54 protein-coding genes (1 of these 54 only partly in view) are annotated in these 55,452 nt (G+C 71.3%); 31 read left to right on the top strand and 23 right to left on the bottom strand.

All coding sequences use genetic code 11. The annotated features are described in order from the left end of the window. The 5 genes from ACFVYA_RS25130 to ACFVYA_RS25110 form a co-directional block, all read left to right on the top strand. On the top strand, nt 1-674 hold the final stretch of the coding sequence (locus ACFVYA_RS25130) for an aldehyde dehydrogenase family protein (RefSeq protein ID WP_387048357.1). It extends 739 nt beyond the left edge of the window; only the last 674 of its 1,413 coding nucleotides appear in the window; its start codon lies off the left edge, out of view; the stop codon is at nt 672-674. Then, nucleotides 671-1,426, top strand: a complete 756-nt coding sequence (locus tag ACFVYA_RS25125) for an SDR family NAD(P)-dependent oxidoreductase (protein ID WP_387048355.1) — start codon at nt 671-673, stop codon at nt 1,424-1,426. Before ACFVYA_RS25130 ends, ACFVYA_RS25125 begins: the two co-directional genes overlap by 4 nt. Before the next feature lie 9 nt (nt 1,427-1,435). Next, nucleotides 1,436-2,821 carry an amidase gene (locus ACFVYA_RS25120; protein WP_387048353.1) on the top strand — a complete coding sequence of 462 codons (1,386 nt, stop codon included), beginning with the start codon at nt 1,436-1,438 and terminating at the stop codon, nt 2,819-2,821. A 79-nt stretch (nt 2,822-2,900) separates the two neighbouring features. Next, a complete protein-coding gene (locus ACFVYA_RS25115) occupies nt 2,901-3,422 on the top strand; it encodes an RNA polymerase sigma factor (protein WP_387048351.1) in 522 nt (173 codons plus the stop codon). Further along, a complete protein-coding gene (locus ACFVYA_RS25110; RefSeq protein ID WP_387048350.1) occupies nt 3,415-4,266 on the top strand; it encodes a CU044_5270 family protein in 852 nt (283 codons plus the stop codon). The genes ACFVYA_RS25115 and ACFVYA_RS25110 overlap by 8 nt, the downstream gene beginning before the upstream one ends. 35 nt (nt 4,267-4,301) lie before the next feature. Here ACFVYA_RS25110 and ACFVYA_RS25105 read toward each other — a convergent pair whose 3' ends face one another. Both ACFVYA_RS25105 and ACFVYA_RS25100 read right to left on the bottom strand, forming a co-directional pair. Further along, the gene (locus ACFVYA_RS25105; protein ID WP_387048349.1) at nt 4,302-5,159 is read right to left on the bottom strand and encodes an HpcH/HpaI aldolase/citrate lyase family protein; all 858 of its coding nucleotides are present in this window, start codon (nt 5,157-5,159) and stop codon (nt 4,302-4,304) included. After that, on the bottom strand, nt 5,156-6,226 hold the full coding sequence (locus ACFVYA_RS25100) for an HpcH/HpaI aldolase/citrate lyase family protein (protein ID WP_387048347.1): 1,071 nt from the start codon (nt 6,224-6,226) through the stop codon (nt 5,156-5,158). The genes ACFVYA_RS25105 and ACFVYA_RS25100 overlap by 4 nt, the downstream gene beginning before the upstream one ends. Nucleotides 6,227-6,648: 422 nt before the next feature. Here ACFVYA_RS25100 and ACFVYA_RS25095 point away from each other — a divergent pair, with 422 nt between their 5' ends. The 3 genes from ACFVYA_RS25095 to ACFVYA_RS25085 are packed head-to-tail and all read left to right on the top strand — an operon-like array spanning nt 6,649 to nt 8,929. Next, nucleotides 6,649-7,302, top strand: coding sequence for a hypothetical protein (locus ACFVYA_RS25095; protein WP_285987567.1), 654 nt, complete (start codon nt 6,649-6,651; stop codon nt 7,300-7,302). 32 nt (nt 7,303-7,334) lie between these two features. Further along, nucleotides 7,335-7,985: an SDR family oxidoreductase gene (locus ACFVYA_RS25090; protein WP_387048346.1), complete on the top strand. Its 651-nt coding sequence runs from the start codon at nt 7,335-7,337 to the stop codon at nt 7,983-7,985. After that, the gene (locus tag ACFVYA_RS25085) at nt 7,982-8,929 is read left to right on the top strand and encodes a ribose-phosphate pyrophosphokinase (protein WP_285987569.1); all 948 of its coding nucleotides are present in this window, start codon (nt 7,982-7,984) and stop codon (nt 8,927-8,929) included. Before ACFVYA_RS25090 ends, ACFVYA_RS25085 begins: the two co-directional genes overlap by 4 nt. Here ACFVYA_RS25085 and ACFVYA_RS25080 read toward each other — a convergent pair. Further along, complete coding sequence (locus ACFVYA_RS25080) at nt 8,926-10,221, bottom strand: D-arabinono-1,4-lactone oxidase (RefSeq protein WP_387048345.1); 1,296 nt, start codon at nt 10,219-10,221, stop codon at nt 8,926-8,928. The genes ACFVYA_RS25085 and ACFVYA_RS25080 overlap by 4 nt on opposite strands. Nucleotides 10,222-10,307: 86 nt before the next feature. Between ACFVYA_RS25080 and ACFVYA_RS25075 the strand changes: the two genes are divergently transcribed. After that, entirely contained in the window at nt 10,308-11,492 is a 1,185-nt protein-coding gene (locus tag ACFVYA_RS25075) for an amino acid deaminase/aldolase (protein ID WP_387048343.1), read from the top strand. Nucleotides 11,493-11,642: 150 nt separating this feature from the next. On the opposite strand, the gene ACFVYA_RS25070 is transcribed toward ACFVYA_RS25075, so the two are convergent. After that, entirely contained in the window at nt 11,643-12,290 is a 648-nt protein-coding gene (locus tag ACFVYA_RS25070; protein ID WP_285987572.1) for a TetR/AcrR family transcriptional regulator, read from the bottom strand. Nucleotides 12,291-12,420: 130 nt separating this feature from the next. Between ACFVYA_RS25070 and ACFVYA_RS25065 the strand changes: the two genes are divergently transcribed. Next, entirely contained in the window at nt 12,421-13,737 is a 1,317-nt protein-coding gene (locus ACFVYA_RS25065; RefSeq protein ID WP_387048341.1) for a GH1 family beta-glucosidase, read from the top strand. Then, on the top strand, nt 13,730-14,998 hold the full coding sequence (locus tag ACFVYA_RS25060) for an MFS transporter (RefSeq protein ID WP_387048339.1): 1,269 nt from the start codon (nt 13,730-13,732) through the stop codon (nt 14,996-14,998). The genes ACFVYA_RS25065 and ACFVYA_RS25060 overlap by 8 nt, the downstream gene beginning before the upstream one ends. Before the next feature lie 382 nt (nt 14,999-15,380). Here the strand turns inward: ACFVYA_RS25060 and ACFVYA_RS25055 are convergent, their stop codons facing one another. Together ACFVYA_RS25055 and ACFVYA_RS25050 are read right to left on the bottom strand one after the other, a co-directional pair. Then, nucleotides 15,381-15,794: a hypothetical protein gene (locus tag ACFVYA_RS25055; protein WP_285987575.1), complete on the bottom strand. Its 414-nt coding sequence runs from the start codon at nt 15,792-15,794 to the stop codon at nt 15,381-15,383. 12 nt (nt 15,795-15,806) lie between these two features. After that, nucleotides 15,807-16,145, bottom strand: coding sequence for a hypothetical protein (locus ACFVYA_RS25050; RefSeq protein WP_285987576.1), 339 nt, complete (start codon nt 16,143-16,145; stop codon nt 15,807-15,809). Nucleotides 16,146-16,464: 319 nt separating this feature from the next. On the opposite strand from ACFVYA_RS25050, the gene ACFVYA_RS25045 reads away from it, so the two are divergent. Together ACFVYA_RS25045 and ACFVYA_RS25040 are read left to right on the top strand one after the other, a co-directional pair. After that, entirely contained in the window at nt 16,465-17,850 is a 1,386-nt protein-coding gene (locus tag ACFVYA_RS25045; protein WP_285987577.1) for a helix-turn-helix transcriptional regulator, read from the top strand. A gap of 22 nt (nt 17,851-17,872) precedes the next feature. Continuing rightward, complete coding sequence (locus ACFVYA_RS25040; protein WP_387048386.1) at nt 17,873-18,760, top strand: phosphotransferase family protein; 888 nt, start codon at nt 17,873-17,875, stop codon at nt 18,758-18,760. Between the two features lie 211 nt (nt 18,761-18,971). Here ACFVYA_RS25040 and ACFVYA_RS25035 read toward each other — a convergent pair whose 3' ends face one another. The 4 genes from ACFVYA_RS25035 to ACFVYA_RS25020 all read right to left on the bottom strand — a co-directional run bounded on the left by ACFVYA_RS25035 (nt 18,972) and on the right by ACFVYA_RS25020 (nt 22,015). Further along, nucleotides 18,972-20,000: a copper resistance D family protein gene (locus tag ACFVYA_RS25035; RefSeq protein ID WP_387048336.1), complete on the bottom strand. Its 1,029-nt coding sequence runs from the start codon at nt 19,998-20,000 to the stop codon at nt 18,972-18,974. 5 nt (nt 20,001-20,005) lie between these two features. After that, nucleotides 20,006-20,572 carry a copper resistance protein CopC gene (locus ACFVYA_RS25030; RefSeq protein WP_387048385.1) on the bottom strand — a complete coding sequence of 189 codons (567 nt, stop codon included), beginning with the start codon at nt 20,570-20,572 and terminating at the stop codon, nt 20,006-20,008. A 102-nt stretch (nt 20,573-20,674) separates the two neighbouring features. Next, the gene (locus ACFVYA_RS25025; protein ID WP_285987579.1) at nt 20,675-21,439 is read right to left on the bottom strand and encodes a YcnI family protein; all 765 of its coding nucleotides are present in this window, start codon (nt 21,437-21,439) and stop codon (nt 20,675-20,677) included. A 75-nt stretch (nt 21,440-21,514) separates the two neighbouring features. Further along, nucleotides 21,515-22,015 (bottom strand): hypothetical protein, encoded by a 501-nt coding sequence (locus ACFVYA_RS25020; RefSeq protein WP_387048383.1) that lies wholly within the window; start codon nt 22,013-22,015, stop codon nt 21,515-21,517. 292 nt (nt 22,016-22,307) lie between these two features. Here ACFVYA_RS25020 and ACFVYA_RS25015 point away from each other — a divergent pair, with 292 nt between their 5' ends. Genes ACFVYA_RS25015 through ACFVYA_RS25000 form a run of 4 tightly spaced genes read left to right on the top strand, consistent with a single transcriptional unit; the run spans nt 22,308 to nt 25,849 of the window. Then, entirely contained in the window at nt 22,308-22,955 is a 648-nt protein-coding gene (locus tag ACFVYA_RS25015; protein ID WP_285987580.1) for an ABC transporter permease, read from the top strand. Next, complete coding sequence (locus tag ACFVYA_RS25010; protein WP_387048334.1) at nt 22,948-24,114, top strand: ABC transporter ATP-binding protein; 1,167 nt, start codon at nt 22,948-22,950, stop codon at nt 24,112-24,114. The genes ACFVYA_RS25015 and ACFVYA_RS25010 overlap by 8 nt, the downstream gene beginning before the upstream one ends. After that, on the top strand, nt 24,111-24,893 hold the full coding sequence (locus tag ACFVYA_RS25005; protein ID WP_387048332.1) for an ABC transporter permease: 783 nt from the start codon (nt 24,111-24,113) through the stop codon (nt 24,891-24,893). The genes ACFVYA_RS25010 and ACFVYA_RS25005 overlap by 4 nt, the downstream gene beginning before the upstream one ends. Then, entirely contained in the window at nt 24,890-25,849 is a 960-nt protein-coding gene (locus tag ACFVYA_RS25000; RefSeq protein WP_285987583.1) for a glycine betaine ABC transporter substrate-binding protein, read from the top strand. The genes ACFVYA_RS25005 and ACFVYA_RS25000 overlap by 4 nt, the downstream gene beginning before the upstream one ends. A gap of 42 nt (nt 25,850-25,891) precedes the next feature. Here ACFVYA_RS25000 and ACFVYA_RS24995 read toward each other — a convergent pair whose 3' ends face one another. After that, complete coding sequence (locus tag ACFVYA_RS24995; RefSeq protein WP_387048330.1) at nt 25,892-26,353, bottom strand: DUF6474 family protein; 462 nt, start codon at nt 26,351-26,353, stop codon at nt 25,892-25,894. Nucleotides 26,354-26,443: 90 nt separating this feature from the next. Here ACFVYA_RS24995 and ACFVYA_RS24990 point away from each other — a divergent pair, with 90 nt between their 5' ends. The 3 genes from ACFVYA_RS24990 (at nt 26,444) to ACFVYA_RS24980 (ending at nt 29,455) form a co-directional block, all read left to right on the top strand. Beyond that, on the top strand, nt 26,444-28,084 hold the full coding sequence (locus ACFVYA_RS24990; RefSeq protein ID WP_387048328.1) for a TM0106 family RecB-like putative nuclease: 1,641 nt from the start codon (nt 26,444-26,446) through the stop codon (nt 28,082-28,084). A gap of 81 nt (nt 28,085-28,165) precedes the next feature. Then, complete coding sequence (locus ACFVYA_RS24985) at nt 28,166-28,795, top strand: PadR family transcriptional regulator (RefSeq protein ID WP_285987586.1); 630 nt, start codon at nt 28,166-28,168, stop codon at nt 28,793-28,795. Nucleotides 28,796-28,801: 6 nt separating this feature from the next. Further along, nucleotides 28,802-29,455: a class I SAM-dependent methyltransferase gene (locus tag ACFVYA_RS24980; RefSeq protein WP_387048326.1), complete on the top strand. Its 654-nt coding sequence runs from the start codon at nt 28,802-28,804 to the stop codon at nt 29,453-29,455. Between the two features lie 44 nt (nt 29,456-29,499). Here ACFVYA_RS24980 and ACFVYA_RS24975 read toward each other — a convergent pair whose 3' ends face one another. Beyond that, on the bottom strand, nt 29,500-30,258 hold the full coding sequence (locus ACFVYA_RS24975; RefSeq protein WP_387048324.1) for an SDR family NAD(P)-dependent oxidoreductase: 759 nt from the start codon (nt 30,256-30,258) through the stop codon (nt 29,500-29,502). 141 nt (nt 30,259-30,399) lie between these two features. Here ACFVYA_RS24975 and ACFVYA_RS24970 point away from each other — a divergent pair, with 141 nt between their 5' ends. The 3 genes from ACFVYA_RS24970 (at nt 30,400) to ACFVYA_RS24960 (ending at nt 34,017) form a co-directional block, all read left to right on the top strand. Next, a complete protein-coding gene (locus ACFVYA_RS24970) occupies nt 30,400-31,704 on the top strand; it encodes a UDP-glucose dehydrogenase family protein (protein ID WP_387048322.1) in 1,305 nt (434 codons plus the stop codon). 123 nt (nt 31,705-31,827) lie between these two features. Beyond that, complete coding sequence (locus tag ACFVYA_RS24965) at nt 31,828-32,220, top strand: VOC family protein (protein WP_387048321.1); 393 nt, start codon at nt 31,828-31,830, stop codon at nt 32,218-32,220. A gap of 30 nt (nt 32,221-32,250) precedes the next feature. After that, on the top strand, nt 32,251-34,017 hold the full coding sequence (locus tag ACFVYA_RS24960; protein WP_387048320.1) for a gamma-glutamyltransferase family protein: 1,767 nt from the start codon (nt 32,251-32,253) through the stop codon (nt 34,015-34,017). Here the strand turns inward: ACFVYA_RS24960 and ACFVYA_RS24955 are convergent. The 3 genes from ACFVYA_RS24955 to ACFVYA_RS24945 are packed head-to-tail and all read right to left on the bottom strand — an operon-like array spanning nt 34,014 to nt 35,847. After that, entirely contained in the window at nt 34,014-34,409 is a 396-nt protein-coding gene (locus ACFVYA_RS24955; protein ID WP_387048319.1) for a hypothetical protein, read from the bottom strand. The genes ACFVYA_RS24960 and ACFVYA_RS24955 overlap by 4 nt on opposite strands. A 45-nt stretch (nt 34,410-34,454) precedes the next feature. Next, nucleotides 34,455-35,330 carry a VOC family protein gene (locus ACFVYA_RS24950; protein ID WP_387048317.1) on the bottom strand — a complete coding sequence of 292 codons (876 nt, stop codon included), beginning with the start codon at nt 35,328-35,330 and terminating at the stop codon, nt 34,455-34,457. After that, a complete protein-coding gene (locus ACFVYA_RS24945) occupies nt 35,323-35,847 on the bottom strand; it encodes an RNA polymerase sigma factor (protein ID WP_387048315.1) in 525 nt (174 codons plus the stop codon). The genes ACFVYA_RS24950 and ACFVYA_RS24945 overlap by 8 nt, the downstream gene beginning before the upstream one ends. A gap of 228 nt (nt 35,848-36,075) precedes the next feature. Here ACFVYA_RS24945 and ACFVYA_RS24940 point away from each other — a divergent pair, with 228 nt between their 5' ends. After that, entirely contained in the window at nt 36,076-36,378 is a 303-nt protein-coding gene (locus ACFVYA_RS24940; RefSeq protein WP_387048313.1) for a helix-turn-helix domain-containing protein, read from the top strand. Here ACFVYA_RS24940 and ACFVYA_RS24935 read toward each other — a convergent pair. Continuing rightward, the gene (locus ACFVYA_RS24935; protein ID WP_387048311.1) at nt 36,344-37,768 is read right to left on the bottom strand and encodes an MFS transporter; all 1,425 of its coding nucleotides are present in this window, start codon (nt 37,766-37,768) and stop codon (nt 36,344-36,346) included. The genes ACFVYA_RS24940 and ACFVYA_RS24935 overlap by 35 nt on opposite strands. Before the next feature lie 101 nt (nt 37,769-37,869). On the opposite strand from ACFVYA_RS24935, the gene ACFVYA_RS24930 reads away from it, so the two are divergent. The 5 genes from ACFVYA_RS24930 (at nt 37,870) to ACFVYA_RS24910 (ending at nt 42,658) form a co-directional block, all read left to right on the top strand. Beyond that, nucleotides 37,870-38,703 (top strand): helix-turn-helix transcriptional regulator, encoded by an 834-nt coding sequence (locus ACFVYA_RS24930; RefSeq protein ID WP_285987597.1) that lies wholly within the window; start codon nt 37,870-37,872, stop codon nt 38,701-38,703. Nucleotides 38,704-38,769: 66 nt separating this feature from the next. Next, nucleotides 38,770-39,876: a sensor histidine kinase gene (locus tag ACFVYA_RS24925; RefSeq protein WP_387048310.1), complete on the top strand. Its 1,107-nt coding sequence runs from the start codon at nt 38,770-38,772 to the stop codon at nt 39,874-39,876. Beyond that, nucleotides 39,873-40,541 (top strand): response regulator, encoded by a 669-nt coding sequence (locus ACFVYA_RS24920; RefSeq protein WP_387048308.1) that lies wholly within the window; start codon nt 39,873-39,875, stop codon nt 40,539-40,541. The genes ACFVYA_RS24925 and ACFVYA_RS24920 overlap by 4 nt, the downstream gene beginning before the upstream one ends. Before the next feature lie 204 nt (nt 40,542-40,745). Beyond that, nucleotides 40,746-41,741, top strand: coding sequence for a GDP-mannose 4,6-dehydratase (gmd, locus tag ACFVYA_RS24915; RefSeq protein ID WP_285987599.1), 996 nt, complete (start codon nt 40,746-40,748; stop codon nt 41,739-41,741). After that, nucleotides 41,738-42,658, top strand: coding sequence for an FkbM family methyltransferase (locus ACFVYA_RS24910; protein ID WP_387048306.1), 921 nt, complete (start codon nt 41,738-41,740; stop codon nt 42,656-42,658). The genes gmd and ACFVYA_RS24910 overlap by 4 nt, the downstream gene beginning before the upstream one ends. Here the strand turns inward: ACFVYA_RS24910 and ACFVYA_RS24905 are convergent. The 6 genes from ACFVYA_RS24905 to ACFVYA_RS24880 all read right to left on the bottom strand — a co-directional run bounded on the left by ACFVYA_RS24905 (nt 42,652) and on the right by ACFVYA_RS24880 (nt 52,360). Continuing rightward, nucleotides 42,652-45,006: a glycosyltransferase gene (locus ACFVYA_RS24905; RefSeq protein WP_387048304.1), complete on the bottom strand. Its 2,355-nt coding sequence runs from the start codon at nt 45,004-45,006 to the stop codon at nt 42,652-42,654. The genes ACFVYA_RS24910 and ACFVYA_RS24905 overlap by 7 nt on opposite strands. Continuing rightward, nucleotides 45,003-46,136: a hypothetical protein gene (locus ACFVYA_RS24900; RefSeq protein WP_387048302.1), complete on the bottom strand. Its 1,134-nt coding sequence runs from the start codon at nt 46,134-46,136 to the stop codon at nt 45,003-45,005. The genes ACFVYA_RS24905 and ACFVYA_RS24900 overlap by 4 nt, the downstream gene beginning before the upstream one ends. 25 nt (nt 46,137-46,161) lie before the next feature. After that, nucleotides 46,162-47,445, bottom strand: coding sequence for a hypothetical protein (locus tag ACFVYA_RS24895; protein WP_387048300.1), 1,284 nt, complete (start codon nt 47,443-47,445; stop codon nt 46,162-46,164). Next, on the bottom strand, nt 47,442-49,850 hold the full coding sequence (locus tag ACFVYA_RS24890; protein ID WP_387048299.1) for a glycosyltransferase: 2,409 nt from the start codon (nt 49,848-49,850) through the stop codon (nt 47,442-47,444). The genes ACFVYA_RS24895 and ACFVYA_RS24890 overlap by 4 nt, the downstream gene beginning before the upstream one ends. A 1-nt stretch (nt 49,851) precedes the next feature. After that, nucleotides 49,852-51,051: a hypothetical protein gene (locus ACFVYA_RS24885; protein WP_387048298.1), complete on the bottom strand. Its 1,200-nt coding sequence runs from the start codon at nt 51,049-51,051 to the stop codon at nt 49,852-49,854. A gap of 106 nt (nt 51,052-51,157) precedes the next feature. After that, nucleotides 51,158-52,360, bottom strand: coding sequence for a hypothetical protein (locus ACFVYA_RS24880; RefSeq protein ID WP_387048296.1), 1,203 nt, complete (start codon nt 52,358-52,360; stop codon nt 51,158-51,160). A gap of 226 nt (nt 52,361-52,586) precedes the next feature. Between ACFVYA_RS24880 and ACFVYA_RS24875 the strand changes: the two genes are divergently transcribed. Together ACFVYA_RS24875 and ACFVYA_RS24870 are read left to right on the top strand one after the other, a co-directional pair. Further along, nucleotides 52,587-54,356 carry a hypothetical protein gene (locus tag ACFVYA_RS24875; protein ID WP_387048294.1) on the top strand — a complete coding sequence of 590 codons (1,770 nt, stop codon included), beginning with the start codon at nt 52,587-52,589 and terminating at the stop codon, nt 54,354-54,356. A gap of 107 nt (nt 54,357-54,463) precedes the next feature. Then, nucleotides 54,464-55,069: a hypothetical protein gene (locus ACFVYA_RS24870; protein WP_387048381.1), complete on the top strand. Its 606-nt coding sequence runs from the start codon at nt 54,464-54,466 to the stop codon at nt 55,067-55,069. Here ACFVYA_RS24870 and ACFVYA_RS24865 read toward each other — a convergent pair. Further along, entirely contained in the window at nt 55,047-55,436 is a 390-nt protein-coding gene (locus ACFVYA_RS24865) for an alpha/beta fold hydrolase (RefSeq protein WP_387048379.1), read from the bottom strand. The two genes, ACFVYA_RS24870 and ACFVYA_RS24865, sit on opposite strands and share 23 nt — an antisense overlap. Between the last annotated feature and the right edge of the window lie 16 nt (nt 55,437-55,452).

Below are 55,452 nucleotides of genomic sequence, written 5' to 3'. Positions count from 1 at the left end.
TGCTGGAGCTGGGTTCGAACGCGGCGCTCGTGGTCGCGCCCGACGCCGACCTCGACGCGGCCGTGGACGCCGTGTTGCGCGGCGGGTTCTACGCGTCCGGCCAGGCCTGCATCTCGGTGCAGCGGGTCCTGGTCGTCGCGCTGGTCGCCGGGGAATTCACCGAACGGCTGCTCGCGCGGCTGGACGAGGTCGTCATCGGCGACCCGCGGGACGAGAAGACACGGGTGTCCGCGCTGATCGACCCGGCTTCCACCGCCCGCGTCGCCGCCTGGATCGAGAAGGCCGGCGGCCGCCGGGTCGGCGGGGGTGTCGACGGCACGGTGCTGCGGCCGACCGTCCTCCTCGACGTCCCGGACGGCGTCGAAGCCTGGGACGAGGAGATCTTCGGCCCGGTCGTCTGCGTGCGCACGGTGTCCGATGTGGACGAGGCCTTCGCCGCGGTGAACGCCTCCCGCTACGGGCTCCACGCCAGCGTCTACAGCAAGTCCCTGAAAACGGCGTTTCGCGCACTGGATGAGCTGGAGGTCGGCGGGGTCGTGGTCAATGAGGTGCCTGGCTTCCGCTCGGACACCATGCCCTACGGCGGCGTGAAGGACTCCGGCATCGGCCGCGAAGGGCCGCGGTTCGCCGTCGAAGAGCTGACCGTGACCAGGATGGCGGTGCTGCGCCCGTGAACTACTCGACGTTGTTCCGGCTCGACGGACGGCGAGCCGTCGTGCTCGGCGCCGGCGGCATCGGCCGCGAAGCCGCGCGGGCGCTGGCCGCGCACGGCGCCGACGTGGTGTGCGCCGATCGCGACCTCGAAGCCGCACGCGAGGCCGGCGTCGGCGAGGCGTACGAGATCGACTTGCTCGAACCCGGCGCGATCGACCGCGCGGCGACGGACCTCGGCCCCCAGGACATCGTTGTGCTGACCGCCGCGACGAACGTCCGCAAACGCCTCCTCGACTACACGCGCGAGGAGTTCGACCGCGTCATCGCGCTGAACCTCGGCGTGACGTTCGAGGTCGTCCGCGTCTTCGGCGCCGGCATGGTCGCGCGCGGGCAGGGCAGCATCATCGGCTTCTCGTCGATCCGCGGCACGACCGTCGAGCCCGGCCAGGGCCCTTACGCGGCGACGAAAGCGGGCCTGGTCCAGCTGTTCCGGACGGCGGCGGCCGAGTTCGGCCCGGCCGGTGTCCGGGTGAACGCGATCGCGCCCGGCGTCGTGGAGACCCCGCTGACCGCGCAGATCAAGGCGAACCCCGAGTGGTACGACGCGTACGCCGCGAAGAGCGCGCTGGGCCGCTGGGCGCGTCCGGACGAGCTCGCCGGCGCCGTCGTGTACCTCGCTTCGGATGCTTCGTCGTTCGTGACGGGCTCGGTGCTGGCCGTCGACGGTGGCTGGACCGCCGTCGACGGCCGCTTCGACCCGCCTGCCTCGTGAGGAGCGCTCATGACCGAGCTGCCTGACCTGACCGCCGTCGAGCTCGTCGCGCAGTACCGCGCGAAGACGCTCTCGCCGGTCGAGGTGGCCGAAGCCGTTCTCGCGCGCATCGAAGCGCGAGAGCCCGAGTTGCACGCGTTGTACGCGTACGACCCTTCAGGCGCTCGCGATGAAGCGAAGGCGTCCGAAGCGCGCTGGGCGTCCGGTGAACCGCTGGGCCCGATCGACGGCGTTCCGCTGACGCTCAAGGAGAACATCGCGACCCGCGGCACGCCGGTGCCGCTGGGCACGGCGGCGACCGCGCTGGTCCCGGCCGCCGAGGACGCCCCGGCGGCCGCGCGGGTCCGGGAATCCGGTGCCGTCCTGCTGGCCAAGACGACCATGCCGGACTACGGGATGCTGACGTCCGGGCTGTCGAGCCTCCACACGACGGCCCGCAACCCGTGGCAGCCCTCGGCCACCCCCGGCGGGTCCAGCGCGGGCGCGGGCGCCGCGGCCGCCGCGGGGTACGGCCCGCTGCACGTCGGCACCGACATCGGCGGCTCGATCCGGCTGCCCGCGGGCTGGTGCGGCCTGACCGGGCTGAAGCCGAGCTTCGGCCGGGTCCCGGTCGACCCGCCGTTCCTGGGCCGCGTCGCCGGCCCGATGACCCGCACGGTCGCCGACACGGCGTTGCTGATGAGCGTGCTCTCGCGTCCGGACCCGCGTGACCACCTGTGCCTGCCGCCGTCGGAGCTCGACTGGTCTTCGCCGGCTCTCCCGGTGAGCGGCCTGCGCGTCGGCCTGCAGCTCGAGTCCGGCCCCGGCCTCCCGGTGGACCCGGCGATCCGTGACGCCGTCACCGCGGCGGCCCGGGCCTTCGAAGCCGCGGGCGCCGTCGTCGAGCCGGTCGAGCCGTTCCTCACCCGCGAAATGCTCGACGGCCTCGACGTCTTCTGGCGCACGCGGGCCTGGTCGGACCTGGCCGCCCTGCCGCCGGACCGCCGCGCGAAGGTCCTGCCGTACATCGCCGACTGGGCGGCGGGTGGTGCGGAAGCGTCCGGGGTGGCCGTCTACCGCGGCTTCGCCCAGATCGACGTGATGAGCGTCGCGGCCCTGCGCGCGACCTCGGCGTTCGACGTCGTCCTGTCCCCGGTCTGCCCGGTCGCGGCGCCGCCCGCGGAGTGGGCGTCCCCGACGAACGACCCGGCCCGCCCGTTCGAGCACATCGCGTTCACCGTGCCGTACAACATGTCCGGCCAGCCGGCGGTGTCGCTGAACTGCGGTTACACCGACGACGGCCGGCCGATCGGCCTCCAGATCGCCGGCCGCCGCTTCGACGACGTTGGCGTCCTCCGCGCCGCCGCGGCGTACGAACGGCTTCGCCCGCCGCAGCGGCCCTGGCCGATCGGGTAGGGAAGAAGTTCCGGCCCTTCGGCGAAGTGGGGGTGTGACTGTCGCCGACGGGAAGGAACCCCATGACAGAGGCAGCCCCATGACGGCGGCCCCGGCGATCGGCCTCGAGCAGTTCACCGACGTGCACGACCGCTACTTCGCGGACATCTACCGCTACGTCGCCGGCCGCCTCGGTGCCCAGGCCGCGGAGGACGTCGCCGCCGAGACGTTCCTCGTCGCCTTCGACCGCCGGAAGACGTTCGACGCCGACCGCGGTGAGGTGCGCGCCTGGCTGTTCGGCATCGCGACGAACCTGGTGTCCCGCCACCGCCGCAAGGAGGCCCGGTACTACCGCGCCCTCTCGCGGCTCGATCCGCGCGAAGTCGCCGAAGGGCACGAAAGCCGCGTTGTCGATTCGGTCGTGGCCGCGCGGGTGGGGAAGGCGTTGTCGCGGCTGTCCGCCGGGGAACGCGATGTCCTGCTGCTCGTCGCGCTCGGCGACCTCGGCTACGCGGAAGTCGCCGAGGCCCTCGGCATCTCCCCGGGCACGGTCGGCTCCCGGCTGAACCGGGCCCGCAAGAAGCTCAACCCCGTTCTTTCCCAGGAGGCCTCCGATGAATGACCTGCAGACCCTGCGGGCCGCGCTGGTGCCGGGCGAACCCGCCCAGGACGTCGTCGACCGGAGCCGGCACCGGCTCCAGAACCGGATGCTCGGCGCGCCCCGTCGCCGCTTCCGCCCGTTGGCGATCGGCACCGGGCTCGCCGCCGTCGCGGCGGCGGCCGCGGTGGTGGTGGCGACCCTGCCCGCCACCCCGGCTCCGGCGCCCTCGCCCCAGGCGGTCGCCCCGGTCGACACCGGCCGGCAGATCCTGCTGGCGGCGGCCACCGTCGCCGATCGCACCCAGGTCGGCACCGGCAAGTACTGGCACACGACGACCAAGGTGGGCAACGAGGCCTGGGAGTACTGGACCACCACCGACGGGCAGGAGTGGTACCGCACCGCCAGGACCGGCGGCAAGGCGGTCCTGGCGAGCCGGCCCCGGCCGATCCGGCTGACCGGCGCCGAGGTCACGCTCAGCGAGATCCTGGCGCTGCCCCCCGACCCGAAGGCCCTGCGCGAGTGGCTCGCGAAGGGGCTGGCCCACAACAAGTACCCCGCGAAGGAGCGGGACATGGCGGTGCTGGACTCCCTGGTCATGCTGGTGTCCACCGTGCCGTCGCCACCGGCGGTCCGGGCAGCGGCGTTCCGCGCGATCGCCGATTACCCGGGAGTCCACGCGCTCGGCACGGTACCGGGCGGCGAAGGCGTCGAGCTGCCGGGCGGCGGCCGCCTGGTCGTCGACCCGGAGACCGGCAAGGTGGACGGGTCTTCGGTGTTCCTGAAAGCGGACGGCACCCCGGCCACGAACTCCGACGGTGACACGTACGCGGTCAGTGCCGAGTGGACGGACGACCTGCCGAAGTGAACCGCACGGTGGCCGGGCGCGCCCGGCCACCGGGGTCAGTTCTTGACCGCCTCCGCCAGCGCCAGCACCCGCCGCGCGTTGTCGACGTGCAGGTTCTCGATCATCCGGCCATCAACCGTCACCACTCCGCGGCCTTCCTTCTGCGCTGTCTTGAAGGCCTCGATGATCCGCCGCGACCGGTCGATCTCCGCTTCGGACGGGGCGAAGATCCGGTTGCACGGCTCGACCTGCGCCGGGTGGATCAGCGTCTTGCCGTCGAAGCCGTACTGACGGCCCTGCTCACACTCGGCTTCGAAGCCTTCCAGGTCCTTCACGTCGTTGTAGACGCCGTCGAGGATCACCTTGCCGGTCGCGCGGGCGGCCAGCAGGCACAGCGAGAGCCCGCCGAGCAGCGGGCCGCGGCCCGGGACGAACTCCGCGTGCAGCTCCTTGGCCAGGTCGTTCGTGCCCATCACCAGCACGGTCAGCCGCTCGGACGCGGCCGCGATCTCCTCCGCGTGCAGCATCGCGACCGGCGTCTCGACCATCGCCCAGATCTTCGTGTGGTCCGGCGCCCCGCCCAGCTCCAGCGCGCGCTCGATGTTGTGCACTTCGGCGGCGGAGTTGACCTTCGGCACGACCACCGCGGCCGGCCCGGCCGAGGCGGCCGCGCGCAGGTCGGCGTCGTGCCACTCGGTGTCCAGCCCGTTGACCCGGATGGTCACCTCGCGGTCGCCGTAGTCACCGGCAGCTGCGCACACGCGTTCGCGTGCGGCTTCCTTGGCGTCGGGGGAGACGGCGTCCTCGAGGTCGAGGATCAGCGCGTCCGCCGGGATCGTCTTGGCCTTCTCCAGCGCGCGCTCGTTCGCGCCGGGCATGTAGAGGACGGAGCGCCGGGGCTTCAGCTCGGTCATCCGAGGGTCTCCTTGGTGGCCGCGTCGTAGGCGGCCGCGAGTTCGGGGTCGTCCGCCGCGAGGGCGTCGGCCAGTTCGGCGACCACGCGGCACTGCTTCACCGACGCGTCGTCCTGCATCTTCCCGTCGATCATCACCGCGCCCGTGCCGTCACCCATCTCGGCGATCACCCGGCGCGCCCAGGCCACATCGGACGGCGACGGCGAGAACACCTTCTTCGCGATGTCGATCTGCACCGGGTGCAGGCTCCACGCGCCGACGCAGCCGAGCAGGAACGCGTTGCGGAACTGGTCCTCGCAGGCGACGACGTCGCGGATGTCCCCGAACGGCCCGTAGTACGGCAGGATCCCGTGCATCGCGCACGCGTCCACCATCCGCGCGACCGTGTAGTGCCAGAGGTCCTGCTGGTAGGTCGTCCGGCCCGCGGTCAGGTCGTCACCGGCCGGGTCGGTCCGCACGAGGTAGCCGGGGTGCCCGCCGCCGACGCGGGTCGTCTTCATCCGGCGGCTCGCGGCCAGGTCGGCCGGGCCGAGCGAGATGCCCTGCATGCGCGGGCTCGCGCCGGCGATCTCCTCCACATTGGCCACGCCGCTCGCCGTCTCGAGGATGGCGTGCACCAGCAACGGCTTCGTCAGCCCGGCGCGCGCCTCGAGCTGGGCCAGCAGCCGGTCGACGTAGTGGATGTCCTGCGCACCCTCGACCTTCGGCACCATGATCACGTCGAGCTTGTCGCCGATCTCGGTGACCAGCGTGACCAGGTCGTCGAGCACCCACGGCGAGTCGAGGCTGTTGACGCGCGTCCACAGCTGCGTCTTCCCGAAGTCGTTCGCCTTGGCGATCGCGACCAGCCCGGCGCGAGCGGCCTCCTTGCGGTCGGCGCGGACGGCGTCCTCGAGGTTCCCGAGCAGGACGTCGACCTTCTTCGCGATGTCCGGCACCTTCGCCGCCATCTTCTCGTTGCCCGCGTCGAAGAAGTGGATCATCCGGGACGGCGTCACCGGGATCTCCCGCACGGGCGCGGGCGCGCCCAGGGCGAGCGGGGCGAAGAAGTCCTTCGGGGAGCGCATCGGTCCTCCACGGCGGGGGCTAAGTGACTGGTGGGTAACTTTAGTCCCGCGCGCGCGGGACCGCTGCGGCGCAAGTCACCGCCGGCCGGTTGACGGCGGACATCCGCAGCTCAGCGGACCGCGTCCACTGTGGATTTTGCCGCGGTTGCGCCGGATGGGCTAGCCGGGCCGGGTTTGGCCGATCATGCCCCGGGTAATCGGCCGTAGCCGGACCGTAATGCCACTCACCCCGCGATCACTCGGTTGGCCGCACCGTTCGACCGAAGTCCGATGACCGCCTACCGACCGGTCATCGACCGCTGGCCGCCGCCGATCGCAGCCACTCGCACTACCCGGCGACGCCGCGCCGTCGCGCTGTTAGACAAGTGAGGTGCCGGTTTCCCCCGGTCACGAAGCGGTGCAGGTTAGAAGGAGGCGGACTCGTGGCGGCTACACCTCAGAACACCGAGCGCTCGACGGTCGCCGGTGGCGCGAAGCGCAGCCGGTCGATGCCGAGCCGCGTGGTGCCGCCGATCGAGCTCCCCGCGAGCGTCGACGAGCTCGCCCGCGCTGCCGCCGCCCAGCTGGGCTGGAACGGCGTCGTCCTCCCCGAGACCACGATCCTCGGCCGCAAGGTCTGCGTGGTCGCCAAGCTCCGCACCGACGTGCACGCCGAACGCATCGCGATGGGTGCCGGCCCGGTGGCCGACCGCGCCACCGTCGACACCTGGACCTGGCCGGAGCTGGCCGGAACCGCCCCCGCCCCGGCCGCCGAGATCGTCGGCGTCCTGGCCGTCGCGCGCCACTGGCGCACCGCGATGGCCTCCGCGGTTCCGTTCGCCCGCTACGGCGAGGCCGCGATGGTCCTCCCGTCCCCGGTCGTGCTGACCGAGGACTACGTCGGCAACTGCCTGCCGCGCGCCCGCGCGTACGGCCTCGCCGTCGTGACCGCCGACCCGAACGCAGTCGTCGATCTCGACCTCGAGGGCCGCACCGAGCGCGTCGTGCTGGCCGAGGACCCGGTCTCCCGCCTGATCAACGAGGTGGTCTACGACCACCTGCTCCGCACCGCCGAGGTCCCCGCGTCGCTCGACTGACGGGCTCGTTCGCCCCGGGATAAGGTCGGCTCATGCGAGTCGTCATTGCAGGTGGACACGGTCAGATCGCGCTGCGGCTCGAGCGGCTGCTCGCCGCGCGCGGTGACGAAGCGATCGGTATCATCCGAAACCCGGCCCACGCGGCGGACCTCGAAGCGGCCGGCGCCCGGCCCGTCGTGCTCGACCTGGAGAACTCCGATGTGGACGCCGTCGCCGAGGTGCTGAAGGGCGCCGACGCGGCGGTCTTCTCGGCCGGCGCCGGGCCGGGCAGCGGCACCGCCCGCAAGGACACTGTGGACCGTGGCGCCGCGGCGCTGTTCGCCGAAGCGGCCGAGCGGGCCGGGGTTCGCCGGCACGTTCAGGTGGGCTCGATCGGGGCCGACAACCCGGAGAACCCCGACGTCACCGAGGAATTCCGGCACTACCTGCGCGCCAAGCGCGCGGCGGAGGACGACCTCAAGGCCCGCGACCTCGACTGGACCATCCTCCGGCCCGGTCAGCTCACCGACGACCCCGGCACCGGCCGGGTCCTGCTCGCCGAGAAGACCGACCGCGGCCCGATCCCGCGCGACGACGTCGCCGCGGTGCTCGCCGGCCTGCTCGAGGCGCCCGCCGCGGTGCGCCGCACCCTGACGCTGATCTCGGGCGAGACCGCCATCGGCGAGGCGATCTCCGCACTGTGAACGAGGCATCGAGAGAGATCGCCGTCTTCAGCGGCAGCGCACACCCCGAGCTGGCCGAAGAGATCTGCAGCAACCTCGGCGTGCCGCTGCGGCCGGTCGAGATCCAGCGGTTCGCCAACGACTGCCTCGAGGTGCAGCTGCAGGCGAACTGCCGCGAGCGGGACGTCTTCATCATCCAGCCGCTGGTCAAGCCGGTGCAGGAGCACCTGGTCGAGCTGCTGTTGATGCTCGACGCGGCTCGCGGCGCCTCGGCGTCCCGCATCACCGCCGTGATGCCGCACTACTCCTACGCGCGCTCGGACAAAAAGGACGCGCCGCGCATCTCCATCGGCGGTCGCCTGGTCGCCGACCTGCTGGTGACCGCTGGCGCGAGCCGCGTGCTCGCCATGACCCTGCACTCGCCGCAGGTCCACGGCTTCTTCAGCGTTCCGGTGGATCACCTGCACGCGCTGCAGGAGCTGGCCAAGCACTTCCGCCAGTACGACCTTTCGCGCGCCACGGTCGTCTCGCCCGACCTGGGCAACGCGAAGGAGGCGTCGCACTTCGCGCGGCTCCTCGGCGTCCAGGTCGCGGCCGGGGCGAAGGAACGCTTCCCCGATGACCGCGTCCAGATCACTTCGGTGATCGGCGAGGTCACCGGCCGGGACGTGATCGTGCTCGACGACGAGATCGCCAAGGGCAGCACGGTGCTCGAACTGCTGGACCGGCTGGCCGAGCTGGAGCCGCGCTCGATCCGGGTCGCCTGCACCCACGGGCTGTTCGCGGCGAAGGCCATCGAGCGCATCGGCAGCCGGCCGGAGGTGCTGGAGATCGTCTGCACGAACACGGTCCCGGTGCCGGAGGAGGAACGCACCGAGAAGCTGAAGATCCTGTCAATCGCGCCGGCGATGGCCGAGGCGATCCGCCGGATCCACAACGGCGAATCGGTGTCCGCGCTCTTCTAAGCCGGGCCCAGCACCCGGTCCAGGTAGGTGTTGCTGAAGACGCCGCTCGGGTCGGTTTCCTTGCGCACGCGCAGGAAGTCGTCGAAGTGCGGGTAGCGCGAGCGGAGGACGCCGGCGTCGAGGTCGTGCATCTTGCCCCAGTGCGGGCGGCCGCCGACCGCGCCGGCGATCTTCTCGAACGCGCTGAAGTACTCGCGGTAGGGCATGCCGATGAACTGGTGGATGGCGATGTAGGCGGAGTCGCGGCCGTGCGCGGTCGACAGCCAGATGTCGTCGGCGGCGGCGACCCGCACCTCGACCGGGAACATCACCGGGTCCTTCAGCGTCGGCACCACGGCGCGTAGTTCGGCGAGCACGTCCAGCACTGATTCACGTGGAACAGCGTATTCCGTTTCGGTGAAACGGACGTTGCGCGCAGTGACGAAGACGCGATGCGAAAGGTCGCTGTACTCGCGCGCGCTCAGGACGTTGGAGGCGAAGCTGCCGAGCGACGGCACGAGCTTCGGCATGAGCCGCCCGGCCCGGCAGAGCCCGCCGAAGGCGACGTTCTCCATGATCCGGTAATCGACGAACTCGCGGACCTTGCTGAGCGGCTGCGGCGTCTCGGTCCGGTTGTTGCGTTTGACCAGGGCGTTCTTGCCGTAGGGGAACCAGTAGAACTCGAAGTGCTCGTTTTCGTCGGCGAAGTCGTGAAAGCCCTCGAGGACCTGCTCCAGCGGCTCCGGCCGTTCCTGCGCGCGCAGGACGAACGACGGTTCGCACCCGAGCGTCACCGTGGTGATCACGCCGAGCGCGCCGAGCCCGACGCGGGCAGCGGCGAAGAGGTCGGGCTTTTCTGTGGCCGAGCAGGTGACGACGGAGCCGTCCGCGAGGACGAGTTCGAGCGCGACGACCTGCGTGGCGAGGCCGCCGATCTTCGCGCCGGTGCCGTGGGTGCCGGTGGAAATCGCGCCGGCGATGGTCTGCGCGTCGATGTCACCGAGGTTGGTCATGGCCAGCCCGAGCGCGTCGAGGGCGCCGTTGAGTTCCCGGAGCGTGGTGCCGGAGCGGACGGTGACGTGCCCGGTCGCCAGGTCCACCCGTTCGATGCCGGTCCAGTGGCGCAGGTCGAGTGCGTCGGAGTCGGCGGCGGCGATGGCGGTGAAGGAGTGCCCGCTGCCCCAGGGGCGCACGGTGCGGCCGGCCGCGGCGATGCTCTCGACCGCCGCCGCGATCTCCGCCGTGTCGCGCGGCTGGTGAACGTGTTGCGGCGAGGCGGACGCCGTGCCCGCCCAGTTGGTCCACCGGGTCATGCGCGTGCACCCTTCATCCATGAGTGCCCGAAACAGTAAGTGAATAGTATTCGCGTTTCAAGCCTTCGTGTCGTACTTTAGACCTCGTGACCAGTGCGACGGTGTACGACTTGGCGACCAAGGACCTCGATCCGCCCTTGGCCGTGGTCGACTTGGCGGCGTTCGACGCCAACGCGGCCGACCTCCGCCGCCGCGCGGCCGGCAAGCCGATCCGCGTCGTCAGCAAGTCGGTCCGCTGCCGCGCGCTGCTGGAACGGGCGCTGACGATGCCGGGTTTCGAGGGCCTGATGTGCTACTCGCTGGCGGAAGCGGTCTGGCACATCGAGCAGGGCACGACCGATGACATCGTCGTCGCGTACCCGACGGCGGACCACGAAGCCCTGCGCCACCTGGCCACGTCCGAGCGCGCCCGCGCGGCGATCGCGATCATGGTGGATTCCCCCGAGCACCTCGACCTGGTGGACGCGGCCCTCGGCCACGGCCACCCGGAGATCCGGGTGTGCCTGGAGCTGGACGCGTCCTGGCGCCCCTTCCCGGGAATCCACGTCGGAACGCGGCGTTCGCCGGTGTTCACCCCGAAGCAGGCCTCGACGTTCGCCCGCCAGATCGTCGCCCGCCCGGGCTTCCGCCTGGTGGGTGTGATGGCGTACGAAGGCCAGATCGCGGGTCTCGGCGACGCGGCCGGCCCCCGCCTGAACCGGGCACTGGTGGGCTGGATGCAACGCCGATCGGCGGCCGAGCTGGCCCGCCGCCGCGGCGAAGCGGTCCGAGCGGTCCAGGCGGTGACGCCCCTGGAGTTCGTCAACGGAGGCGGAACGGGCAGCCTCGAGTCAACGGGCGCCGACGCGGTGGTCACGGAAATAGCGGCGGGCTCGGGCTTGATCGGCCCAACGCTCTTCGACGGGTACACACGCTTCAAGCCCCGCCCGGCGGCGCTGTTCGCGCTGCCGGTGGTCCGCCGCCCGACCCGCAACATCGCGACCCTCTTCTCGGGTGGGTATATCGCCTCGGGCCCGACGGGTCCTTCTCGCCAGCCGAAGCCGTACCTGCCGAAGGGCTTGAAGTTCCTCGGCTTCGAGGGAGCGGGCGAGGTCCAGACACCGGTGACGGGCCGAGCTGCCCGAACGTTGAAGCTCGGAGACCGGGTGTGGCTGCGCCACGCGAAGGCGGGCGAGCTGGCGGAGCGGTTCACCCACTACCACCTGGTGCTCGGCGACCGAGTGGAGCGAACGGTCCCGACCTACCGGGGAGAGCACCAGAACTTCGGCTGACCAGCCTGTGGGGCCATCCCGCCCCCAGAAACTCCCCCACCCTCCCGGGGGCGTGCCCAAGTCCAGTCTATCGGCCCCCGCCGACACCCCACCCCGAAACCACCACGTTGTCCACAGCTGTGCATACCTGTGGACAACTTCTGTGGACAGCTAAGAACGCTCCCCGAACCGAGCCGCCAAATACCCCTTCACCACGTACTTCGCCTCGGCCACGATCTTCTCGTCGCCGCTGGGCTCCTTCCGGAACGCCAGCTTCAGCAGCGCATCCGCCACCTCGTTCGCGATCCCGATCGCGAACCGCAGATCCTCGACCGGCCGGTCCACCTGGGTCGCCACCACCTCGGTCAGCGAATCCACGAGCACCGCGTTGTTGTCGCGCGTCTCGTCCAGCAACTGGCGGTCGATGATGTCGCCGAAGTGGACCTTCGAAAATCCCGGGACCGTCCGGTGCATCTCCAGGTAGATGTCGAGGATCGAGTCCACGACGTCCCACCAGTGCTCCGGCCCCAGCTGCTTCAGCCGCTCGTTCACCGCGCCCACGAAGCGATCCAGATTCCGGGCGGTGAGCGCTTGGACGACCGCGCGCTTGTCCGGGAAGAACTGGTACAGCGAACCGACGGCGACGCCGGCCCGCTTGGCGATCAACGTCGTCGTCAGCGCGTCGTAACCGAGCTCGTCGATCAACGCCGCGCTCGCGTCGAGCATCTGCTCGACGCGCTTGGCGCTTCGCTGCTGAACCGGCTGACGGCGTAAGGGGGTGGCTTCTGCCGGCACCTTCGCGGCCTGGATGTCGGACACGGCGCTCCTCCTCGTCTGATCTGGGACTTTATCGTGCCGACAGGCTTCCCCACGGACGAGTGAAGACCTAGTATATGAGAACTTTTCATGTTCACCCTTATGGGTGCCCTGACGAAGGGGTCAGCAGCCGGTGCAGAACCCGATCTTCCCGCCCGACTTCCTCTGGGGTGTTTCGACATCGGCGTTCCAGATCGAAGGTGCCACCAGCGAAGGTGGGCGTGGACCGTCCATCTGGGACACATTCTCCGCGACCGAGGGCAAGATCGCCCGCGGTGAACAAGCCAACGTAGCCGCCGACCACTACCACCGCTACCCCGAAGACATCGCGCTAATGGCGGAACTCGGCGTCGGCGCCTACCGGATGTCCATCGCCTGGCCCCGCATCCAGCCCGACGGCAAGGGCGCGCCCAATCCCGAAGGCCTCGGCTTCTACGACAAGCTCATCGACGCCGTCTGCGAAGCGGGCATCGCTCCCGCCGTCACGCTCTACCACTGGGACACCCCCCAAGCCATCGAAGACGACGGCGGCTGGCTCTCCCGGGCGACCGCTGAGCGCTTCGCCGAATACGCCCAGATCATCGGAGATCGTTTCGCCGATCGGGTGAAGCTGTGGATTCCGCTCAACGAGCCGATGGTCATGTCCATCTTCGGTTACGGCATCGGGGAGTACGCACCCGGCAAGGTGCTGCTGCTCGACGCCATTCCCACCGCGCACCACCAGAACCTCGCGCACGGCCTCGCCGTCCAGGCCCTTCGCGCGGCCGGCGCCACGAACATCGGCACGGCCAACAACCACTCGCCCATCTGGCCCGCGGACGACGACGCAAAGGACGCGGCGGAATACCTCGACGCGCTGCTTAACCGGCTCTACGCCGACCCCATGCTGCTCGGCAGCTACCCCGAGCAGCTCCACCAGCACCTCCCCGCCGGCTTCGCCGACGACCTGTCCACCATCGCGCAGCCGCTCGACTTCTACGGCGTCAACTACTACGAGCCGCAGGGGGTCGCGATGCCCGGGCCGGGCAACCCGCTGCCCTTCGAGCTGCGCGACATCGAGGGCTACCCGATGACGACCAACGACTCGCCGATCGTCCCGCACGCCCTGCGCGAGCTGCTGCTCGACTTCCACCACCGCTACCAGGACAAGCTGCCGCCGATCCAGATCACCGAAAACGGCTGCAGCTTCGCCGACGAAGTCGCCGAAGACGGCGGTGTCCACGACCCCGAACGCATCGACTTCCTGCACAGTCACCTCGTCGCGCTGCGCGAGGCGATGGACGCCGGCGTCGACGTCCGTGGTTACTTCTGCTGGTCCCTGATGGACAATTTCGAGTGGTCCAAGGGTTACGCGCCGCGCTTCGGCCTGGTGCACGTCGACTACGAGACCCTGCGGCGGACGCCGAAGGACTCGTTCCACTGGTACCGGAAGCTGGTGCGGAATGAGTGAAACGACCGAAACCACCATCGGCGTCCCGGAAGCGCTCGCCGAGCCCATCGCGCGGGTGCGGCCCGGCTGGATGAGCCTGCTGTTCTTCGCGAACATCGCGCTCTGGCTCGGCGTCTACGCACCGATCCAGGTGCTGCTGCCGCAGCAGGCCGAGCTGCTCGACAAGGTGAACAAGGAGTTCGTGCTCGGCCTGGTGATGGGCGTCGGCGCGGTCGTGGCGCTGGTCGTCAACCCAGCCGTCGGGCTGCTGTCGGATCGGACGTGCTCGCGGTTCGGCCGTCGCCACCCGTGGACGGTGGCCGGCGCCGCGGTCGCCGCCGTCGGGCTGCTGGTGCTGGCGTTCGCGCCGAACGTGGCGCTGCTGATCACCGGCTGGTGCCTCGTCCAGGCCGGGCTCAACGGCATGCTCGCGACGCTGATGTCCGCCATCGCCGACCGGGTCCCGGTCGGGCAGCGTGCGCAGGTCGGCGGGCTCGTCGGCATCGCGCAGATGCTCGGCACCGTGCTCGGTGCGATCGTGGTCGTGCTCGTGGCCGGATTCGCCGGATTGGCGCCGGCCTACGCGGTCTGCGCCGGGATCGTCGTGGCCGGAGCAGCGTTCTTCGTCCTGCGCACGCCGGACGCGCACCTGCCGGTGGAGTTCCGGCCGTCGGCCAAAGCCGGTGAGGTGCTCCGCAACCTGTGGGTTTCGCCGCGGCGGTTCCCGGACTTCGCGTGGGCCTGGTCGTGCCACTTCATGATCAACCTCGGCAACGCGTTCGGGACGCTGTACCTGCTGTTCTTCCTCCAGGACGCGGTGCACTACCCCGATCCGGCCACCGGGCTGATCATCATGATGGCGCTCTACGGCGTCGCGCTCGTGATCGGCGCGCTGCTCGCGGGTCACTTCTCCGACAAGTCCGGACGGCGCAAGCCGTACGTCCTGGTGGCCTCCGGGGTGATGGCGCTGGCCGCTTTGCTGCTGGTCGTCTGGCAGAGCTGGCCGGTCGCGCTCGTGGCGTCCCCGCTGCTCGGTGTCGGGTTCGGGGCGTACATGGCGGTGGCGCTGGCGATGCTGACGCAGGTGCTCCCGACGGCGCAGGACCGCGCGAAGGACCTCGGCGTCATCAACATCGCGAACTCGCTGCCGCAGGTGCTGGCCCCGCTGGTGACGCCGCTGGTGCTCGCCTACCTCGGCGGCTACCCGGGATTGTTCGCGGCTTCGGCGGTCGCGACGCTCTTGGCCGCGGTTCTCGTACTGCGCGTGAAGGCGGTCCGCTAAGCGCAAACGCCGTGAAGGCCACGCTCAGAGGTTCTGGGCGTGGCCTTCACGGCGTTATGGGTATGGAACCGCGGGCCGGTGCCGGTCGGGGGAGGGGAGTGCAACGGCACCGGCCCGCGGAATTCGGGGGCCGCTCGGAGGCGGGTAACAGCAGGACCAGACCCATGGTCCAACGCCGTCTTCGATGATCAATCTAGCGGGGGATTACCGCCTGGGCTAGGCCTAACGCGGATTTTTTTCGATTAATCGCGGTGGGGACCGGGTGGTGGCCGAGGACCGGTTCGCGCTGCTCGGGGGTGCGGGCGAAACAGTCCTCGGCCGAGGCGAGTGCCGACGCGGGTCCGATGGGGCGATCGGCCGGCCGCGGCTCGCCGTCAGGGGGTCAGGCGGTGACCGCTCGGCGCGGGTTCACCAGCGCGTGGCGACCGGTGGTCTCGGCCGGGGTGGGCGGGGCGGGGTGCGCCGGGACCGGGCTCTTGCGGCGGCCCTGGAGGCGGCTGTCGGCCGACTGCTGCTGCGGGGCCAGTCCACCGGCCACCAGGTGTTCGTGGGCGACCTGCCAGACCGAGCACGGCGCCTTGCAGCGGTGCCACCGGGTCGAACAAGTCGGGCAGTCGCCGCGCTCGTCGGGCTCGTGCATCTTCAGCATCGCGCGCCACGCCTCGGTCAACCGGGGCAGTTCGGAGCGCGCGACCGAGACGAGCGATTGGGCGTCGGCGCGGTTCGCCAGGTCGGTCAGCATGTCGAGGCGCTCCCAGACCGCATTGCGGAGGACCTGCCCGAGTACCTGATCCATGTCAGCTCACCGTTACCTTTCCGCCATCTTGGCGGCTTCGTTGAGCGCGGCGCGCAGCTGTCCGAGCTGGCCGGACGTCAACCGCGCGGTCTCACCGGGAGGCGAGACCAGTACCACCTGGTTGTCTTCGACGAACACCGTGACCGCCCGCTCGCGGCTGATGAGGTCGCCGCACTGCACGCGCCACACGAGCTGACCGCCCTCGTAATGACGAACGCTCGCGGTGCGGGGATCCACGGCGGCGGCCGGGGTGACGGGGCGGACGGCGGAGACGGGAGGGACCGTTGCCGGCCGCACGGCGCGGATGGCCGTGCCGGCATGTCCCCCTGCGAACGAGTCCACGAACTCCACGCCCTTCTCCGCTCTGTCGAAAGTCTCCGAAGATGCCTTCTGCAACATCGCACCTTGCACAACGCTGCGGTTTTCGTAGCTCTCCGTGATCGCTACCGGTGTGCGGCCGGTGACGGAGATCTGACAACTACAGTGAGGTGAAACCGAGTGCGATAGAAGGTGGAATCGGCGTCACAGCGGTGACTGGACTCGGTTCCACGGTAAGCGGTCAGCGGACTTCGCCCGGACCGATCAGGGCACCAGTTCGGCTGTTCACACGGTTCACCAGGTTTGCCTACGCTGTTTCACAGACGCCCGACCGGACAGTGGAGGGGGCGCGATGGACGCCAGTAACGGTGGCAGTGCCGAAGCCCGGCAGAGCCACGCGGTTCCCGCTGACGCGTGGGAGCAGCCGGAGATGAGAACGGCTCTCGCGTCTCGCGAGATCAGCGCCGTGTACCGGCTCCTGCGCAAGCACGGTGTCTCGCAGCGCCAGATCGCCGCGATGACCGGCCAATCCCAGTCCGAGGTGTCGGAGATCCTCAAGGGTCGCCAGGTCATGGCCTACGACGTGCTCACGCGGATCGCCGATGGCCTGGGCGTCCCCCGTGGGTACATGGGCCTCGCCTACGACGAGGCCACGGCGATACGCGTCGTCGGCTCCGCCGACGGCCAGCAGGCTGAGGAGGACGAGTCCGTGAAGCGACGGAGGTTCCTCGCGCACGCTGCCCAGGTCACGATGGGCGCAGCGGTGTTCGGCCCGGAGTCGGGCACCTGGTCGGCCGGACCGGCCAGGACGCCGGCGCCCGGGCGCATCGGCATGACCGACGTCCGCCAGGTCGAAGCCGCGACGCGGGCGCTCCGGGCGCTCGACTACCAGTACGGCGGCGGGTTCTGCCGCGACGCGGTCGTGGCCCAGCTGTCCTGGGGCCAGCAGATGCTCGAGGCGCACGGCACCGACCTGGTGAAGAACCGCCTGTACGTGGCGCTCGCCGACCTCCACTCGCTGGCCGGCTGGACCTCCTTCGACACCGGCCTGATGGACTCCGCCCGCGGTCACTTCGCGAACGCGCTGGACCTGGCCAAACAGGGCGAGAACCACCCGCTGGTGGCCAACGTGCTCTACCGGATGGGCCGCGTCTACCTGCACCAGGACGCCCCGAACGACGCGCTGAAGCTGTTCCAGCTGGGCCAGATCGCCGCCCAGGAAAGCGGTTCCGAGCTGGCCGTCTCCGTGCTGTGCGCGAACGAGGCCTGGGCCTACGCGATGATGGGCAACGAAGAGCAGGCGGTGAAGCTGCTCGGCCGGAGCAAGGACGAGTTCGAGCGCGCCAACCTGGCCGAAGCCGAGTCGTGGGTCAAGTTCTTCAACGAGACCGACGTCTACGCCATGGTCGGTACCGTCCACACGGTCCTCGCGCAGAAGAACGCCGAGCACACCAAGTACGCGATCCCGGCGCTGACCAAGGCCGTCGAGACCTACGACGACGAAATGGCCCGCTCCAAGACGTTCATGCTGAGCGCGCTGGCCACCAACCACCTGCTGGACGGCGACCTCGACCACGGCGCCAAGGTCGGCGGCAAGGCCATCGACTGCGCCGAGGGCATCAAGTCCGAGCGCGTCAAGGACCGGATGCGGCCCCTGCAGGAAGAAGCCGAGCGCCGCCGCAACAACGCCGACGCCCGTGACCTCGCCGATCGTCTCCACGCTTTCTACGCCGCGTAGTCCCGAAGGCGCCGGCGCGGTTTTGGACGGCCGGTTCACCTCCGGGAAACTGCGCGGCGTACTGGCCGAGACGTGCGCGCTGCTGGGGCTCGACCCGGCGGGCGCGCGGCTGCTGCGGTTCACCAACAACGCGGTGTATGCGCTGGTCACCGCGCCGTTCGTGGTCCGGATCGTCGGGTCGACGCAGCTGCGGCACCGGGTCGGCACGGTCGTGCGCGTGGCCCGGCACTTCGAACGCCACGGCGTCCCCGCCATCCGGCTGCTCGGCGACGTCGAGCAGCCGCTGGAAGTCGGCGGGCACCTGGTGACCGTGTGGCACCAGGTGCCGAGCATCGGCCGTCCGGCGACGTCGGTCGACCTGGCCCGGCTGCTGCGCCAGGTCCACTCCCTGCCCCCGCCGCCCGGCCTCGCCGAGTGGGCGCCGTTCGCCGCGGTGCGGGCCCGGGTGTCCGACGCCGAAGAAATCAGCGACGCCGACCGGGAATTCCTGCTCGACCGCTGCGCCGAGCTCGAAGCCGAGCTCGCCGACCTGGAGTTTCCGCTGCCCAGGGGCCTGGTCCACGGCGACGCGTACCCCGGCAACGTCATCCCCGGTCCGGACGGTCCGGTGCTCTGCGACTTCGATTCCTCGTGCGTCGGGCCGCCGGAATGGGACCTGACGCCGCTGGCGGTCGGCCGCGAGCGGTTCGGCGACCCGCCGGTGCGCTACCGGACGTTCGCCGCGGCGTACGGCTTCGACGTGACGTCCTGGCCCGGCTTCGCCGTTCTCCGGGGCATCCGCGAGCTGAAGCTGACGACCAGCGTGCTGCCGATCCTGCGCAGCCGGCCGCAGGTCCGGCCGGAGCTGTACCGCCGCTTGGACGACTTCCGGAACGCGCGGACGGACACGCGGTGGACGCGTTACCGATGATCCTCATCTGTCACTTGGTGTGATCGACACCACAATCTGCACGTGCATTCGACGACGGCAAATGACCGTTCGTCGCATCCGAAAGGCCGCCCGCTCTGGGTAGAAAGTTCTGCCCGACCAGTCACCCCCAATGGGTCACCGGTCATCCCAATGCGCAAGTTGCAGCTACTCGCGGTGACTTCGCACCGGCTCCTACCTGGGACGACGACCGTCAGGAGGCGACGACCGGCGCTCGCGTCAGCACGACAGCGAACCCGAAGGCGAGTCCCATCACGGTCAGCTCGACCGTCGCCCACGCGGCGAGCGCCGTCCGGTCGTGGCGGACGATCCGGGGCAGCAGGCGCCAGCGGACGTTGGCCCCGAGCACCGCGATGACGCCGGTGCACGCGAGCTTGAGGATGAGCAGCTGCCCGTACGGCGTCGTGAAGATCGCCGCCCAGAACCCGATGGTCGGGTTGAGCGAGACCTCGACCAGGCCGTTGAACAGCCCGGTGGCGGCGGAGATGACCAGGCAGAGCGTCGCGAGCTTCGAGAACCGGGGCAGCGCGTGCGCCAGCAGCGTCCGGTTCGCCACCAGGAGCACGGTCATCGCGCCGAGGCCGCCGGTCCAGGCGACGGCGCTCATCACGTGCAGCTCCATCGAGATCATCGTGTAGTCGTGGTAGTTCCAGTTCGACGCGTGCCCGGTGACCGGCAGCGGCAGCAGCGCGAACAGGCCGAGCCCGACGCGGACCTCGGCGGGCACCTTCTCGCCGAAGCGCAGCGCCAGCGCGCCGATCCCGGCGTGGACGAGCGCGAGCACGGCGACGATGACGAGCGCCTTGCCGGCGCCGACGTCGGAGATGTACTGGCCGATGTCGGACGGCGAGAGCGTCGACGAGCCCGGCTTGTACTCCGCGGTCTGCAGGATCAGCGCGACGACCGCGGCCGTGGCCCAGACGAGCGCGGCCGCGACGCCGGCCGGGCGGGCCAGCCGCATGACCGGCTCGGTCAGCTTCGGCCGGTCGTAGCCGACGAGCACGGACAGCAGCGCGAGCCCGATCGTGGTGACCGCGGCGAGGTCGAGCAGGACCCGGACGACCGGGATGCCGGCCGAGACCACCGCCCCGGGCTGCACCACGCCGGGGACCGGGGTGGTGGCGGTGAGCGCGACGCCGATGAGGGCGCCCAGCAGGCCCGCGGTCACGACGCAGAGCAGTGTCGAATAGCGGACCTTGGTGGTGGTCTCGGCTTGGGGCATCTGAGTTACTGCTTCTTCTCTGCTGTGTTTTCTTGACTGACGTTGCCGCCCGAGCGCAGCGCCACGGTCAGCCCGATCGCCAGCAGCACGACCGCGCCGGCGATCCAGACCCAGATCGGCACCCCGGTCGACGACGACTGCGGCGCCGCCGACGAGGAGCCGCCCGGTGACCTCGCCGCGTCGACGGTCGCCGGCGTGCCGGTGCCCGCGGTGGTCAGGGTGAAGGAGAGCTCACCGGTCACCGGGTGGCCGTCCGCGGACAGCACCCGGTAGCCGACGGTGTACTTCCCGGCCGGTCCGAGCGGCCGCAGGGGCGCGCTGATGACGTTGTTCACCACGCCGATCGGCCCCTCGGCCCACTGGCCGCCGCCGGGTCCGGTCACCGCGATCTGGTTGACGTCCGCGCCCTGCACGTACTGGTCGAAGGTCAGGCTGATCTTCGGCGGCCCGGCGGCGACGGACGAGCCGTTCGCCGGGTCCGAGGAGATCAGCACGTTGTGCGCCAGCGCCGGGGTGGCCGTGCCGCGCACCGGCACCGCGGTCAACGCCAGCGCGACGAGCGCCTTACCAATCCGGCCGAAAGCAGGCGGACACGGTCCGCAGCCGATCCGCGCCAGGCGAGGGTTTCCGCCGTGACTGCCGGTCGGATTGGTAACGATAGGCACACCGCGCATCTAGCTGTTGCCTCCCGACTTGACCGTGGCCTTGCGGGCCCGGATGGTCGCACCGGCCCCGACGCCGAGGCCGATGGCGCCGACGAGCAGGCCGGCCCCGCCGAGCCAGCGCGCCGTGTTGTCCGACGTCGCTGCCGCGGCTTGAGTCTGCTCCCCGGTGGTGGCCGCCGTGTTCGCGCCCATCGCGGCGTGCTCGTCACCCTCGGCCGCCTTCGCGGCCAGCTTCACGGCCGGCGCCGGGTGCTCCGGCTCCTCGCCACTCGCCGGGGTCGGCTGGTTCCAGTCGACGACCTTGCCGTCGCTGTAGGACTGGTGCGCCGGGAACTCCACCTGGTCCACGTTGGTCGGCAGCGGGCCGAAGGAGACCGAGAACTCCTGGTAGTCGGTGGCCTTGAGCTCGCTGCCCGGCTGCGCGGTCCAGGTGACCGCGGTGACGGCTTCGGTGATCTGGGTGCCGTTGTCCTTGGTGATCGGCGTGGGCAGCTTCGACTTCGTCACTTCGGCGGTCCAGCCGGGGAGCGGCTTGGTCCGCACCGAACCGATGCCGTAGTCCGCCTTGAAGTCGACGGTGACCTTCGTGGTGGTGACGGGGTCCTTCTCCTCGCTCGGCACGCGGAAGACGATCGCCGCGTAGCCGCCCTTCGTGGGCTGCGGGCCGTAGACGTTCGCGGTGACGTGCGCGGACGCGACGCCGGTGCCGAGGAGACCGGCGACACCGACGGTGGCGGCGAGGAAACCGGCGCGCTTGAAGACGTGCTGGGACATGGGTTCACTCCTGATGAACTCAAGAAGGGGACGGCTCGGTTCGGGGACCGGCCGTTTTCGGGGACGAGCTGGGTTTCAGGAGTGCCCGGGCGGGCCGCGCCGCCCGCGGATCCGGCGCAGGTCGACGCCGACGAGGTGGTCCGGACCGGCCGTGCGGGCCGGGACGAGCGCGGGTGCCGCGGACGGCACCGGCAAGGGCGTGAGCAGCCGCGGCAGGATGGCCCGCAGCACGGCCAGCACGGTGAGGAGCATCGTGTCCGCGCGGGCGAGCAGCAGCGCGGTGAGGAGGGTCGCGATCGTGTGCGCGGCGGTCATGCCGAGCCCGGTGGGGCCGGGTACCGCGTCCATGTCGTGCGCGTGGTGGCCGGCGAGCGTGGTGAGCAACAGGTGCATCACCAGCTGGGCGGCCCCCAGCAGGGCGACGGTGGCGACCGGTCCACGCGCCTTGCGGGTGAGCGCGGCCGCGGTCCAGCCGAACAGGCCGGTGAGCAGGACGGTCATCGCCGGATCCGGCAGCCCGCCGTCGGCGAGCCGGTGCGCGGTGACGGAAAGTGCGCCGGCGCTCACGGCTAGCAACGCTCCGCGGGTAGCACCGAGCACGGCGGGACGCCGTGCCGGATCGCTCATGAAGAGCAGCCTAAGGGACCTGCTTTGCCGTGAGCGTGTGATCCCGTGAAGTGAGCACACACCGAGTTCACGTCCCCGGCGAAGCTCCGGTTCAGGTGATTTGTTGCCGATCTCCGGCCGGTAGGCCACGGTGGGCCGAAGACGGGGGTTTGGGCCGGCAGTGCCGTGGGTACTGAGCCGTCGGTCAGGAACTAGCCCGTTCGGGTGAAGGCCGGCGCGAAGGGCGGGAGAACGAACACGGATGAACCTCTTCGACTACATCTCCGACCGGGCGAGCAAGCTGTGGCTTGAGGCCTATCTGCACACGAGCATGGTGGTGCAGTGCACCATCCTCGCCGCGGTCCTCGGCGTGCTGATCGGGGTCGCGGTCTACCGCAGCCCGATCGGTTCGGCGGTGGCCACGGCGCTGGCGAGCACGATCCTGACGGTCCCCTCGTTCGCCCTCCTGGGCCTGCTGATCCCGCTTTCCGGGCTCGGTCCGACGACGGCCGTGATCGCACTGGTGCTCTACGGCCTGCTGCCGATCGTCCGGAACACCATCGTCGGGCTCGACGGCGTCGACCCGGCGGTCACCGACGCCGCCCGCGGCATCGGGATGAGCCGCTTCGGCGTGCTCACCCGCGTCGAGCTGCGGCTGGCCTGGCCGGCGATCCTCACCGGCATGCGGGTGGCGACGCAGATGCTGATGGGCATCGCCGTGATCGCCGCCTACGCGAAGGGCCCCGGCTTCGGTGCCGAAGTCTTCTCCGGGCTGACGAACGCGGGGAGCACGAACTCCCTGAACCAAGCCGTCACCGGCACGGTCGGGGTCGTCATCCTCGCCCTGCTCCTCGACGGCGTCTACGTCCTGATCAAGCGCTTCACCATCTCTAGGGGTGTCCGTGGCTGAGAACGAGGAAGTCTCCGGCGTCGAGATCGAGCTGGAGCACGTGACCAAGCGGTACCCCGGCACGCGCGAGCCGGCCGTCGACGACTTCTCGATGGTCGTGCCCGCCGGCAAGATCGTCGTCTTCGTCGGCCCGTCCGGCTGTGGCAAGACGACCACGATGCGGATGATCAACCGGCTGATCGAGCCGACGTCCGGCCGGATCACCATCGGCGGCGACGACGCGCTGAAGCTCGACGTCGACACCCTGCGCCGCCGGATCGGCTACGCCATCCAGCAGGCCGGGCTGTTCCCGCACTTCACCGTCGCGCAGAACATCGGCGTGGTGCCGGGCCTGCTCGGCTGGGACAAGAAGAAGGTCAACGACCGGGTCGAGGAGATGATGGACCTGGTCGGGCTGGACCCGGCCGACTTCCGCGACCGCTTCCCGCGCCAGCTGTCGGGCGGGCAGCAGCAGCGCGTCGGCGTGGCGCGGGCGCTGGCCGCGGACCCGCCGGTGCTGCTGATGGACGAGCCGTTCGGCGCGGTCGACCCGATCACCCGCGGCAACCTGCAGGACGAGCTGCTGCGCCTGCAGGGCGAGCTGCAGAAGACGATCGTGTTCGTCACGCACGACTTCGACGAAGCCGTGAAGCTGGGCGACAAGATCGCGGTGCTCGGCAACCAGTCGTCGATCCTGCAGTACGACACGCCCGAAGCGATCCTGGCGAACCCGGCGGACGACACGGTCGCGGGCTTCGTGGGCGCGGGCGCGTCGCTGAAGCAGCTGACCCTGCTGCGCGTTCGGGACGTCGAACTCCAGCAGGACGCGCTCACCGTGACCGTCGACGAGTCGCCCGCCTCGGTGCGCGAGAAGCTCGACAAGTCGCGCCGGCACTTCGCGCTCGTGCTGGACGCACGCCGCCGTCCGACGCGGTGGGTGCACGCACGGGAACTCACCTCGGCGACTTCGCTGGCCAACCTGGGCAAACCGCTGCGTGACATCGTCAGCCTGCAGTCGACGCTCCAGGACGCGCTCGAGGCGATGCTCGCCGAGGGCGGGTCGGTGCCGGTCACCGGCGCGCGCGGCGAGTACGCGGGCACCATCCAGCTGGACACCGTGATCGCGACGATCCAGCAGCTGCGCGAGGAGCACACGAACGACGAAGAGGTGTCCGCATGACGACGGCCGCCGTCGACACCGGCTTCAGCACCGAATCCGGCTCGAAACGCGCGGAACGCGTCCGGCTGTTCGCCCAGCCGATCGTGGTGCTGGTGATCGTCGCGGTGACGCTGGTCTCGGTGTTCTCCAGCGGCCTGAACGCGACGGAGAAGGAGACGCTCAACGCGTCCACCTTGTTCACGGCGCTGTGGGACCACCTGCTGATGACGCTCGTGGTGACCGCCATCGTCGTCCTGGTCGCCGTCCCGCTCGGGGTGATCGTGACGAGGCCGTGGGCGCGCTTCCTGGCCCCGGTCTTCCTGGCGATCGCGAACATCGGCCAGGCCGCGCCCGCGCTGGGTGTGCTGGTGCTGTGGTTCATCGTCACCGGCGCGACCGGCGGGATCTGGGTGGCGGCGCTGCCGCTGGCGTTCTACTCGCTGCTGCCGGTGCTGCGGAACACGATGGTCGGCATCCAGCAGGTCGACCCGGCGCTGATCGACGCGGGCCGCGGCATCGGGATGTCGGCGACGGCGGTGCTCTGGCGGGTCGAGCTCCCGCTGGCCGTCCCCCTGATCCTGGCCGGCCTGCGCACCTCGCTGGTCCTGGCGGTCGGCACGGCGACGTTCGGCATGTTCGTCAACGCCGGCGGCTTCGGGCTGCTCATCGACACCGGCTACAAGCTGAACCTGACCCCGGTGCTGGTGACCGGTTCGGTGCTGGCCGTCGCGCTGGCGCTGCTGGTCGACTGGGTGGGCGCGGTCGCCGAACAGTTCTTCGGACCGAAGGGGCTGCGATGAAACTCCGGAGGCTGTTCGCCGTGGCCCTGCTGGGGGTGACGCTGTCGTCCTGCGGGCTGACGGTCAACCAGGGGGTCCCGTACGACATCAAGCCGGGCTCGATCCAGCCGATCCCGGCCTTGCAGGGGGTGAAGGTGACGGTGGGGTCGAAGGACTTCACCGAGAACATCATCCTGGCGTACATGGCCGAGATGGCCCTGACGGCGGCCGGCGCCGACGTCGTCGACCTGTCCGACATCAAGGGGTCGAACTCCTCGCGCCAGGCGCTGCTGTCGGGCCAGACGGACGTCACGTGGGAGTACACGGGCACGGGCTGGATCAACTACCAGGGCAACGAGCTCCCGGTCCCGGGCGGCGAGAAGGCCCAGTACGAGGCGACGGCCAAGGCGGACGAGGAGAAGTTCGGCGTCACCTGGCTGAACTATTCGCCGCTGAACGACCAGTACGCCTTCGCGGTGACGGAGGAGTACGGCGCGAAGAACAACCTGAAGACGACGTCCGACCTGGCGGCCTTCGTCAAGCAGAAGCCGGACCAGGCGGTGTTCTGCCTGGAGACGGAGTTCACCAGCCGCCAGGACGGTTTCCCCGCGGCGGTCAAGGCCTACGGCTTCCAGAACCCGACGGTGAAGAACTTCGGCATCGGCACGATCTATTCGGCGGTGGCGAGCGGAACCTGCCCGGTGGGCGAGGTCTTCACCACGGACGGCCGCATTTCGGGGTTGAACCTGCGGGTGCTCGAGGACGACAAGAAAGCGTTCCCCCAGTACAACGCGGTGGCGACGCTGCGCACGGAGTGGCTGAAGCAGCACCCGGAGGTCCGTGGCCCGCTGGAGAAGGTGAGCGCGGCGATCACGAACGACCAGATGGTGGAGCTCTGCAAGCAGGTCGACGTCGACGGCAAGGACGTGGGCAAGGTCGCCCACGACTGGATGGTCAAGAAGGGCTTCATCCAGTGACCGGAGCGGCCCCCGGTGCGAAGGCGCCGGGGGCCGCCGCGGTCAGATCCCCAGCCGGTGCAGCAGCTGGCCTTCCAGCCGCTCCAGCTCGCCGGCCACCGCGCGGTGCACCGACTTGCGCCGCGCCGCCGGCATCCGCTCCCCCGCGCGGACCGAGGCCGACAGCTGTTCCAACGTCCCCAGCGCCCCCTGGGCGAACTCCTGGTCCGCCTTCGAAGCCTTCTCCGACTTCCGCAGGTCCTGGCAGCCCTCGGCCACCCCCGCGATCCGGGCGTGCAGGGCCGCGCCGCGGCCGGTGTACTCGCCCAGCCGGTCGACCGAGACTCCCAGCTTGCGCGCCTGGTAGCGGTCGTACGCCTCCCGGGCCGCGCCCGCCGCGCGCACCGCCAGCGGCGCCACCACCGGGATCACCGCCGGGCCGAGCACCTTCGCCACCGCGACCGCGTTCTTCGCCCTCTTTGGGGTGAACCTGGCTTCACCCTCGACCTTGGCCTTGCGCGCCATGGCACCTCCTGCGACGTGTCGAGGTCGAACTTACTGGTCGCCTGGGTGGCGGGCATGTCGGCTCGGCGGTGGGAATCTAGAGTGATCTCCATGAACACCGAGGTGGTACTCGACGCGGGCGCGGTCAGCCGCTGCCGTCGCCGGGTGCACCTCGAACACGACCCCGCCATGCGCGAGGTACCGCTTTCCCCGCCCGACCCCACCGCGCAGCAGCGGATCGACGACGCCACCGCGCACCGCGAGGACATCGTCACCCGGCTGATGGCCGCCAACGACGACCACTGGGTGAAGATCGGCCGCGACCTCCCCGCCCACGAGCGCGTCGAGCAGACGCTGCAGGCTTTCGCCGACGGGGCGCGCTACATCTGGGGCGCGCTGCTGCCGGTCGACGCGGCCGGGCACCGGCGTGGCGGCATCGACCTGCTCGTCCGCACCGGCCGCGGCTACATCCCGGTGCTCGTCGTGCGCCACCGCATCACCGACCGCGGCACCGGCGCGATCGTCACCGGCATGACCGACCTCGACCCGGCCCACCGCGCGGCCGACGAGGGCCGCAAGGTCCGGTCGCAGCCGCGCGACCAGCTCCGGCTCGTGCACATCCACCGCATGCTGCAGACGCTCGGGCAGGCCGACGAGAGCCTCGCGCTCGGCGGCGTCATCGGCCTCGACGCCGACGTCGTCGTCTGGCACGACCTCACCGCGGGCACCTGGCCGGGCGGGCGCACCGCGCTCACCGAGTACCAAGCCCGGTTCGCCGACCGGCTGGCCATCGCCACCGCCGCCGCGAACGGCGAAGAGCCCCTCGCGGAGCCGTCGCGCGTGCTGGAGTGCCGGCGCTGCCCGTGGTGGCCGACGTGCGAGGTCGTGCTCACCGAGACCCGCGACGTCAGCCTCGTCGTCCGGGGCGAGGACGCGGTCGAGCTGCGCCGCGCCGGCGTGTCCACTGTGGACCAGCTGGCCGCGCTCGACCCGGCGGGCGAGTCGCCGGCGGTGAACTGGACCGGTGTCACCTTCCCGGACGCCGTCGTGCTCGCCCGGGCCTGGCTGGCCGACCTGACGCTCGTGCGCCGCGTCGGCCGGGTCGAGGTGCCACGCGCCGACGTGGAGGTCGACGTCGACATGGAGAGCTTCGGCGACGCCGGCGCGTACCTCTGGGGCTGCCTGCTCAGCGGCGCCGACATCGGCGTCCCGCAGGGCTACCGCGCCTTCGCGACGTGGGACCCGTTGCCGACCGACGACGAGGCCCGCTCCTTCGCCGAGTTCTGGGCCTGGCTCACCGACGTCCGCGAGCGCACCGAAGCGGCGGGCCTGACCTTCCGCGCCTACTGCTACAACGCGCTCGCCGAGAACCGCTGGCTCTTCGGTTCCGTCGAGCGCTTCGGCGACCACCCCGGTGTCCCGGCGAAGAAGGACATCCAGTCCTTTGTGGATTCCGAGCAGTGGGTGGACCTCTTCCGCAGCGTCACCGACCAGTTCCTGTGCTCCCACGGCAAGGGCCTGAAGGTGATCGCCCCGGTGGCCGGCTTCTCCTGGCGTGACCCGGAGGCGGGCGGCGAGGCGTCGATGCGCTGGTACCGCGACGCCGTGGGCATGGACGGCGAGAAACCGGACGACGACCAGCGTGAACGGCTCCTGCGCTACAACGAGGACGACGTCCTCGCGACGCGCGCGCTGCGCGAGTGGATCGACGCCCGGGCGCAGGCCGAAGTGCCCTACATGTTCGACCTCTGAGTAATTCGTCTACTAAGACACTTGCCTGCTGACACGTCTTGCGTATACTCGTCTGCGAGTACTCGTGAACGAGGAGTCGGCATGAAGAAGCGGAAGGTCGCCAGCATGCTGGGCCTGGCCGTGTTGTCCGTCGCGCTGGAGCGCGCGATGCACCCGTACGAGATGGCGGCCGTGCTCAAGCAACGGGGCAAGGACGCCGACATGCCGATCAAGTGGGGATCGCTCTACACGGTCGTCGCGAACCTGGAAAAGCACGGGTTCCTCGAAGCTGTCGAGAGCGTCAAGGACGGCGGGAGGCCCGAGCGGACCGTCTACCGGATCACTCCGGCCGGGCGCGAGGAGTTCGAGGACTGGGTCCGCGAGCTCGTCGGCACGGTCGACCCGGAACCCCCGCGGTTCAAGGCCGGGTTGTCGATGATCGGCGTCCTGGGTCCGGACCAGGCCGTCAGCCGGCTGCGGGAGCGGCTCGCGCGCCTCGACGAGCACGCCGGGGCACAGCGGGCGGCGCTGGACCAGCTGCGGCCGCTGATGCCGCGGCTGTTCCTGGTGGAGGTCGAATACGACCTCGCGATGACGGAGGCCGAGGGGCGCTGGGTGCGCGGCTTCCTCGAAGAACTGACCACCGGCGCGCTGCCCGGCATCGAGGCGTGGCGCCGATACCACGAAACCGGCGAATTCCCGGACGACCTGGGGGAGTTCGTGGAGAGGTAGGAACCGATGGAGACGACCCGCAAGCACAAGGTGCCCGAGATGGAGGGGCTGCAGGCCCGCTGGTACGCCAAGAACCGGGGGACGGAGCCGCAGCTCGCGCGGTACCGGCGGCTCGCGGCCGAAGTGACCGCCGGGCTGGCCGACGGCGCGGAAATCCTGGAGGTGGCGCCCGGGCCCGGCTTCTTCGCCGTGGAGCTGGCGAAGCGCGGCTTCCGCGTCACCGGGCTCGACATCAGCCACACGATGGTCGAGATCGCCCGGGAGAACGCCGCGGGCCTGGAGATCGACTTCCGCCAAGGCGACATCACGCACGCGCCCTTCGCCGCGGAGTCGTTCGACTTCCTGATCTGCCAGGCCGCGTTCAAGAACTTCCGGCAGCCGGTGACGGCGTTGAACGAGATGCACCGGGTGCTGCGCCCGGGCGGGTTCGCGGTGATCCAGGACCTCAACCACGAGGCCACGAGCGCGGACATCGGCCGCGAGGTCGCCGGGATGAACGTCGGCGCGGTCAGCGGCTTCACCGTCCGGCAGACGCTGGCGTGGCTGCGGCGCCGGGCGTTCACCCGGGAGCAGTTCGAGGCGCTGGCCGCGGAAAGCGCGTTCGGAGCCTGCTCGGTGACCACCGACGGCATCGGCCTGGAAGTCCGGCTGACCCGCTGATCCGCCGGGGCGGCACTTTCCACGGGAAAGTGCCGCCCTCGGGGTCAGCGCGGGGCCATCCGGAGCGAGCCGTCCATCCGGACGACCTCGCCGTTCAGGTAGTCGTGGTCGATGAGCGACAGCGCGAGCTGCGCGTACTCGTCCGGCCGCGCCAGCCGCTTCGGGAACGGGACACCGGCGGCGAGCGACGCGCGGAAGTCGTCGCTGACCGTGGCGAGCATCGGGGTGTCGACGATGCCCGGCGCGATGGTCAGCACGCGGATGCCGTGCGAGGCCAGGTCGCGGGCCGCGGGGAGCGTCATGCCGACGACGCCGCCCTTGGACGACGAGTAGGCGACCTGCCCGATCTGGCCGTCGAAGGCCGCGATGGAAGCGGTGTTGATGATGACGCCGCGGGCGTCGTCCTCGAGCGGCTCGGTCTTGGCGATCGCCTCGGAGGCGATGGTCAGCACGTTGAACGTGCCGACCAGGTTGATCTGGATGACCTTCGCGTACAGCGCGAGGTCGTGGCGGCCCTTCTTGGACAGGATCCGCGCGGACGGCCCGATGCCGGCGCAGTTCACCACGGTCCGCAGCGGCACGCCGGAACCCGCGGCCGTCGCGACGGCGGCCTCGACCTGCTCGACGTCGGTGACGTCGGCCTCGACGTAGGTGATGCCGTCGACGTGCTCGGCCTTCTCGATGGACGACGCCAGGTCGAGCGCGAACACCCGCGCCCCCTTGGCCGCGAGGGCCTTCGCCGTCGCCCCGCCGAGGCCGGAGGCGCCCCCGGTGACGAGCGCCGCGGTGTCGGTGATCTGCATCTTTGCGGTTCCCTTCGCTGTGGTTCGCGGACCAGGTTAACGCTCGTTCGCATCGCTGCGGTTCGTGTCTTCGCTCACCGCTCCCGGGCCCGACTGTTTCCGTTAGCGCGGTGGCCAACTCCGGCTGTCACCTTCAGCAGCATGACGCCAGCTCGGATCGTGGTGGTAGGAACCGGATACGTCGGCTTGACCACGGGGGCCTGCCTGGCCGGCCTGGGTCATTACGTCACGTGCGTGGACGTCGACCGCGCCAAGATCTCCCGCCTGGGTGCGGGCCGCGTCGACATCCTCGAACCCGGGCTCGCCGACCTGGTGCACCGCGCGATCGCGGCCGGGCGCCTCCAGTTCGTCGTCGGCGCTCGGGACGCGGTTCGCCACGCGCAGGCGGTGTTCCTCTGCGTGCCGACGCCGATGGGAGCCGGCGGCTCCGCCGACCTGCGCGCGGTCGAGGCGGTGACGGCCGAGATCGGGGACGTCCTGCCCGCCGGCTGCGCGCTCGTCACGAAGTCGACCGTGCCGGTCGGGACGTCGAAGCGGATCCAGGAGCTGGTCGGGCGCACCGACGTGCCGGTGGTGTCGAACCCCGAATTCCTCCGCGAAGGCACCGCGGTCGCGGACTTCCTGGGCCCGGACCGGATCGTCGTCGGCTCGGACGACCTCGCCGCCGCCCGCTGGGTGGGCGAGCTGTACGCCGAGCTGGACGCGCCCGTCGTCGTCGCCGATGCGGCCAGCGCCGAGCTGGTGAAGTACGCCGCGAACTGCTACCTCGCGCTGAAGCTCTCCTACGTCAACTCGATCGCCGAGCTGTGCGAGCGGCTCGGCGCGGACATCGACCTCGTCACCGAGGGCATGGGGTACGACCGGCGCATCGGGCGGACGTTCCTCAAGCCCGGCCCCGGCTGGGGCGGCTCCTGCCTGCCCAAGGACACCAGTGCGCTGGTCAAGGTGGCCGAGTCGGTGAACTACGACTTCACCATGCTGACCTCCGCCATCGACGAGAACCTGGCCCAGCGCGACCGGATCGTCGCGAAGATCGCCGGCGCGGTCGGCGGGACGCTCGCCGGCGCCCGGATCGGCGTGCTGGGCCTGGCGTTCAAGGCGGGCACCAACGACCTGCGCGACTCGCCCGCGCTCGCCGTCTCGTCGGTGCTGTGCGCGCTGGGCGCCGAACTCATCGCCTACGACCCGGCCGTCGACGGCGAGATCGCCGGGATGACCGTCGTCGACGACGCCTACCAGGTCGCGAAGGACGCGGACGCCGTCGTCGTGCTGACCGAGTGGGCCGAGTTCAAGCACCTCGACTGGGCCGCGATGGCCGAGCTGATGGAGGGCATCGACGTCGTCGACACGCGCAACCTGCTCGACCCGCGGGTGATCGTGGACGCGGGGCTGTCCTGGCAGGGCGTCGGGCGGCCGCGGGCGGCGGCGCGAATCAAGGTTTCGTGAGAACCGGATCTTGGTTAGGCTGGCCGCACGGCATCGCGTGTCGGTCACCGGCTGGGTGAGGCATGGAGGTGGCGGGAGTGCCCCGGAGGCATTTCAACCGTGTCAGTATCCGTTTCCGTTGAATTGAACCATCTGATCGTCCCGTCCCGGAACAACCGGGAATCCGCCGAGTTCCTGGCGAACCTGCTCGGTCTCGAAGTCGGCGAGGAATGGGGCCCGTTCATCCCCGTCGAGACGCGCAACGGCGTCCGGCTGGACTTCGCGACGATCCCCGAAGAAGACCTGCGCCTGCAGCACTACTGCTTCCTGATCCCGGAGGACGACTTCGACGCCGTCTTCGCGCGGCTCGTCGAAACCGGCGTGACCTACCACGCCGACCCGATGGGAAAGCAGGTCGGCGAGATCAATAACAACCACGGCGGCCGTGGCGTCTATTTCCTCGATCCTGGCGGCAACGGGATGGAAATCATCACGCAGCCGTACGAGCCGGAACGGCGTCGCCCGGCATCCTGGTGAAAGTTCCTTAGCAATGCGTACTATCGGGGCATGTTCACGACGAGGCCGGAGCTGACCGGCACCTTCGGGATGGTGGCATCGACGCACTGGCTGGCTTCGGCCACCGGGATGGCGGTGCTGGAGGACGGCGGCAACGCGTTCGACGCGGCGGTCGCCGCCGGTTTCGTCCTCCAGGTCGCCGAGCCGCACCTGTGCGGCCCGGCGGGCCAGGTGCCCGGCCTCTTCGTGACAGCGGACGACCCGACCCCGCGGGCGCTGGCCGGCCAAGGCCCGTCGCCCGCGGGGGCCACCGCTTCGCACTTCGCGTCGCTGGGGCTCGATTTGATCCCCGGCAGCGGCCTGCTCCCGGCGACCGTCCCGGGCGCCTGGGACGGCTGGCTCCTGCTGCTTCGCGACTACGGGACGAAGTCGCTGCGGTCGGTGCTGTCGTACGCGATCGGCTACGCGCGCAACGGCGTCCCGCTGGTGTCGCGGGTCGGCGACACGATCCAGGCCGTCTCCCGGTTGTTCACCGAGCATTGGCCGACATCGGCGGCCCTGTGGATGCCGGACGGCAAGCCCGCCTCCGGCCTGCACCGGAACCCGGTCCTGGCGGACACGTGGGAGCGTCTGCTGCGGGAGGCGGAGTCGGTCGCGGGCCGGGAGGCGCAGCTCGACGCGGGACGTCGTGCCTGGTCACAGGGGTTCGTCGCCGAAGAGATCGATTTGTTCAGCCGTCAGGCGTTCCGCGACGACTCCGGCCGCGACCACGCGGGCCTGCTGACGGGCGACGACCTGGCGTCGTGGTCGGCGACGTACGAAGAACCGGCGTTCGTGGACGTCGGCGACTGGCGCCTGGTCAAAATGGGCGGCTGGACGCAGGGACCGGCGCTGCTGCAACAGGCGCTGTTGCTGCACGGCTTCCGCGACGAGCTGTCCTATGTAGACGGAATCCCGTCGGAGCGCACGGTGCACCTGGCGACCGAAGCGGCGAAGCTGGCCTTCGCGGACCGCGAGGCCTGGTACGGCGACACGGACGTCCCGCTGGACGTGCTCCTTTCGGCTTCGTATACGGACTCCCGCCGAGCCCTGATCGGCGAGTCCGCTTCGGCTGAGCTTCGCCCGGGAGACGCCCGCGGCCCGGCACGTCTCCCGGCGATCTTGGACTCGCTGCAGGGAGTCCAGCCGGAAGGCGGCGCAACGGGCGAGCCGACGGTCGGCCCCCAGGGCCAGACCCGCGGCGACACGGTCCACCTCGACGTGGTGGACGCGGCGGGCAACCTGGTATCCCTCACCCCGTCCGGCGGCTGGCTGCAGTCCAGCCCGACGATCCCGTCGCTGGGCTTCTGCCTGGATTCGCGTGGCCAGATGTTCTGGCTGGAGCAGGGCCTGCCCAATTCGCTGGCCCCGCGCAAGCGGCCGCGCATCACGCTGTCCCCCTCCCTCGCCCTGCGCGACGGAGTCCCGACGCTGGCCTTCGGCACTCCCGGCGGCGACCAGCAGGACCAGTGGCAGCTGTGTTTGTGGCTGGCCCACGTCTACGGCGGGCTCAACCTGCAGGAGTCGATCGACTCGCCGGCCTGGCACACGACGGCGTTCCCGAGTTCGTTCTACCCGCGCTCGTGGAACCCGCGCGAGCTGGTGGTGGAGTCCCGGCTGGGCACGTCCACTTTGGACGCATTGCGAGAGCGCGGCCACTCCGTGGTCGACGCGGGTGACTGGGCGCTGGGCCGCCTCTCGGCGGTGTCCCGAACCGGCGGCGTCTTGCGAGCGGCGGCCAACGCACGCGGCATGCAGGGGTACGCGGCCGGCCGTTAGAGCGTCAGCGAGGCCCAGCCCCCACCCTCGGCGAGCAGAGTGCGCACGCCGAGGGCGTGGTCGGCGAAGCCGGCGAGATCACTGTGCAGCAACGCCATCCGCTCCGCGTCGAGTGGGACGGTGTCGCCCTGCCACAGCTCGCGGATCCAGCTCGCGGCCAAGTGCATCGACCGGATCAGCCCGGCGACCTCCGCATCGGTTGATCCACCAGAGTCCAGGTACTCGGTGAGAATCCGGTCGCAGGAGCCGAGGAACTCGCAGACTCCGCGCACGGCTTCGTCCGGGCTGCCGTCCCACCCCGGCCGGGGCCACACCGACGAGCCGAGTTCGAGCCACAACCGCCACCCCGCGGTCAGCTCGTCGTGGTCACGCGGCACCCATTGCCCGGCCATGCTTCGAGTGTGCGCCCGAACGCGCGGCCCGGCGGATGGGATTCCTCACTTCCCGGGCCGCTCCCACAGCCAGAACTCGATGCCCTGGTTGTCGGTGCAATCGGCCGTCGTGCCGTACGGGTGGTTCTCCACCTCGCCCGCCTGGCCGCCCTGCTCGCGCACCCGCGTCAACGCCGCTTCGAGGTTGTCGACCGCGTACATCAGCTTCCAGCCCACTTGGCGGTCGCCGGCCCACAGGCCGCCCTCGAGGCCCGGGCCCGAGAACGACCACGCGTCCGAGACCGAGCCCGGGGTGAACTCCCACCCCAGCACCGCGCCGTAGAACGACTTCGCGGGCTCGGCCTCGGGTACCTGGAACGTGAAGTACATGGCCTCGCCGGGGGACGGTGACGGCTTCGGCGTCGCCTGCGAGACCAGCCAGCGCTGCCCGAACGGGTCGCGGAACGAGCCGCCCCGGCCGTACGGCGAGTCGCTCACCGCGCGGATCAGCGTCGCGCCCAGCTCCAGCGCCCGGTTGACGCTGGTGTCCACGTCCGGCACCTCGACCCGCACCGACGCGCCCCCTTCTCCCGGCGCGATGTGCCCGATCTCGGGGTACTCCTCGGCGAGCATCAGCACGGCGTCGCCGATGGCCAGTTCCGCGTGCCCGATGCGGCCGTCGTCCATGAGGATCGGCTCGCCGCGGCGGACGGCGCCGAACACCTCGACGTAGAAGTCGAGGGCGGCCCGCGCATCGGACACCGCGAGGTAGGGCGTCAGCGAACGCAATTCGGCGGCTGTTGCCGGTGCTTCTGAAGTGGTCGTCATATCGGCTCCGTTCAAGATCAAGCGACGCAGGTTGTCGCGTAGTTCGGCGGCGAAGTCCGGGTCGGGGGCGACCCGCGCGGAGGGACGGCGAAGCGCGTCGAAAGGCTCAGGCATCGCGACCCTCCTTCTGCTCGTAAGCGCGCCGGAACGCGGCACGTGCCCGGACGAGCAACGCCTCGGTGGCGTGCACGCTGCGCCCCAGGTGGCCGGCGACCTCGGGGACGCCGAGGCCGTCGACGTAACGCAGGGTCAGCGCCGCCCGGTGGTGCGGTCCGAGCGACTCGAGCACCTGTCTCGCGCGCAGGGCGTCGAGCTGCTCGTCCCACGGGTCGTCGACGTCCGGTTCGCTGTCGTGAACCAGCCGCAGTCCGCGTTCCTCACGTTCTTTGCGCCGCCAGTGGTCGGCGAGCTTGTGCCGGGCGACGCCGATCAGCCACCCGGTGCTCACTGGAGGTGCGTACTCCTTGCGACAGGCGGCGACCGCCCCGAGGAACGTCTCCGACGTCAGTTCCTCGGCGAGCGTGCGGTCGCCGCAGCGGGACAGCAGGTACCCGTAGACCTCCGGCAGGGCCGTCTCGTACAACCCGAGCAGCGCGAAGGCCGGGTCCGGTCGTACCCGAGGTTCCGTCACACCTCCATAGTCGTCCGGCGCCCGGTTTTTCCGACGGGTGAACTTCGGCTTTTTTCCGGCGGCCAGTTCACCCGGACGGTGACAACGTGGTCCCGCCGTCCCGGGAAGAGCCGGTAGACGCTGACGACGAACGTCCCGGGCCGCGCCCGCTTCCGGAACAGGTAGTCGTGCGCGCACGCGGTCCCGTACCGGACGGTCCAGCCCTGGTACCGATCACTGCGGTGCTCCGTGGACCGGCCGGTCAAGCCGAACTACCGGCGACGCCAGCTCGGCCGCACCCTGCGCAAGCTGCGCGAGGCGGCCGGGCTCAGCCAAGAGGATGCCGGGCGCCCGCTGCGGTTCTCGACGTCGAAGTTGAGCCGCATCGAGCAGGGGTACATCCCGGGCTACAACGACTTCCTCACCGGCACTGCCACCGCCGCCCGGGACTCGAAAGCCCCCGCGGCCGGGGCACTCGAGGTGCCGCCGGCCGCGTGGTCCGCCTTCCTCTCCGCCGTCACACCCGGGGGTCCGGCAGCCGCCGCCCGGTGATCGCGACGATCGTCGCCAGCACCGCCACCAGGCCGATCACCAGCGCGAACGCGTCCCGGCTCCCCAGCGAACCCGAGAGCGCCGCGTACAGGCTCCCCAGCGTCGCGACGCCGAGCGCCAGCGAGGTCTGCTGGTTGGTCGTCATCACGCCGGACCCCACCCCGGCCAGGTCCGTTGGCACGTGGGACAGCACGATCCGGAACAGCGTCGTCATCGCCAGCGCGTTCCCCACGCCGATCGCCACCATCGACGGGGCCAGGTCGAGGATCGTCACGTGCGGCCACGTGGACAGCGTCGTGCAGAGCAGCGCCACCATGCCCACCGCCGTGATCGCGCCGCCGACCGGGACGACCTTCTGGCCGTAGCGGGTCACCAGGCGGCTGCTCAGCATCGACACCGTGAAGTACGCGACCGCCAGCGGCGTCAGCGCGAGGCCCGCGCCGAGCGGGCCGAAGTGCAGGCCTTCCTGCAGCGTCATCGCGTAGACGAACATGAACGAGCCGAACGCGCCGAAGAACGGGATCGCCACCATCAGCCCGCGCCGGACGCTCGGCAGGCGCAGCACCGACGGCGGCAGCAGCGGCGTGCCGCCGGTCCGCTCCAGGCGCCGCTCGACGTGGACCAGGGCCGCGGCGGAAAAGGGGAACAGGGCCAGCAGCGCGATCGTCCACGCCGGCCACCCCAGTGCCCGGCCTTCCATCAGCGGCACCAGCAGCGACAGCAGCGTGACCGCCAGGAGCAGCGTGCCGAGGCGGTCGACGCCCAGCGGGTTGTGCGCGCGGCTCTCCGGCAGGCGGCGGGCCAGCAGGAGCACCACCAGGCCGATGGGCACGTTCACGAGGAAGATCGGCCGCCAGCCGGTGCCGAACAGGTCCGCGGCCACCAGGCCGCCGCCGAGGAGCTGGCCGACCACCGTCGAGAGGCCGCCGGTCGCGCCGAACAGCCCCAGCGCGCGCGAACGCTCTTCGCCGGACGTCGTCGCCTGGATGATCGAGAGCACCTGCGGCAGCAGCAGGGCCGACGCCGCCCCCTGCACGGCGCGGGCCACCACCAGCGTGCCGGCCGTCGGGGCGAGCCCGCAGGCCAGCGACGTCAGCGTGAACAGCCAGAGGCCCCAGAAGAACAGCCGCCGCCTGCCGAACGAGTCGCCGAGCCGGCCGCCGACCACCAGCAGCACCGCGTACGCGATGCCGTAGGCGGCGACCACCAGTTCCAGGGTCGCGGTGGACGCGTGGAGATCGGCGTTGATCGTCGGGAGTGCGACGTTGACGATGAAGAAGTCGATGATCGGCAGTGCCGCCCCCAGCAGCACCGTGACCAGGCCGGCGGGGGTCAGTCCCGGCCGGAATTGGGCGCCCGGGGTGCTCGGCGCAAGTTCAGTCGTGGTCATGGGTACTACGATCGACCCACTTTTAAACTGGTACCAGTTGTTGTTTATCCGGGTACTGTCACTACCTGGTACCAGGTTCGACGGCGTGCCATCCTGGCACCATGACCACCGCTGTCGAATCCGAACTCCGCCGCCAGGAGCTGGCGAGGTTCCTGCGGAGCCGGCGTGAACGGATCACGCCCGAGCAGGTCGGCCTCCCGATCATGGGGCGCCGCCGGACGCCGGGGCTGCGCCGCGAAGAGGTCGCGCAGCTCGCCGGCGTGGGGGTCACCTGGTACACGTGGCTCGAGCAGGGCCGCGACATCAACGCGTCCGAGCAGGTCCTGCAGGCGATCGCCCGCACGTTGCGGCTCGACCCGCACGAGCACACCCACCTCTTCCGGCTGGCCGGCGCGCCCGAACCGGAGAACGAAAAAGACTGCCAGGTCATCACGCCGGCGATGGAGCTGATGCTGAAGAAGCTCGAGCCGTACCCGGTCGCGGTCCGCAACGCCCGCTGCGACCTGCTGGCCTACAACCGCGGCTACACCTGGCTGATGGGCGACGTCGACGCCATCCCGTTCGGCGACCGGAACACCCTGGTCCAGTGCCTGCTCAACCCCGAGTGGCGCAAGCGGATGCTCGACTGGGAGGCGAACATCCCGCGCGTGATCGCGTCCTTCCGCGCGGCGATGGCCGACCACGTCGCGGAGCCGGCGTGGAAGCAGCTGGTGAAGCGGCTCAAGGCCGAATCGCCGCTGTTCGCCGAGCTGTGGCCGCACCACGACGTCAACTCGGAGCCGATCCGCACCAAGCGGTACCTGCACCCGGACGTCGGGCTGCTGCAGTTCAACTTCACCTACCTCTACTACGGCCGCCGGTCCGAGATCACCGTGTCGACCTACACCCCGGCCGACGAGGAAACGGCGGCGAAGCTGCCGTTGGTGTTCGACTGACGACGTACGTCCGCAGTGCGCTTCGAGACGGACGCGCAGCCTGGCCGCGGCAGGTAGTTTCGCGGGATGAGAAGGCCTCCGTGGGCAGGACGCGTGGCGCGCGCCGTCGTCGTCGGGGTCTTCGTGATCGGGGCGACCAGTGCGTCGTCGCGGTGGCAGCCCGGGGCGTCGCCGCTGCCGCCGATCGGTTTCGCGTGGCTCGTCGCGACCGTCCTCACGCTGCTGCTCGTCCACCGCTTCCCGCTGACGCTCTTCCTGGTCGCGTCCGCCTCCGCGTTCGGCTACTACACCTCCGGCCTGCCAGGTGGGCCGGTCATCCTGGTACCGACCGTCGCGTTGTTCGTGCTGACCCGGCAGCGCGGACCCCTCACCGCGGGCGTCACCGGTGCCTCGGCGCTCGCCGCCGCCTACGTCGTGCACGTCATCACGACCAGGTCTTTCGCGTTGGAAACCGGGGCCGCTTTCCTCGTCGTCTGGCTGACCGCCGTGATCGGCGTCGGCACCGCCGTCCGCTACCAGCTCGACGCGCTCGCCGCCCGGCGCGAGCAGGCCGACGAACACCGGCACCGGCTCGCGGAGCAGGAACGGCTGCGCATCGCCCGTGAGGTGCACGACGTCGTCGCGCACAGCCTCGCGATGATCAACGTCCAGGCGGGGGTTGCCGCACACGTCGCCGACCGGCGGCCCGAGCAGGCGAAAGAGGCGCTGCTGAACATCAAGGCGGCCAGCGCGTCCGCGCTCAAGGACCTGCGCGCGACCCTGGCCGTGCTGCGTTCGGGGGAGGACAAGGCGCCCGCGCCGAGCCTCGCCCAAGCCGGCGAGCTGCTGGACCACGCCCGCGACGCCGGGCTCGCGGTCGGCGTCCACGGCGAAGCGGGCGACCTCCCAGCACCCGTCGACGCAGCCGCCTACCGGATCCTGCAGGAGTCGCTGACCAACGTCGTCCGGCACGCCGACCAGCCCCACCGCGTCGACGTCCGGTTCGAGCGGCAACCGGGGGCCTTCACGTTGCGGGTCCGCGACGACGGCCGCGGCACCGCCCAGCCGGCCCCGGGCCACGGCCTCCGGGGTATGCGCGAACGCGCCGCGGCGCTCGGCGGCCGGTGCACCGCCGGGCCGGTCGACGGCGGCTTCGAAGTGTGCGTCGAGCTACCGATCGAGGGGGAAGCATGATCCGCGTCCTGCTGGCCGACGACCAGGTCCTGGTCCGCGCCGGGTTCCGCGTGCTGCTGGAGACCGAAGACGGCTTCGAGGTGGTCGGCGAGGCCGGTGACGGCGAGCAAGCGGTCGCCGGAGCGATCGAGCACCACCCCGACATCGTCGTGATGGACGTGCGGATGCCCGGCGTCGACGGCCTCGAAGCCACCCGCCGGATCACCGCGAACCCGGACCTCGCCGGAACGAAGGTGCTGGTCCTGACCACGTTCGACGTCGACGAGTACGTCTACGAAGCCCTGCGCGCGGGCGCCAGCGGGTTCCTGCTGAAGGACACCGAACCGGTCGAGCTGCTGCGCGCGCTGCGGGTCGTCGCCGACGGCGAAGCGCTGCTGGCGCCGACCGTCACGCGCCGGCTGATCCAGGAGTTCGTCGGCCGCCCCGAAAACCGGCGCATCGACACCAGCGCCGTCCGGGAGATTACCGACCGCGAGCGCGAGGTGCTCGGCCTGGTGGCGGGCGGGATGTCGAACGACGAAATCGCCGCCCACCTGGTGATTTCGACGGCGACGGCTCGTACCCACGTCAGCCGCATCATGACGAAGATCGGCGCGCGCGACCGCGCCCAGCTGGTGGTGCTGGCCTACGAGTCCGGGCTCGTCACACCGCGTCGCCCCGCCTGACCCGGCGCACCACGCGGACCGCCCGCACCAGGAACACGACGGCGAGGACGCCGACCAGGCCGATCCAGATCACGGCGCCTCCTCTCCCGGCCGATGCTCTGCTCAGAGGGCGTCCGGGAGGGGGACGGCGTTCACCGACACGGCGGAAGTCACACCTTCGGGCTAACCTGCTCCGCCGCGTGGTCACCCGGCTATCCTCAGCGGGTGCGTCGTGCGTTGATCACCGGTATCACCGGTCAAGATGGCCAATACCTCGCCGAGCTCCTCCACGAGAAGCAGTACGAGGTCTTCGGCCTGGTCAAGGGGCAGAACAATCCCCGGATCGACATGATCCGCGCGGGGTACCCGTTCGTCGAGATCGTCGAGGGCGACCTGCAGGACCTGTCCAGCCTGGTCGGGGTCCTGGAGCAGGTGCAGCCGGACGAGGTCTACAACCTCGGCGCCATCTCCTTCGTCGCCCTGAGCTTCAAGCAGGCCGAACTCACCGCGAACGTCACCGGGCTCGGCGTGCTGCGCCTGCTCGACGCCGTCCGGATGGTCGGCGGTAGCCAGAACAACCCCATCCGCTTCTACCAGGCGTCCAGTTCCGAGATGTTCGGCAAGGTCCGCGAGTCGCCGCAGACCGAGGCCACGCCGTTCTACCCGCGCTCGCCCTACGGCGTCGCGAAGGTGTTCGGGCACGACATCACCGTGAACTACCGCGACAGCTACGGCCTGTTCGCCTGCTCGGGCATCCTCTTCAACCACGAGAGCCCCCGCCGCGGCATCGAGTTCGTCACCCGCAAGGTGACCAACGCCGTCGCGCGGATCAAGCTGGGGCTGCAGGAAAAGCTGGTGCTGGGCAACCTCGACCCGCGGCGCGACTGGGGCTTCGCCGGCGACTACGTCCGTGCCATGTGGCAGATGCTGCAGCAGGACGAGCCGCAGGACTACGTCGTCGCGACCGGCCGCACGCACAGCGTCCGCAACTTCGTCGACCTCGCGTTCAAGCACGCGGGCTTCGACGACTGGGAGCGGTTCGTCGAGCAGGACCCGCGGTTCTTCCGCCCCGCCGAGGTCGACCTCCTGGTCGGCGACGCCACCAAGGCCCACACCGAACTCGGCTGGAAGCCCGAGGTCGGCTTCGAGGACCTGGTCACCATGATGGTCGACCACGACCTGCGGCTCGAAGCCACGAAGGCCGGGATCTCCCTCCCGTGATCTCCTACGCGCAGAACGCGGAGGACGTCGTCCTGGCCCGGGTCTTCGCCGGGCAGGAAACCGGTCGCTACGTCGACCTCGGGGCGGGCGACCCGGTGGTCGCCTCGGTCACCAAGCACTTCTACGACCGCGGCTGGCGGGGGATCAACGTCGAGCCGATCCCGGACAAGGCCCGCGAGCTGCGGGAAGCCCGGCCCGGCGACCGCACCCTGCAGGTCGCCGTCGGGGCCACGCCCGGAACGGCGAAGCTGCACGTCGTCGAGGAGGAGTGGGGCTGGTCGACGCTCGACGACGACCTGGCCGTCCGCTACCGCGACGACCGGGATTGGCAGGTCCGCACGGTCGAGGTCGAGGTCACGACGCTGGCCGCGCTGTTCGACGCGCACCCGGGCGAAATCGACTTCCTCAAGATCGACGTCGAGGGCGCCGAACGCGCGGTGATCGAGGGCGCGGACTGGCGGCGGCACCGCCCGCGCGTGCTCGTGGTCGAGGCGACCGCGCCCGGCTCGCCGACGCCGACCCACGGCGAGTGGGAGCCGATGCTCCTCGACGCCGGCTACCGGTGCGCGTTGTTCGACGGGCTCAACCGCTTCTACCGCCAGGCCGACGACGCCGACTGCTTGAAGCTGCTCTCGGCGCCGGCCAACGTCTTCGACGACTTCGAGCCGTATGCGGTGGCTCGGCTGCGTGCGCAGTTCGCCGCCTCGGAAGCCGCCCGGCCGGGTGAGGTCGGGTACATCCGCCGGCTCGAGGAGACCGTGACGCGGGTGCAGCGGTCCCACGCCGAGCTGGGCGAGCAGCTGGACGAGGCGCGGTGCGAGCTGGAGCGGGCGCGCCGCACCGCCGAGGAGACCCGGCGCCGGGCCGCCGCCCTGGAACACCGGGTCGCCGAGCTGGAGGACCAGCAGCGTCAGTGACGCTCCCGGGCCAGCTGGGCGAGCCTGGCCGTCACGATCCGGCCGACGGCTTCCGGACCGGACCATGCCTCGATCGCCCGGACCGCGCGACGCCCCATCTCCGCGCGCAGCCGCGGCGAGCCGGCGAGCGTCCGCAGCCAGCGGGCGGCCTGGTCGATGTCCGGTTCCGCCCACAGCTGGCCCACGGGGTACCAGTCGCCGAAGCCGGCACCGCCGTACCGGTGGTCGCCGGCGGCGATGGGCCGGACGTCGTAGCCGACCACCGCGGCCGAGCCCGGTGGCATGAAGTCCGTGTTGCCCCCGAAGCCGGTCGCCACCACGGCCTTGCCCATGGCCATCGCTTCGGCCATGCCGAGCCCGAAGCCTTCCGAGCGGTGCAAGGACGCGTACACGTCGCACGTCGCCAGCAGGGTGTCCATGTCGGCGCGGGACATCTCGCGCCGGAGCAGCGTGCCGCCGACCCCGGCGACCGCTTCGCTCAGCGACGCGTCCAGCTTCGGGAACAGCTCCAGGTTGTTCGCCTTGAGCACCAGGTGGGCCCGCGTGCCGCGGTCACCGGCCGGGAACGCCCGCCGGAACGCCTCGATCACCGCCCACGGGTTCTTCCGGGCGTCGCTCGACGACGCGCTGAAGGTGAACAGCACGATCAGGCCGTCCTCGGGCAGGCCGAACCGCGCCCGGTCGCCGGCCGCGTCCGGAGCCAATGGCACGACGTTGGGCACGACCGTGATCGGCTTGTCCGTGATGGTGCGGAAGGCGTCCGCGACGAACGACGAGACCACCCACAGCTCGTCGATCCCCGGCAGGTGCGGGCGCGCCTGGACCGGGGGTGACGGCAGTTCCCACGCCCACAGCCCGATCGTGTAGCGGTCCAGCGCGTGCTCGGGGATCAGCTGCCACTCGTTGACGTTGAGCAGCCACAGGTCGACGTCGAACTCCTTGCCGCGCCGCAGCCCGGCGAGCTCCGGCGGGACCGGGACCGTGCGGTAGGGCGCGTGGCTGTCGACCTCGGTCAGCGTCAGCCCGGTGCCCGACGCGGCGAGCACCTTGGTCAGCCGCCGCGCGGATTCCGCCAGCCCCGTGGTGGCCCGGACGTCGGCGAACACGTTGACGCCGTGCCGTTCGGGAGGCGAGGACGGCTTCGGCGCCGACAGCGTCCCTTCGACCGCGGCCGCGTACCCCCGCGCCGCGATCGGCCAGTCCGCGTGGTCGGCCGCCCACTTGCGGGCCAGCTCACCCGCCGCGCGCAGCTCCTCCGGCCAGGACATCCCGCGTTCGAGGATCCGGTACAGCCCCTTCGCCTCGCCGATCGGATCGGTGGGCACGGTGAAGCAGAACGCCGGGTCGAAGTGCCGGTGCTGCGGCAGGTCGCTCGTGATCACCGCGCGCCCGGCGCCGAGTGCCTGCATCATCGTCGCGCTGGTCTCGCCCGCCGTCGGCCAGCGCAAGCTGATCACGGCGTCCGAGGCGAGGATCAGCTCGTCGAACCGGTCCTCGTCCGGGGACAGCTCGAGGTGCACCGACGCGGCGGCGCCGGTCTGCTCGATGGTCCGGCGCAGGTCGGCCAGCAGGGCCGGGGTGGCGGCGTGCCCGGCGATGATCATCCGGGCGTTCGGCCAGCGGCGGCGCAGCTCACCGAAGGCCAGCACCGCGGCCGGCACCCGCTTGTGCCCGCCCAGGCCACCGAACACGCCGAACACGACCTGGTCGTCGGTCCAGCCGAGGCCGGTCCGGATCTCGTCCCGCCGGGCGGTGTCGAGCAGGGTCGCGCCGAGCGGCACCGGGAACACCGGGACGCCCGGGTAGCGCGCGGTCAGGAACTCCGCCGTGTGCGGGTCGTGCACCAGCACGCCACGGCTGGCCGTCACGAGCCGGCGTTCCATCGTCAGCGTCCCGCGGTCCAGGGTCGGCACGCCGTCGACCTCGAGCACGGGCATGCCGTGCAGCAGGGCGGGATCGTCCTTGCGGCCGTGGATCGGGCCGTGGGCGTAGCGCACTTCGGCTTCGAATTCGGACGTGTGGAAGCCGCCGAAGATCCCGTTGTGGAAGTCCAGCAGCGACGGGTCGTGCAGGACGACCAGGCCGGGCACGGCGAGGGCACGCCGGTAGATCCACTCGTGGACGCCCGCGTGGTTGCCCATGTGGTAGATGTGCAGGTCGGCCTGGACTTCGTCCCGGCCGACGATCGGCACACCGCGGGGCGAGCGGGCCCCGGGACCGTCGGTCACCGCGACGACGTCGGTGAGCTCGGCCAGCGCGGCGAGCAGCCGGTAGCTGTAGTCGGCGATGCCGCTGGTCTGCGGGGGCAGCGGCGTCCACATCGCGACGTGCGCGCGAGAGCCCGTCATCGGCGGGCGATCAGGCAGCGGCGTTCGCCGAGCCCGCCTGCCGGCTCCGACGGCCGGACCTCGACGTCGCCGAAGCCCGCCGACTCGGCGACGAACCGCAGGTAGATCGGCTGGAGCGGAGGGCAGGCGAACGGGTCCAGCCCGGCTTCGCCGTCGCCCGGCAGCTCGACGAGGAGCACCCCGCCCGGCTGGAGCGCCGTCGCGGCCAGGTCGGCGAAGCGGGCGAAGGCACCGGGCGTCAGCCGTTCGGCGAACCGGAACGCGGTGACCGCGCCCAGCGAGCGAGGCGGCACCCCGGCCAGCGCCGTGAGCGGCTCCGCCGGTTCGACGTCGAGGCCGAGTCCCGCGCAGTGCTGCCGGACGAGCGAGTTGTCCGACGCGGCCCGGTACGGCAGGCCGGCGGACCGCAGCACCTCGAGCCACTCCCCGCGAGCGGGGGCGGCGTCGAAGACCGGACCGGTCGCGCCGGCTTCCCGCGCTGCCGAAAGGAGCGGCAGGTGGGCCCGGCGGGCGGCCCGGACCTGGTCGGCCGGGCCGTCGAGCAGCTCCGAAAGCGCGAGCTCGAGGAACGATTCGCGGTCGGCGACCGCCGGGGCGACCTCGGGCACCGGCTGCCCGGCGCGGATCCGGTCGAGCGCCACGTCCAGCTGGGCGTGCCGCAGCCGGACGTCGGTCGCCGCCGAGGTCAGGGCCGCGACCTGGGCCTCCAGCGACTTCAGGCGCTGCTCGGCGTCCGTCTCGGCTTCGCCCTGCTCGGCCTGCTGCAGCCGCAGGTCGCTGAGCTGGGATTCGAGCCGGCCAAGACCGGAGTACAGCCGCTGGTTCAGCCCGGCCGTCAACGTCTGGTCCTGCTGCCGGAGCTGGTCGAGTTCGCGGGCCAGCTGGTCGACGCGGACCACGCCGTGACCGCCGGCTTCACCCAGCTGCTCGTGGTGCGCGCGGACCAGCTCCTGCACTTCGACCAGCGCGTCCCGGACGGCGAGGTTGGCCTCGACCTGCCACTTGACCTGGCGCTTCCAGAGGAACCGGAGGGCCAGCCGGCCGAGCAGGTCGGTCCGGCGCAGCGGCAGGTGCAGCTCGCGGTGTTCGTCGAGGCGAGCCAGTGCGGCGGCCAGGCGGTCAGGAGCCATTCGTCGTTCCCCCGGGTCGGTGCGGTCAGCGGGCGAGCTTGGTGAAGATGTTCTGCTGGACGTTCGGCGACAGCATCGAAACCGAGCCGACGACGAGCCCGCGCTCGGCGAGCTCGATGACGACGACATCGCTGCGCTGCAGCAGGTCCGCGGCCGCGGCGCCGCCGTCGTGGTCGGCCGTGCTGGTGTGCAGGGCGGTCAGGTCGCGGAAGGTCGCGGCCAGGTACGGCAGGGCGCGGATGGTGAACGAGTCCCCGAGCCAGGCCGTCCGCAGGCCGTAGGTGCCTTCGCCGGTGGCGGTGTCGGTGTGCACCGGCGGGATGTAGTCGCCGGGCATCGGCCGCGTCAGATCGGTCTTGCCGTCCGGCATGAGCGCGTAGTGGGTGCCTTCGGTCTGCCCGGTCCGGCCGATCAGCGGCGGCAGGTCGGCCGGCACCTGCCAGTCCTCCTTGGGCTGGATCCGCCAGCCCGCGCTGATGCCCGGCCGCAGCTTCTCCAGGACGGCTCGCACCGCGCTGATCGCGCCTTCGTCGTTCCAGTGCGCGTCCTGCGGCCCGTACACCGGCGCGCCCTTGCGGTTCGCCCAGTCCTGGATGGGACGGCGCGGGTCGATCATGAAGTTCTCGGCGTCGACGCGGCGCCAGAAGTCGCCTTCGATCGCGTCGTGGCAGTCCTTGCCCAGGTAGTTGCCCGGCAGGTGCTGGGGGACCATGCCCACCTTGTCCGGCGCGACCACCACGACCAGCTGCCGTCCCGACGCCTCGATGCCGTCGCGGAAGCTGCGCAGCTGGGCGAACGTCGTGTCGAGGTTCGACGCCTGCACGCAGTGGCTGGTGACCTCGTCGCCCAGGTACAGCCAGCCGTCCTTGCCCTCGATCACGTTGGGGAACTGCCGCCGGTCGTACTTCGGGCCGTTCGTGGGCGGCACCGGGACCTGGAGCGGGTTCTGCTGGTTCTCCTGGTTCAGCGGGGGCGGCTCGCCGAAAACGCCCCGGCTGATGCCGTCGGCCGCGTGCACCGCCTGCTCGCGGAACACCAGGTGGTCGGTCGCCCACTGGGTGAACTGCGGGAAGAACGACCAGCCCTGCCCGAAGCTCGGGAACGGCGTCAGTGCCCGGTTTTCGAACTGGCTCGGGCGCGCACCGAGCACGGCCGAGAAGGCGGGCGTCGCGAGGAAGACGATCGCGCAGATCAGCGCGACGAGCTGGCTGCGGCCGTGCCGCGGCCGGTACAAGGCGTGTTCGCGCGGGAGGAACGCCTCGTAGACCGGCGGCAGCGCCGGCCGGGGACCTCGTCCGGTGGTGGTCACGGTGCCACCCGGAACTTGCGGGCCGCGGCCCGCACCGGGCGCAGCAGGCGACGGGCGTGGGCGACCAGCGGGTGCCGCGGCGGTTCGGGGGCCCGGCGGGCCAGCCACGTCCGGTGCGCCGAAGCCAGCCGGTCCCGCATCCACGACGCGGCCGCGTCGGTCGACCGGGTCCGCAGTACGTGCTCGCGGGCCGCCTGGCCGCGCCGGCGGGCTTCGGCCGGGTCGTCCGCGACGGCGCGCATCGCGGCCGCGGCGGCGTCGAGGTCGGGCTCGGCCCAGCGCCCGCCGGGGTGGTAGGGCGGCCAGCCCGGGCCGACGTCGGTCATCGTGCACGGGATCGGCCAGCCGTGCCCGGGCCCGAAGAACTCGGTCGTGCTCGAGTAGTCCGTCGCGATCACCGGCAACCCCCTGACCATCGCCTCCGCGACCGTGAGCCCGAACCCTTCGCTGCGGTGGAGTGACACGTAGGCATCGGTCCCGGCATACAGGTCGTCGAGTTCGGCGGCGGTGAGGTACCGCTCCACCAGCTCGATCCGCGGGTCGTCGCCGATCGCCCGGCGCAGCCGCTCGACCGCCGGGGTGTTGCGGTGCCCGCTGGTGGCCTTGAGCACCAGCCGGACGTCGTCGCGGCCCGGGAAGGCGCGGCGGAACGCGTCGACCACTCCCCAGGGGTTCTTCCGGCCACCGGTGGAGTTGAAGTCGAAGATGAACAGGAATTGCGTCGTGGCACCCGGCTCGCGCGCCACCGGGCCCGGATCGGGCACCGGCACGGGAATGGTCCGGACCGGGACGGGGGAGTGCGCGGCGATCGCCCTCGTCGCGAACTCGCTCGGCGTCCAGATCTCGTCGACCAGGGCGAACCCGTCATGCATCGCGGCGGGGAAGTCTTCCAGTTCCCATGCCCACAGGCCGATCCGGTAGCGGCCGGCGCCGGCGTCCGGGTGGCTGTCGAGGATCAGCCGGGTGAAGTCGGAGTTCACCGTCAGCAGGCTGACGCCGAACCGCGGCGCATCCACGTCGTCCGGGGTGGCGAGGCCGGTGTGGACCGAGCCGGCCAGCGAGTGCTCTTCGACGACCGACACCGTCGGCACCCCCGCGGCCGCGATCGCCCGCCGCACGACCCGGGCCATCTCGCCGAGCCCGAGCCCGGCCGTCAGGTACCCGACGACGTTGACGCCGAAGTCGTCGACCGGCGGGACCGGCGGGGGCGGGGCAGCCGGCAGGGCCCACGACGGCAGCAGTCCTTCCCGGACGCCGTGGGTCGCGCACCACTGCCGGAAGCCGTCGGCGTTCGCACCGCGCGGGTGCGGGAACACCGCCTGGAGGTCGACCCGGGAGAGCCACACCGCGGCCGCCAGCCGGGTCAGCCCGGTGGCGGCGTCGATCGGGGACGCGGGTTCGGCCAGCCACTGGCGGAACGCGCGGCCGCCGTCGTCGCCGAAGGGGTGGGGCGGGAGCTTGCCGTCGACGACGTCGAGCGGATCGGGGGCGTGGCGCGCACGCTCGGCGCGGAGCCACGCCTCGTGGTAGGGCTGTCGCATTTGGACGGTCAGCGGCGAGCCGTCCGGCAGGGTGGCGAACCGGTTCTCGGCGGGCTCCGCCGGGCCGAGGCGGTCGCGGTACGCCTCGCACAGGCGGCGCAGGACCGGTTCGGTGGACAGCCGCACGCGCGGCCGCTCGGGGCAGTCGCCGGTCAGCAGCCACGGCCGTTCGGGGTCGAAGCCGCGGAAGGCGAAGAACCGCAGCGGCCGCCCGGACACGGTCGGCGGGTCGCCGGCCAGGCGCCGTTCGTGCAGGTTCCAGTAGCCGACCGCGAGCCCGGGGTCGCGCACGACGAACAGGTCGAACGGACCGGTCGCGAGTTCGGGCCACCCCCGGTCGGCGCCGGTCCGGTGCGGCGGACGGCGGCGGGCGTGCCCGGCCCAGTGCTCGAGGAACGGCCGCGCGGCCTGCCCGGCGGCGAGGAAGCCGTCGAACACGCCGGGCACGTCTTCGGGTTCGAGGCCGTCCTGCGGCAACGGGGCGAGCAGGGCCGCGGCGGCGACCAGGCCGTGGTCGCCCGCGAGCCGGGTCACGTCCTCGAACGGCGCGTGGACCTCGACCTCCGGGTCGAGCAGAACGACCACGTCGAAGCGGTCGAGCAGCTTCGCGAGCAGCAGCGGGCGCAGGACGTCGGCGAGGTCCGCACCGGCGTGGCAGGTGACCAGCCGGAAGTACTCGTCGGGGTCGAGGCCCAGGTCGCCGGCCGCGGTGTCGCCGTCGGCGACCAGCAAGACGAAGTCGTGCCCCGGGTGGTGGGCGCGGTAGGAAGCGGCGAGCACCTCGGCCGCCGCCAGCCGATCCCGGGTGACGACGGTGCAGGCGGCCGACCGGGGCCCCGGCTGCCCGGGACGGGGACCCGACATGTCAGCCGTTGGCGGGCAGCTCGACCAGCTGCTTCGCGAGGATTTCGTCGAACACCTGCGACACGCTGGTCATGTCGCCGCCGTCCACGTGCACCCGGACGACGGTCTGCTTGTGCACGTAGTGCGCGCGCACGAGCGCCTTGCCGTCTTCGCGGACGAGCTGCATCACCTCGACGCCGGGCGGCGTGGTGCCGGTGTACTTCGTCAGCTTGTACTTCGCCTGCAGGTTGACCAGCTTGTCGACCGCGTCGCTCGCGGCGGAGCTGCCGGAGGTCTTGACGGTCATGACCACGACCGTCGCCCCGGAGGGCAGCGTCGACGCCGATCCGCGGGACACGGTCGGGTTCGCGCCGGAGAGGGCGTCGTACTCCTCGTCGGTGAGGACCTTCGCCGCCTTCAGATCGTCGAAGGTCGGGAAGTCGGTGTTCCACTGCACGGTGCCCGGCAGCTTCGCGATCTCCCGGTCGTCCTTCGGCTTCGGCTGGGTCGGTGCCGGGCCGGAGGACGAGGCGACCGGCGGCGTCGGGTTGCCGGAGCCGTTGCCGGAGAACAGGAAGTAGCCACCGACACCGAGACCGGCGAGGACGACCACGGCGACGATGATCGCGACGACCTTCTTGCTGCCGCCCTTCCGGGACGTCGTCTCGAACGACGGCTCGGGGCCCTGGCCGACCCAGTTGGTGTCGGCCGGGAATTCCGAGCCGCCCCACGGCGTGCTGGTGTCCTGGCTCGGCACGTTCCACGGCAGCTGCTGGCCCTGCGGGGGATGGTACTGCGGCTGCTGGGCCGGGAACCCGCCGGAACCCTGGCCCTGCGGCCGGAACGCGCCGCCGACCGACTGCGGGGGAACGCCGGGCACGACCTGGGTCCGCTCGGCGTCACCCTGGCCCGCGGGCGCCCATCCCTGCGGCGCTCCGGCCTGGCTGACCGCCTGCGTGCGTTCGGCGTCGCCGAACGAGCCGTTCACGATCTGGGTCTGGTCGGCCGACGGGCCCGCGCCCGCCTGCGGCTGCCCGGGGGGCGGGGTCACCGGCGCGATGATCTGCGTGCTCTCCGCCTGATTGCCCGCCGGCGCCGCCTGGGGGTCGGCGTTGACTGCCGCGGACAGGACACTGTCCCGGCGCACCCGGTAGTCGTCCGCCGAAATCTGGCCAGCGGCCAGCTCTTCGTCCAACCGGCGCAGTTCCTCCTGCCAGGACAAACCCGGCCCCCTTCTCGTCAGCGGTTGCCAGCCGAGCCGGCTCACGCATCATTGTGCACTCAGGGTCCTTCGCCGAGGTCCAGAGGGTCGATTCGTGACCTGCTGCTCAGCCCGCCGGCAGCACGTCTTCGAACGCCTTCACGGCCCGGTCCTGCTCGCCGCTCAGCCCCAGCTGGCTGTGGTAGGGCTGGGCGGTCCCGACGATGACGACGTTGTTGCCCGAGCCGTACCAGGTGGTGTTCAGGAACTTCGTGCCGTCGTTGCCGGACACCGTCCGGACCCCCGACTGGACCGGCTTGAACCCGGCGTCCAGCGCCTGCTGGTACAAGGTTTCGACGACGGACTGCGCGTTGGCGGCGCTCGTCGTCGGCACCACCACGACCAGGTACGAGACGGCGCCGTCGCCGGATCCGCGGAAGATCACCTGTGTGGCACCGTTGCCGGTGAACAGCTCCGCCGTCTTCGGCAGGTAGAGCCCCAGGTCGCGGCCCTTCGCCACGGACATCGTCGAGTTGTTCGGGTTGGCGACGCCGGGGAGTGCGGGCAACCGCTCCTCGAGCGGGTCCGCGCGCGTGCCGGCCGCGGTCGACGGTGCGTCGGCCGGGGGCCCGGCCTGGGGCGCGGTGTCCGTGCCGGAACCCAGCCACTGGGTCGCGGCGACGACCATCGCCACCACCACCAGCACGCCGGCGGCCACGAACAACCAGGTGGGCCGCCGCCGCGAGCCGTCGCCGTCGCGGTGGCGGCCCGCCGTTTCCGGGTTCTCCTCCGGCCGGGGCGGCTCGGGCCGGTCGCCGGTGGGCCAGACCTCCGGGAACCGGCTGACCTGGCCGCCCTGCCCGCGTCCTTCGACCTGCAGGTACCGGGTCGGGACGATGTCGGCGGGACTGGGGGCGGTGGTGAGGTGGTCGGGGACGGGCGGCACGACCGGGTGGGAGAGCGTTTTCTGCGAGCCCGAGTCGGTCCGCTGCCACGGCGGCGCCGGGTGCGGGGGCCGCGGGAGCTGGCCGGACGACGGCGGGTAGGTGCGCTGCGGCGGCGCCGTCCGCGGGTCGACCGGCTGGACGGCGGGAAGCGTGGCGTCGGCGGCGTTCTCGGTGCCGGCGGGATTGGCGGTGCCGGCGGGATTGGCGGGATTGGTGCTGTGCCAAGCGGCCGGGCGCCGGAGCGGGGAAGCGACGGGGGAGGGCACGGTCGAGCCCGACGCCTGCGCCAGCAGCTCGTCACGCTGTTTCCGGTGCGCGGCCGGTTCGATCCGGCCGGCCGCCAGGTCCGCGTCGAGTCGACGCAGATCTTCCTGCCAGCTCATCCTTCGACCCCCATCCAGCCGTTCGGGGCATCAGTCTGGCACGTACGGCCGACCTGCGAGGTTGCGGTTTGAGGTTGATCGGCAACGTAGCGCAAGTGCCGCCGTTTCGGGAGTCCTTCGCCGCGAACACGTCGGGGCGGGGCGGCGCCGACGGTCCGGTAGGGTCCGGCTGCCCTGGTCACGGCGGTGGGAGAGAAGCCGGGCCGGCGTTCCGAGGGGAGCCCACTTGAGCACCGAAGCACCACCCAGGCCGCAGCGAGCGCTCAGCCGTCTGCGCCCGACACCGAAGGCCCGTGAGGGCCTGCTCGCCGTGCTCGCCGGGTTCGTCATTTCGGGGCTGTTCAACTACCCCGTCGTGCTGCACCCCAAGTCGTTGGTCACCGGCGACCTGGGCGACCCGCTCCTGCAGGCCTGGCAACTGGCGTGGCAGCACCACTTCGTGACGTCCGGCGGTGCTTTGTGGACGGGCAACACCCTGTACCCGGCCCCCGACAGCTACGCCTTTTCGGACTCCCTGCTCGGTTACCTGCCGCTGGGGCTGTTCGGCGACGGCCCGTACGCGGCGATCATGCGGTACAACGCCGTCTTCCTGCTGTCCTTCGCGCTCGCCTTCGCCGGGGCGTACGTCCTCATCCGGCAGCTCGGCGGCAACTGGCAGGCGGCCGCCCTCGCCGGAACCGCGTTCGCCTGGGCGCCCTGGCGGCTGACCCACGCCAGCCACCTCAACATCCTGTCGGCGGGCGGGATCGCGCTGGCGCTCTTCGCGATCGCCCGCGGGCACGGCTATTCGCTGCGGCACGGCCGGCGCCCGGAGCTGTCGAGGCCGTGGTGGGCGTTCGTCGGCTGGGCGGTGGCGGCGTGGCAGGTCACGCTCGGCTTCGCGGTGGGCATGCCGTTCATCTACCTGCTCGGCGTGGTCGGCCTGGTCGTCCTGATCACCGCCGTGCGCCGGTGGCCGCGGTTCGGCACGCGGCTGGCCGTGGCCGACGGGGCCGGTGTCGTGGTCTTCCTCGCCGTCACGTACCTGATGACCATCCCCTACCGCCGAGTGGTCGACGAGTACGGCTTCACCCGCGCCTGGAAGGAGGTGCAGCTCTACTCGCCGCCGCCGCAGGGCCTGCTGGCCGCGCCCGACTCGACGTGGCTCTGGCAGAAGGGCCCGTTCAACCTGTGGAGCGGCACCTTCGCCGACCCGGCTTGGGTCTCGCTGCCGGGCGCGTCCGAGAAGCTCCTCTTCCCCGGGCTGGCGTTGCTGCTCGTCGCGCTCGCGGGGCTGTTCTTCAGCGTCTGGTCGGTCCGGGCCCGGGTGGGCCTCGCCGTCGCGACCGTCGTGGTGACGGTGTTCGCCCTCGGCTCGGAGTTCTTCGGCGGCGACTACACCTACTACGTGCTGTGGCGGTACCTCCCCGGCTGGGACGCCCTGCGCACGCCCGGCCGCCTGATGCTCTGGGTGCTCCTGCTGCTGGCCGTGCTGGCCGCCGGCGCGCTCACCCGCGCGGCCGAGTGGCTGCGCACCCGCGACACGACCTACGACCAGGGCCGCTTCCTCCAGGCCCTGCTCGTGGTGCCCCTGCTGTTCGCGTTGCTCGAGGGTGTCCCCGACCAGCCCCACCCCTCGCCGCCGGGCATCCCGCCGGACGTCGCCAAGGCCTTCGAGCACGACCCGAAGCCGGCGCTGATCCTGCCGATCAGCCAGGACGTCGCGCCGTTCAGCGAGTTCGTCTACCAGTTCTGGTCGACCGACGGCTTCCCTCCGCTGGCGAACGGCCACAACGGGCTCCTGCCACCGCAGTACGGCGAGATCATCACCGCGGCCACGACCTTCCCGGACGCGCACAGCGTCGACGTGCTGCGGAAGTACGGCATCCAGCAGGTGCTGGTGCTGAAGGTCGGCGCCGCCGGCACGCCGTACGAGGCGGCGCTGACCCGGCCGCTCGACGGGCTGCCGCTCACCCGTTCCGAATCGGCGGACCTCGTCACCTTCACCCTGCGCTAGTCACCCGTCAGGCCCCGGAAACTGTCGTACATATGTTCTAAAATGGGCGTTGTCCAGGGGAGATGCCGCCCGCGTCCGCGGGTGGCGTGATGGAGGAAGGCAGGGCCATGGCCTACATCACCCTGTCCACATTCGTGGGCTACAGCGCGAGTAACGGGCCGTCGCGGTCGTCGTTCGTCCGACGGCAGCGCCGCCAGTACGAAGATCCGGCGAGGGCGGCGTTCAACTACTACCGGCGGGCGGCCAACGCGGTGCGCTCCGGCCGGGCGGCGAATCAGGACGAGGTGGCGCTGCGCGCGCTCGTCAACGCCGCCGACGAGCGGACGAAACCGCACTACGCGGCGATCGCCGAGGGCTGGCTGCGGTACCTCGGCCGCAAGTCGCCGAGGCTGGTCGAAGTGGGGCGCGGCCGGTGCCGGATCGGTGAGCTCGAGATCGGCGTCAGCCCGCAGATGGGGCTGCGCAAAAGCGACGGCAGCCGGTACGCGACCTGGCTCTACTTCAAGGAGGAGCCGTTGGCGAAGGCGTCGGCGCAGCTCGCGCTGTGGGTGCTGGAGCAGGCGATGCCCGACATCCTGCCCGGCGGCGAGGCGCTGGTGATCGACGTCCGCCGGGGAAAGGAGTACCAGCTCTCCGCCCGGGACCGGGCCCGGCTGCGGCCGTGGGCCCGCAGCGAGGCTTCGGCGTTCCTCACCCTCTGGGACGCGGCCTGAGCAGCACCCCGGCCACCAGGTCCGGCCGGGTGACGAAGGGGTGGTGCGCCACCGGCAGTTCGACGACGTCGGTGGCGCGCGCCGCCTGGGCCCGCTGGGTCTCGGGCAGCGTCGCGCGGTCCTCGCCGCAGACGACGTAGGTCGACGGGACTTCCCGCCACGCCGCCCGGGTCGCCGGCCGGCCGAACACCGCCTCGTTCTGGCGGGTGAGGCGGCCGGCGGCCGCGGCGTACGTGCCGTCGTCGAAGTCCTGGGCGAAGAGGGGCCGCACGAACTCCTCCCGCACCCCGGCGGTGGCGGGGCCCGGGGGGGAGGGACCCCGCCCCCGCGCCCCCCCGGCCCAGGACCCCCGCCCCCACCCCCCCACCCCCCCGGACGACGAA

The organism is Amycolatopsis sp. NPDC058278 (genome assembly GCF_042881395.1).
GTDB lineage: Bacteria > Actinomycetota > Actinomycetes > Mycobacteriales > Pseudonocardiaceae > Amycolatopsis.
The sequence above is the reverse complement of the archived record's forward strand: the minus strand, read 5'-3'. Positions and strand labels throughout refer to the sequence as shown.

Excerpts from the sequence above, each read along its gene's own strand:
- ACFVYA_RS25120 (WP_387048353.1), top strand. The coding sequence starts at position 1,436 with ATGACCGAGCTGCCTGACCTGACCGCCGTCGAGCTCGTCGCGCAGTAC.
- ACFVYA_RS25115 (WP_387048351.1), top strand. The coding sequence starts at position 2,901 with ATGACGGCGGCCCCGGCGATCGGCCTCGAGCAGTTCACCGACGTGCAC.
- ACFVYA_RS25110 (WP_387048350.1), top strand. The coding sequence starts at position 3,415 with ATGAATGACCTGCAGACCCTGCGGGCCGCGCTGGTGCCGGGCGAACCC.
- ACFVYA_RS25105 (WP_387048349.1), bottom strand. The coding sequence starts at position 5,159 with ATGACCGAGCTGAAGCCCCGGCGCTCCGTCCTCTACATGCCCGGCGCG.
- ACFVYA_RS25100 (WP_387048347.1), bottom strand. The coding sequence starts at position 6,226 with ATGCGCTCCCCGAAGGACTTCTTCGCCCCGCTCGCCCTGGGCGCGCCC.
- ACFVYA_RS25090 (WP_387048346.1), top strand. The coding sequence starts at position 7,335 with ATGCGAGTCGTCATTGCAGGTGGACACGGTCAGATCGCGCTGCGGCTC.
- ACFVYA_RS25080 (WP_387048345.1), bottom strand. The coding sequence starts at position 10,221 with ATGACCCGGTGGACCAACTGGGCGGGCACGGCGTCCGCCTCGCCGCAA.
- ACFVYA_RS25060 (WP_387048339.1), top strand. The coding sequence starts at position 13,730 with ATGAGTGAAACGACCGAAACCACCATCGGCGTCCCGGAAGCGCTCGCC.
- ACFVYA_RS25055 (WP_285987575.1), bottom strand. The coding sequence starts at position 15,794 with ATGGATCAGGTACTCGGGCAGGTCCTCCGCAATGCGGTCTGGGAGCGC.
- ACFVYA_RS25045 (WP_285987577.1), top strand. The coding sequence starts at position 16,465 with ATGGACGCCAGTAACGGTGGCAGTGCCGAAGCCCGGCAGAGCCACGCG.
- ACFVYA_RS25035 (WP_387048336.1), bottom strand. The coding sequence starts at position 20,000 with ATGCCCCAAGCCGAGACCACCACCAAGGTCCGCTATTCGACACTGCTC.
- ACFVYA_RS25025 (WP_285987579.1), bottom strand. The coding sequence starts at position 21,439 with ATGTCCCAGCACGTCTTCAAGCGCGCCGGTTTCCTCGCCGCCACCGTC.
- ACFVYA_RS25015 (WP_285987580.1), top strand. The coding sequence starts at position 22,308 with ATGAACCTCTTCGACTACATCTCCGACCGGGCGAGCAAGCTGTGGCTT.
- ACFVYA_RS25005 (WP_387048332.1), top strand. The coding sequence starts at position 24,111 with ATGACGACGGCCGCCGTCGACACCGGCTTCAGCACCGAATCCGGCTCG.
- ACFVYA_RS25000 (WP_285987583.1), top strand. The coding sequence starts at position 24,890 with ATGAAACTCCGGAGGCTGTTCGCCGTGGCCCTGCTGGGGGTGACGCTG.
- ACFVYA_RS24995 (WP_387048330.1), bottom strand. The coding sequence starts at position 26,353 with ATGGCGCGCAAGGCCAAGGTCGAGGGTGAAGCCAGGTTCACCCCAAAG.
- ACFVYA_RS24990 (WP_387048328.1), top strand. The coding sequence starts at position 26,444 with ATGAACACCGAGGTGGTACTCGACGCGGGCGCGGTCAGCCGCTGCCGT.
- ACFVYA_RS24985 (WP_285987586.1), top strand. The coding sequence starts at position 28,166 with ATGAAGAAGCGGAAGGTCGCCAGCATGCTGGGCCTGGCCGTGTTGTCC.
- ACFVYA_RS24980 (WP_387048326.1), top strand. The coding sequence starts at position 28,802 with ATGGAGACGACCCGCAAGCACAAGGTGCCCGAGATGGAGGGGCTGCAG.
- ACFVYA_RS24975 (WP_387048324.1), bottom strand. The coding sequence starts at position 30,258 with ATGCAGATCACCGACACCGCGGCGCTCGTCACCGGGGGCGCCTCCGGC.
- ACFVYA_RS24970 (WP_387048322.1), top strand. The coding sequence starts at position 30,400 with ATGACGCCAGCTCGGATCGTGGTGGTAGGAACCGGATACGTCGGCTTG.
- ACFVYA_RS24960 (WP_387048320.1), top strand. The coding sequence starts at position 32,251 with ATGTTCACGACGAGGCCGGAGCTGACCGGCACCTTCGGGATGGTGGCA.
- ACFVYA_RS24955 (WP_387048319.1), bottom strand. The coding sequence starts at position 34,409 with ATGGCCGGGCAATGGGTGCCGCGTGACCACGACGAGCTGACCGCGGGG.
- ACFVYA_RS24950 (WP_387048317.1), bottom strand. The coding sequence starts at position 35,330 with ATGCCTGAGCCTTTCGACGCGCTTCGCCGTCCCTCCGCGCGGGTCGCC.
- ACFVYA_RS24935 (WP_387048311.1), bottom strand. The coding sequence starts at position 37,768 with ATGACCACGACTGAACTTGCGCCGAGCACCCCGGGCGCCCAATTCCGG.
- ACFVYA_RS24930 (WP_285987597.1), top strand. The coding sequence starts at position 37,870 with ATGACCACCGCTGTCGAATCCGAACTCCGCCGCCAGGAGCTGGCGAGG.
- ACFVYA_RS24925 (WP_387048310.1), top strand. The coding sequence starts at position 38,770 with ATGAGAAGGCCTCCGTGGGCAGGACGCGTGGCGCGCGCCGTCGTCGTC.
- ACFVYA_RS24920 (WP_387048308.1), top strand. The coding sequence starts at position 39,873 with ATGATCCGCGTCCTGCTGGCCGACGACCAGGTCCTGGTCCGCGCCGGG.
- ACFVYA_RS24905 (WP_387048304.1), bottom strand. The coding sequence starts at position 45,006 with ATGACGGGCTCTCGCGCGCACGTCGCGATGTGGACGCCGCTGCCCCCG.
- ACFVYA_RS24900 (WP_387048302.1), bottom strand. The coding sequence starts at position 46,136 with ATGGCTCCTGACCGCCTGGCCGCCGCACTGGCTCGCCTCGACGAACAC.
- ACFVYA_RS24890 (WP_387048299.1), bottom strand. The coding sequence starts at position 49,850 with ATGTCGGGTCCCCGTCCCGGGCAGCCGGGGCCCCGGTCGGCCGCCTGC.
- ACFVYA_RS24880 (WP_387048296.1), bottom strand. The coding sequence starts at position 52,360 with ATGAGCTGGCAGGAAGATCTGCGTCGACTCGACGCGGACCTGGCGGCC.
- ACFVYA_RS24870 (WP_387048381.1), top strand. The coding sequence starts at position 54,464 with ATGGCCTACATCACCCTGTCCACATTCGTGGGCTACAGCGCGAGTAAC.